We start from the raw sequence: 55660 nt of genomic DNA on the forward strand, positions 1-55660 counted from the left end.
GGCCTGCGCTTCGCCATCCGCGAAGGCGGCCGTACCGTCGGCGCCGGCGTCGTGTCGAAAATTCTGAAGTAATCAAACCTTCGGGTTCGAAGAGGAAAGGGCTGCCCTGTTGGGTGGCCCTTTTCGTTTGTGGCGGTGGTGGTGTGATCTGGTTGAGGCGCCTGATGGCGCCGCAGGTTCAGCGCTGACGCGCGGTTGGCGCCCGGCCGCGCGAGGGGCGGCGTATGCCGGAGCGGTTCAGGACGGCAGTGGGCGCGCGAGTGCTGTGGAATGGGTTGCCCGAGCGGCTCTGGGCGCGGGTCGAGGTTCTTCAGGCGGAGGTGAGCGCTTGGGCCCCGGTTGCAAGGTTTTATCAGAACTGTGAAGATCATGCTTGAATTCGCAAAAGGAGCGCCGTAAACAGCGCATCGGCCATAGGGGTATAGCTCAGTTGGTAGAGCGACGGTCTCCAAAACCGTAGGTCGAGGGTTCGAGCCCTTCTGCCCCTGCCATTTTCCACATTTCCGATAAGGATCGCCGTCCCGCAGGGCGGCCTTTGGTGTTGGTTGGTTTGTTGCACCGGACGCCTGACCAAATTGAGCTCGGCCTGAGCTTGCAGGTTTTTGCCCGGTCCGCCTTGGGGTGGCGGGCCGGACAGCTTGCTGGGGTGTGTTAGGCGCGCGGTGGGATGTTCTGACCGCGCTGCACCGCCGGACGGGCGAGGAAGCGGGCGAGATAGGCCACGGTATTGGGGAACGTGTCCCAGCCCAGCACCTCTTTGGCGCCATAGAATTCGAGCGCGTTCAGCCAGGGGGCGATGGCGATATCGGCGATGGAATAGTCGCCCGCGATCCAGTCCTGACCCTCTAGCTGCTTTTCAACCACGGCCAGCAGGCGCTTTGCTTCGTTGATATAACGCTCGCGCGGGCGGGGGTCTTCGATCGCGGCGCCTGCGAATTTATAGAAGAAGCCAAGCTGGCCCAGCATCGGGCCAAGCCCGCCCATCTGGAACATCACCCATTGGATGACCTTGTAGCGTTGCGCCGGATCGGTTGGCAGGAGCTTGCCGGTCTTTTCCGCCAGATAGATCAGGATCGCGCCGGACTCGAACAGGCCCAGCGGCGCGCCGCCGGGGCCGTTGGGATCGACAATGGCGGGGATCTTGTTGTTGGGATTCAGCGACAGGAATTCGGGGCTTTTGACGTCGGCATCGGCCAGCGTGACCAGATGCGCCTCGTAGGGGAGGCCGGTTTCTTCGAGCATGATGGAAATCTTCACGCCATTCGGCGTTGGAAAGGAATAAAGTTGCAGCACTGAAGGGTCGGCTGCGGGCCAGCGCCTGGCCACGGGGAAATCATCGGGAAAAGTCATTGCAGGCTCCTGTTCATCTACAGGGGGGAAAATAGGCTATTTTTCCCAATGAAACAGACATGGTTCTGTGGAAAAGAATGATACACTGTGTGCAAGGGCGCGCGAACGAACAAAAGCCCTTAATACTGCGTTATGGCCCGACATTGGACCAATGCGGGGCATCATGCAGAAAATACTAAATGGGAAGGGGCGGTTTCGTCTTTTGTCGGAAGAACAGCCGACGCGACCGTCACGATAGAAAGAAGAGGGACAAATGTTTCAGGAATTCAAGAACTTCATCGCCAAGGGCAATGTCATGGACATGGCTGTTGGTATCATTGTGGGCGCAGCCTTCACCGCGATCGTCAGCTCGATGGTGGCGGATCTGATCAACCCGTTGATCGGCTTGTTCACCGGTGGGATCGACTTCACCAACAACTATGCCGTGCTGAGCGGTGACGTGCCTGCGGGGGCCAGCCTTGCGGATGCCCGCGATGCCGGAGCGTCGATTTTCGCCTATGGTAGCTTCATCATGGCCGTTGTTAACTTCGTGATCATCGCGTTCGTGGTGTTCTTGCTGGTCAAGATGGTCAACCGCGTCAAGGATGCGGCCGCCAAGGAAGAAGAGGCAGCACCTGCGGCGCCTGCCGGTCCGAGCGAACTGGATGTTCTGCTGGAAATCCGCGACTCGTTGAAGAAGTAAGCATTCGTTTAGGGTGTTAACGGAACGGCCTGCCCCAAGGGGCAGGCCGATTTGCGTTGTAGGGGCGTGTAACACGGGTGCCGGGGGTGTCAGGCCACCAGCGATTGCGCCGAGACTGTCTCAAGCCCCAGGGCCGCGCCCACGGCGGCATAGGTCAGTTGCCCGGCGTGGACGTTCAGCCCCGCCAGCAGGTGGGGATCATCGGCGCAGGCCTGCTTCCAGCCCTTGTCGGCCAAGGCCAGCAGGAAGGGCATGGTGGCGTTGCCAAGCGCGATGGTCGAGGTGCGGGCAACGGCACCGGGCATGTTGGCGACGCAATAGTGCATGACGCCGTCGACATCATAGATCGGGTCCTGATGCGTGGTGGCGTGGCTGGTTTCAAAGCAGCCGCCCTGATCAATCGCCACGTCGACAATTGCAGCGCCGGGTTTCATGGTCGACAGCTGTGCGCGGCTGACCAGTTTGGGCGCGGCTGCGCCCGGGATCAACACCGCGCCAATGACCATATCGGCCTGTGCGATCAGTTCAGCCGTGTTGCCCGCACTGGCATAGCCGGTCTTGAAGGTGCCGCCGAACACATCGTCGAGATAGCGCATCCGGGGCAGCGAGCGGTCGAGCACGGTGACATCCGCGCCCATGCCTGCGGCCACACGCGCGGCGTGGGTGCCGACTACGCCGCCGCCGATCACAACCACACGGGCCGGGCCGACGCCGGGCACGCCGCCCAGCAGAACGCCGCGGCCGCCATTGGCCTTTTGCAGGGTCCAGGCACCGACTTGGGGCGCCAGTTTGCCGGCGACTTCGGACATCGGCGCCAGCAGGGGCAGCCCGCCCGAGCGGTCGGTGACGGTTTCATAGGCGATCGCGGTGCAACCCGAGGCCAGCAGGTCGCGGGTTTGATCGGGATCGGGGGCCAGATGCAGATAGGTGAACAGCAGCTGCCCTTCGCGCAGGCGTTTGCGCTCGACCGGCTGGGGCTCTTTGACCTTTACGATCATATCGGCGGTGGCAAACACCTCTTCTGCGGTGTCCAGAAGGGTGGCGCCAGCGGCCAGATACGAGGCATCGTCGAAGCCCGAGCCAAGACCCGCACCTTTTTCAACGACCACCTGATGGCCGTGGCTCACGGCCTCGGTCACGGCGTTCGGTGTCATGCCGACGCGAAATTCCTGGGGTTTGATTTCTTTGGGGCAGCCAATTTTCATGGGTCTTGTCCTGTGTTGGGGGTGGGACAGTAATGCGGACAGAATGTCGCATGTGGCGCGCAAAGCGATTGAAAAACAGGTCGCGTTCCCGGCTCTTTTGTGAATATTCTAGCGCCAAATGGGACTACCTTCGAAGGAATATGCACAAATGGCTTTGGATCAGACGGATCGGCGTATTCTGAAGGTGCTTCAGCGCAAGGGGCGGATTTCCAATGCGGACCTGTCCGAGGCGGTCAATCTGTCGCCGTCGGCCTGTCATCGCCGGGTTCAGCGACTGGAGGTGGATGGGTATATCCGCGACTATGTGGCGTTGCTGGATGCACGCAAGCTGGGGGTGCCGACGACGGTGTTTGTCGAAATCACCCTGTCGGGGCAGGCCGATGAGGTGCTGGATGCGTTCGAGCGCGCGGTGTCGCGAATCCCGGATGTGCTGGAGTGTCATCTGATGGCCGGCACAGCGGATTATCTGTTGAAGGTCGTGACCGAGAATACCGAAGATTTTGCCCGCATTCATCGTCAGCACTTGGCGCGGTTGCCCGGCGTGGCGCAGATGCAAAGCAGCTTTGCCCTGCGCACGGTGTTCAAGACAACCGCACTGCCAGTCTGAGCCATTGCCATCGCCGCCTCTATCGCCCATTTTGCCCCAAAACGGGAGGGGCATGTGATGCAGTGGGATTATATCGTGGTCGGGGCGGGCAGCGCAGGCTGCGTGTTGGCCAAGCGGCTGACGGATGCGGGCCACAAGGTGCTGCTGCTTGAGGCGGGCGGGCGCGATTCCTATCACTGGGTGCATATCCCGATGGGGTATCTGTATTGCATCGGCAACCCGCGCACCGACTGGATGTTCAAGACAGCCGAGGAGCCGGGGCTGAACGGGCGGTCGTTGATTTATCCGCGTGGCAAGGTTCTGGGTGGGTGCAGTTCGATCAACGGCATGCTGTATCTGCGCGGGCAGGCGGCGGATTATGATGGCTGGCGGCAGATGGGCAATACCGGCTGGGGCTGGGATGATGTTCTGCCGTATTTCATGAAATCCGAAGATTACGTCGATGGCGCCAGCGAGATGCACGGCGCGGGCGGCGAGTGGCGCGTCGAGAACCAGCGGCTGCACTGGGATGTGCTGGACGACTGGATGGCGGCGGCGGTGGCCGAGGGGCTGCCTGAGGTAACGGATTTCAACACCGGCAACAACGAAGGTGTCGGCTATTTCCGGGTGAACCAGCGAAGCGGCTGGCGGATGAACACGGCCAAGGCGTTTTTGCGCACGACCAAAGGCCAGGGCCTGCAGGTGGAAACCCACGCCCATACGCGGCGGGTGATCATCGAAGATGGTCGCTGTGTCGGGGTTGAATACGAACAGAAGGGGCAGATCAAGACCGCGCGCGCAGGCGGCGAGGTGATCTTGTCGGCGGGGGCGATCGGGTCGCCGCAGATTTTGCAACTGTCGGGGATCGGACCAGAGGCGGTGTTGCGCCGTAACGGAATCGAAGTGGTGCAGGACAACGCCGGGATCGGGGCGAACCTGCAAGATCACCTGCAACTGCGCTGTTCTTGGCGGCTGGAGGGGGCGAAGACCCTGAACACCATGGCCAACAGCCTGTTTGGCAAGGCCAAGATCGGACTGGAATATGTGCTCAAACGCTCGGGGCCGATGTCGATGGCGCCCAGCCAGTTGGGGGCATTTGCGAAATCGCGGCCTGATCTGGACACACCGGATCTGGAGTTCCATGTGCAGCCGCTGACGCTGGAGGCGTTCGGGCAGCCACTGCATGATTTCCCGGCGATGACGGCCAGCGTGTGCAACCTGCGCCCCGAAAGCCGGGGTGTGGTCGAGATCACCTCGGCCGATCCCAAAGCGGCACCGAAGATTGCGCCGAATTACCTGTCCACCGAGGGGGATCGGACGGTTGCGGTCAATTCGATCCGGTTGGCGCGGCGGATCATTGCGCAGGGGCCGATGGCGAAATATTCCCCGGTCGAGATGAAGCCGGGCATAACCGAGGCAAGCGACGCCGAGCTGGCACGCGCGGCGGGTGATGTTGGCACAACGATTTTCCACCCCACCGGCACGGTGCGGATGGGGGCGGATGCGGCGGCGCCGCTGGACCCAAGGTTGCGCCTGCGCGGCATTGCCGGGCTGCGGGTGGTGGATGCAAGCGTGATGCCGACGATTGTCAGCGGCAACACCAATTCCCCGACGATTATGATCGCGGAAAAAGCCTCTGATATGATCCTGTCCGATGCCCGGAGCTGAGCGCATGGTAAATGTGGCAATCGCCTATTTCTCGGGTCGTGGGCACACGTTGCGCCTGGCAGATTACATTGCCGGGGCGTTGGGCGATGAGAACTGCAACGCGCGCCTGATCGACGTGACGCAGGTGACCGAGATGGATTGGGCCGCGATGGAGGCCGCCGATGCGATCCTGTTCGGCGCGCCGACCTATATGGGCAGCGTCGCGGCCGAGTTCAAAATGTTCATGGACAGCACCAGTGGGATCTGGTCGGAGCAGCTTTGGGCCGACAAGCTGGCCGGTGGGTTCACGGTGGCGACCTTTCCGGGGGGCGATAAGCTGAGCAGTCTGATGCAGATGAACATCTTTGCCGCGCAGCACGGCATGGTCTGGGTCGGTCAGGATCAGATCGGCGCGCCGGTGGTGCCGGAAAACGATGGGATCAACGCGTCTGGGGTCTGGCTGGGACTGGGGGCCACAACCTCGCGCGATAAGACGTTGATGGTGCATCAGGGTGATCTTGAAACCGCGCGGCGGTTCGGCGTCAGGGTTGCACGGGCGGCGCGGCGCTGGTCGGTTTAAGGCAACTGACGGTTCGCTTGGCTGTCGTGCACAGGAATTTGGGGGGCGGTGAAATGCGCGCCCTATTTCTTTTTGCCACAAATGCGCAAAAACAGGGGGCTGGAAATGACAAACCCCCGGGCGGGTGCCTCGGGGGTCGTCGTGTTTTAAGCGTTCAGCTTTCGAGAGAGGTTGCTTAGAGCATACCTTCGCGCTGTGCTTTCTTACGTGCCAGTTTACGGGCACGACGGACTGCTTCAGCTTTCTCGCGCGCTTTTTTGACGGACGGTTTCTCGAAATGTTGCTTGAGCTTCATTTCGCGGAAGACGCCTTCACGCTGCAGCTTTTTCTTCAGGGCACGAAGCGCCTGATCGACATTGTTGTCGCGAACACTAACCTGCATGTGGTTTTCACCACCTTTCTAAGTTGAGTTGCAAGGATTTGCAGGAAGTGGCCATATAGCAAAGCCGATCCTATTTGTCTAGGGTGGGGCGAGTTGACAAGGAGGTCGCGGATGACTGTGCCTGATCTGAAGGAAACCCTGTTGCAGGCGGCGCTGCCGCATGTGGCATTCGATGGCTGGTCGGAGGCGACATTTCAGGCGGCTGTGGCGGATGCTGGCGTGACGATTGGCGCGGCGCGGGCGGTGTGTCCGCGCGGGGCGGTGGATCTGGCGCTGGCCTATCATGCGCAGGGCGATGCGGCGATGGTGGGGCGTTTGCAGGCCGAAGACCTGTCTGAGCTGCGGTTTCGCGACCGGATTGCGAGTGCGGTTCGGTTTCGGCTTGAAGCGGCAGAGGACAAGGAAGCGGTGCGCCGGGGGACGGTCTTGTTTGCGCTGCCGCAGTATGCGGTGGATGGCGCGCGGGCGATCTGGGGCACGGCTGATCTGATCTGGACGACATTGGGCGACAGTTCGGACGATGTGAACTGGTACACCAAGCGCGCGACGCTGAGTGCGGTTTATGGCGCAACGGTGCTGTTCTGGCTGGGCGATGATTCGCAAGGATCAGAGGCGACCTGGGCGTTTCTGGACCGCCGGATTGATGATGTGATGCAGTTTGAGAAGGCAAAGGCCGGGGTGCGGGACAACAAGGTGCTGAGCCGGTTGTTGTCTGGCCCGCTGGCGATGCTGGACAGGATCAAGCCCCCCGCCGCCGCGCGGGAGGATATGCCGGGCCGATGGTCCGGCCGCAGGTAAGGAGAACACGATGACCGAGACAATGCGCGCGATCGAGATTTCAGAGCCGGGCGGGCCGGAAGTGCTGCGCCTGTGCGAGCGCCCGATGCCCGTGGCGGGACCGGGGCAGGTGGTGATCAAGGTGGCCTATGCCGGGGTGAACCGGCCCGATGCATTGCAGCGGGCGGGGGCCTATGCGCCGCCACCGACGGCCAGCGATCTGCCAGGGCTGGAGGCCTCGGGCGAAATTTATGCGGTTGGCGAAGGGGTTAGCGATTGGTCGGTCGGTGATCAGGTCTGCGCGCTGCTGCCGGGTGGGGGGTATGCGGAATATGTGATGACGCCAGCGGCGCATTGTTTGCCGGTGCCCGAGGGCATGGGGCTGCGCGAGGCGGCGTGCCTGTGCGAGACATATTTCACCGTCTGGTCGAACGTATTTCAGCGCGGTGGCCTGAAGGCCGGAGAGCGGTTTTTGATCCACGGCGGGTCGTCGGGGATCGGCACGACGGCGATCCAGCTGGCGCGGGAATTTGGCGCGCGGGTGTTTGTCACGGTCGGCAGTCAGGACAAGGCGGCCGCCTGTGCGGCGCTGGGAGCGGAACGCACGATCATCTATAACGACGAGGATTTCGTCGAGGTGCTGCGCGGCGAAGGCGGGGCTGACCTGATCCTGGATATGGTGGGGGGCTTGTATATTCCACGCAATATCAGAGCCTTGGCCGATGATGGCCGGTTGGTGCAGATCGCGTTCCTGCAAGGGCCGAAGGTTGAGGTCAACTTTGCGCAGGTGATGACGCGGCGGCTGACGATCACCGGCAGCACGTTGCGGCCACAAAGTGACCTGGCCAAGGCGCGGATCGCCGAGGCGCTGCGCGCGCAGGTGTGGCCGTTGCTGGATGCAGGCAAGATTGCGCCGGTGATGGACAGCGAGTTTGCGCTGAAAGATGCCGCCGACGCCCATGCCCGGATCGAGGCCAGCGGCCACATTGGCAAGATCGTTCTGCAGGTCGCCTGAGGCGCGGACCCGGCAAAAGCCGGGCTGCACCACAGGGCTGCACGGGGCATGCACATAACATGCACATCCGATGCATATGCGGATGTGCGGCGGGCGGTCTTGACCCGAGCCGCGCCAGAGGCATTTTATCGGGTTCAAAATAAGTCAGACGAAATGACGGGGAGGAATAACATGGCGCGCACGGTAATCATCGAAGAGGTCGGCGGACCCGAAAAGCTGAAACTGGCGGATCTGCCGGTGGGCGAGCCCGGTCCGGGGCAGGTTCGGATCCGGCACAAGGCCTGCGGGCTGAATTTCATCGACTGCTATCAGCGCAGTGGGCTGTATCCGATGCAGCTGCCGCATGCGCTGGGCATGGAGGCCTCGGGGGTGATCGAGGCGGTGGGCGAGGGCGTGACCCATCTGAAGGTGGGCGACCGGGCGGCCTATGCCGCGAACCCGCCGGGATCATATTGCGAGGCGCGGGTGATGCCCGCAGCGCAGGTGTGCCCGCTGCCCGATGGCATTTCGTTTGAAGAGGGCGCGGCGATGATGCTGAAGGGCATGACCGCGCAATATCTGTTCCACCGCACGACGCCGCTTAGGCGTGGCGACACGGTTCTGTTTCACGCAGCTGCCGGGGGCGTGGGCCTGATCGCGTGCCAATGGGCGCGGTCCGAGGGGATCACGCTGATCGGGACGGCGGGCACGGATGAGAAATGCGCGCTGGGGCTGGCACATGGCGCGAGCCATTGCATCAACTACCGGACCGAGGATTGGGCCGCTCAAGTGCGCGACCTGACCGGCGGCAAGGGCGTGGATGTGGTGATGGACGCTGTGGGGGCGGACACGTTCGAGGGATCGTTGGACAGCCTGAAGCCGCTGGGGATGATGATTTCCTTCGGCAATGCCTCGGGGCCGGTGCCGCCGTTCAATCTTGGAGTGCTGGGGCCAAAGGGATCGCTGAAAATCACGCGCCCGACGCTGTTTACCCATATTGCCGATCACGACGCCTGTCAGGAAATGGCGCAGCATTTGTTTTCGAAGGTGTTGGCCGGGGATGTGGTGATCCGGATTGATCAGCGGTTCCCGTTGGAGCAGGTCGCCGAGGCGCATCGTGCGTTGGAAGCACGCAAGACGACGGGGTGCACGATCTTAGAAGTGTGAGAAGGACTCGCCTTCTGGTGGTCTTTCAATTAGCGTCACTCGCGTTGCGAGAGATTGGGGCGGAATGTCGCAGAAACGCGCGTGTTTCGCTGTGGCGGGCATTGTAGTGCCTTGTTTTTACTTGCATGAGTGAATGGGGATGACAGGGAACAGGAGATTTGGCTTTGTCAGATACAACAAACGAGTCAGGTGCGGATCTTTCCGAGATGACGCTGGCCGAGTTGAAAGCGCTTGAGAAGAAGGTCGTCAAGGCGATCGCAAGCTATGAGGCGCGGCAGAAGAAGAAGGCACGGGATGTGCTGGAAGCCAAAGCCAAAGAGATGGGCTTTAGTCTGGCCGAGCTGGCCGGGGACGATGCACCCAAGGCCAAGCGCAAGGTGCGCGGTGTAGGTGTTGCGAAATACCGCAACCCGGACGACGACAGTCAGACCTGGACCGGGATGGGGCGTCGGCCAGGTTGGGTCATCGACGCGCTTGATGCCGGCGGTTCGCTGGACGATCTGGCGATCTGATCTTCGGGTCAGTCGATCGGGTCAAGTAGCGCGTTTTTCATCCGGCAGTCCTGCACCATGTCGCGGGCGCAGGGGACGGGGTCGAGGGTTTTCGACAGGCACAGGCGCGCCTCTTGGATACGGCTGTCTTTGCAGGTGATGGTCAGCATGTCCGGCGTCCATGTCGGGTTGGCTTGCAGGAAGGCTTGCTCGACCACCGAGGCGGGCAGTTTCACGGCGCGGTCGAGTTTGCGAAACACGGCCGGGCGGTTGACCTGTTCATAGGCGCTGCGGGCCAGTGCGTAGTAGTCGGGGGCTGACAGGCCCGTGCAGCGGCCGTGCTTTTTCCACTGATACCAGGCAAGACCGGGGGTGCCCATGATGTCGGCCATGGCTTGGCTCATGGCGCGGGTCGGGTGCGGTTCGGTGGTGCGGCAATAGGCGGGCCAGCCTTGTTCGTATTGCGGCCAGAGCCCGTGCAACACCCAGCCGAAATCGGCATCTTCATCACATTGTGGCGAGCGCCGCGCGGCGCCTTCGGTGGCGCACCAGTTGGGCGACCAGCTGAGCGAGAGCACGTAGTAGTCGAATTCACCGGCTTTTTCGCCATCGGCGTGGGTGGCGGGTGCTGTGGCGCAGAAGATCAGCGCGCATAGCAGTGCGGCAAAGGCAGATCGCATTCACTCTTTCCTTATCGGTTTGGGCGCATTATATACGCCAGCAGTTCCCCCACAACGGAAACCGGCCCAAAGGGTCCGCCTGTTTTCAGGCAGCGGGGAAGATTTGGGTCAAGGAGAAACGTTATGGCCAAACCGATCATGGCGAAGGCAACCGCCGTCTGGCTGGTGGACAATACGACGATCAGCTTCAAACAGATTGCCGATTTCGTTGGCATGCACGAGCTGGAGATCCAGGGGATCGCCGATGGTGATGTGGCCGCGGGCGTCAAGGGATTTGACCCGGTTGCGAACAATCAGCTGACCCAGGAAGAGATTGATGCGGCCGAGGCAGATACGATGCACCGGCTGAAGCTGAAGTTCAACGCCGCCGCCGTGGGCGAGGAAAAGCGCCGTGGCCCGCGCTATACTCCGCTGTCGAAGCGGCAGGATCGCCCGGCCTCGATCTATTGGCTGGTGAAGTTCCACCCGGAGCTGACCGATGGTCAGATCAGCAAGCTGGTGGGCACCACAAAGCCGACGATTCAGGCGATTCGCGAGCGGACCCATTGGAACATTGGCAACATTCAGCCGGTCGATCCGGTGGCGTTGGGATTGTGCAAGCAGTCCGAGCTGGATGCCGCCGTGCAAAAGGCCGTGGCCAAGAAGGCTGCCGAGGGTGGCGTGATGAGCGATGACGAGCGCCGCAAGCTGGTGAGCACCGAGCAGTCGCTGGGCATGGAAGAAGCGCCGCGCATTCCGACCGCGATCGAGGGGCTGGAAACCTTCAGCCTGCGTGAGGACGATGAGGACGAAGAAGACGAGATCATCGACGCCGAGAGCTTTTTCAACCTGCCGGGCAGTGCGGACGAAGACGAGCAGCCGTAAGGCGACGCGATTTCAGTATTTTGGCGAAGGCCCGGGCGGTTGTCCGGGCCTTTGGCGTTTTGGCGGTGGGCAACGGTGTGCAGTGAGTATTTTGATCAGAAAGAAGCGAAGTGGGTGCTTTGCTTCGTGATCGGGGTCGGGCGATTGCGGGCGCGGCTGAAGATTGCCGGTGGTTGGGCACGGATATGGCGCTGATCCGGGGCTGCGGGGCGGGTGTGTGTGGTCAGATTTAACGGGGCCGCCGCGGGGGTGTTTTGATCAAATTATGAAAAATGGCGCCCATAGAAGAATTATTTTGTCTGAGGGCAAAAAAATGATTGAATGAGGCTGCAAGTGGTTCTACATGCGGTTTCAAGACGCCAACGCACGCGCCTCTGGCCGGGTCGGACATCCAACCCCGTGTTTACGTAGCGACGGTAACGTCTCCCTTGGAAGTGAGCGGTCATAGATGGCCGGGTCTATTGGAGATGACCATGAACGCATACGTAAACCCCTTTGCGGGCGGCGAAGCCGTACGCTCGTCTGACCGTATCGAAGCTTTTATCCGTTCGGCGCAGTTTGATCGCCCGACGCTTGTACTGGACCGTGAGGCCGTGGCCCGCCAGTTCCGTGCGCTGAAATCCGGCCTGGGCCGCGCGCACATCCATTATGCTGTCAAAGCCAACCCGGCGCGTGAAGTGCTGGAGGTTCTGGTCAACGAGGGTTCGCATTTCGATGCGGCATCGCGCGGCGAAGTTGAGCTGTGCCTGAGCCTGGGTGCGCATCCCGAGGATATTTCGTTCGGCAACACGGTGAAGCGCGCCAGCGACATTGCGTTTGCGTTCCACGCCGGGGTGCGGCTGTTCGCGGCCGATGCCGAAGAAGAGCTGGAAAAGCTGGCCGAGCATGCGCCGGGTGCGGAAGTTTACATTCGTCTGCTGGTGGGGGCCACCGGTGCCGATTGGCCGCTGAGCCGCAAGTTTGGCTGTTCGCCCGAGATGGCAGAGCCGCTGATGGCGCGTGCGATTGAGTTGGGCCTGAAGCCGGTTGGGCTGTCGTTCCATGTTGGGTCGCAGACTCGTCAGGCCGAGATGTGGCGCGAGACGCTGGATCAGGTTGCAGCGGTGTGGGCTTCGGCGCGCGCCAATGGCTTTGCCCTGAACATGATCAACATCGGTGGCGGGTTTCCGGCGTTTTACGGCGAAGCGATTGAGCCCGCGTCGGTTTACGCGGCGCATGTGATGCAGATGGTCGAGGCGCGGTTCGAGGGCGCTGAGCGGATCATGGCGGAGCCGGGTCGTGGCATGGTGGCCGAGGCGGGCATGATTGCCGCCGAGGTGCTGCTGGTGTCGAAGAAATCGGCGGATGATCTGTGCCGCTGGGTGTATCTGGATATCGGCAAATTCTCGGGGTTGGCTGAGACAATGGATGAGGCGATCCGGTATCAGTTTGTCACCGACCGCCCGCACGAAGAGACCGGACCCTGCATTCTGGCTGGTCCGAGCTGTGACAGCGCCGATGTGCTGTACGAAAAACGCCCCGTTCAATTGCCCGTGGGTTTGCGGGCAGGTGATCGGATCATTATCCGCAACTGCGGCGCCTACACGTCAAGCTACTCCTCGGTTTGCTTTAACGGGTTTCCGCCGCTGGATGTTGTTGTGATCTGACACGCTGCTTGCGATGCACGGACGAGAGGAAGGGCCCGCCAGGAAACTGGCGGGTCTTTTCGTTTAGGCGGGGCGGTCATGGGCTTTACGGGAGCAGGATGGCTTTTGCGGCGTTGAGCGTTGTTTCTGGCACGCCATCTGCGGGTATCCGGTGCCAGTCGAGTGTTCCGAGCTGTGCGGTGCTTTGTTGTTGAACCACGGTTGCGTCGGCATCCGAGGCGTCACCGATCCGCGCGTCGACGCGTGAGATCAGGATGTTAAGCGGCGCTTCGAGCCAGAGGCCATGGAAGGGCAGCTCCAGGTCGGTGGCCAGTCTGGCGGCGGCCTGCCGGGTATCGGGGTCGAGGAAGGTCGCATCGAGAAGCACGGAGTGCCCGGCGCTCAGCAAGGTTTCGGCCCGTCGGAGCATGTGCTGATAGACCTGATGGCGGGCGGACTTTTTATAGTGGATTGCCGAGAGGTGGGTTTGTGTCGTCACGCCTTGCAGGGCTTTGCGCTCCAGATCGCTGCGCAGGTGGACCGCGCCGGGGGCGGCGCCGACGAGGGGGGCGAGTTCGCGCGCCAGCACGGTCTTGCCCGTCCCGGACAGGCCGCCGACGCAGATCAGCATTGGTTCGGCGGGGGACAGGGCGACCAAGGCGGCGTTGAGGTATTGCCGGGCTTTGTGGTCAGAGTGGCCCGGGATGCCGCGCGCCTGATCGGTTTGCACGGTCACCATGGCCAGGATCGCCGCGCGGACGGCAAGGAACAGCGGCATCACCGACAGGCCGCTGTCTTGTGCGCCGCCTGCGGCCAGAAGATAGGCGTTGAGCACGATATTGGCGGCGCGTGGCAGGTCGCGTTGGCGCAGGTCCATGATCAGGAAGGCGAGGTCATAGAGCACATCGCATGTGCCCAGCGTTTCGTCGAATTCGAGCGCGTCGAAGGGGACGGGTTTGCCGTCGATCAGGACCAGATTGCGCAGGTGCAGGTCGCCGTGGCAGCGCCGGACCTGCCCTTTGGTGCTTCGCTGGGTCAGAAGAGGGGCGGCGGCGCATAGCGCGGTCAGTGCCATTGCGTTGAAGTCCGCCACGCGGGTGGCACCGAGGGCGGCGTGCATGTCGGCAAAGACGCGGTCAAGTTCTGACAGGATGTCGTCGATCAGGCGGGTGCCGTCTGCGGGGCGTTTGGGCGCTGCGTTGTGGTACGCAAAGACGCTTTGGCCCAGGTCCTCGGCCAAGGTGTCGGTGAACCTGCCGGTGTCGGCGACGACGGCAAGTTCAGCCTCAGCCGGGAAGCGCCACATGCGCAGCACCCATTCGACGGGAGGCCCGTGCCCGTCGAGCGCCAGTGTGCCGTCGGCTTCGCGGGTGACGGCGATCACATCGCGGTAGATGGTGGGGGCGGCGGGTTTGTTCAACGCGAGTTCGCGGCGCACCATTGTTTCGCGCAGGGCGAGCGTGGACAGGTCCATGTAGTCATACTTCACGGCGCGTTTGATTTTCAGTGCGACGTCGCCCGCCAGAAAGATCAGCGCGCCGTGGGTTTCCACCACGCTGACCGGGCCGTTGCCGGGGTGCCCTGCCGGAGAGCTGAGATAGGCGATGACATTTGTCTGATCGTCTTGCATTGGGCGCTCCGGATTGCGAGTTCAGGATGCGGCGGGCTTCCGATAGGCATCATAGTACGGCCTTGATCCCCGCCGCATTGACCGAGATCATGCGGCAGGGGCGGCTTTCCCGGACCGTGCGCGGCTGGCAAGGATCGCCTTGATCAGTTCGGGCACGATAATCAGCGGCAAGGTGAACAGCCCGACAAGCTGCCAGTGTTCCCAGCCGATGGGCTGGGTGCGCAACAACAATTGCAGCGGGGGCCAGTAGATCGCGGCAAGTTGGGTGCCAAGCCCCAGAAGCACGGCAAGGAACAAGTAGCGGTTCGACAGCCAGCCGAGCGAGGTGCACGGCACCCGAAACGACCGGAAGGCAAACACCGCCGCCAGTTCGAAGATCACCAGCGCGGTAAAGGTCGTGGTGCGCGCGATGATTTCGCCCTCGGCGAGCAGGCTTTGGAAGATCCATATGCTGGCACCGCCGGTATAGGCCCCGAGCAGCAGGATCATCCACAGCCCCGTCCGGCCCAGAATGGTGGCATTGCGCCCGCGCGGCGGGTCCTGCATCTGTCCGGGTTCGGCCTTTTCCAACCCCAGTGCCACGGCGGAAATGCCGTCGGTGACAAGGTTGATCCACAGGATTTGAGAGGGCAGGAAAATCAGCGGAAGCCCCATCAGGATCGCGCCAAACAGCGCCACGGCCTCGCCCGCGTTCGAGGACAGCAGATAGCGTGCGAACTTGCTGATGTTTTCAAATTGGCGACGGCCCTGGGCGATGGCACCCACGATCGTGGCGAAGTTGTCGTCGAGCAAAACGAGGTCCGAGGAATCGCGGGCAACATCGGTGCCGCGCTGCCCCATGGCGATGCCGATATCGGCCCGTTTCAAGGCGGGGGCGTCGTTGACGCCGTCCCCGGTCATCGCCACGGTTTCGCCGCGGGCCTGAAGCGCCGTGACAATGCGCAGCTTGTGCGCGGGGGTGGTGCGGGCGAAGAGGACGTCGCGGCCCAGGACCTCGGTCAGGTCAGCATCGGTCATATCCTCAAGCTCGGCCCCGGTCAGGGCAATGCGTGCGGGCAGGCCAAGTTGCTGGGCAATGGCGCGTGCGGTTGTCGGGCCATCGCCGGTGATCATGATCACCTGAATGCCAGCGGCGCGGCAGGCCTGAATGGCGGCGCCGACTTCGGGGCGGGGCGGGTCGATCAGGCCGACGAGCCCCTGAAAGATCATGTCGCGTTCTTCGGTGTCGCCGTCCTGTGCCGCGCGCGCGGCCAGCCCGATCACCCGCAGGCCGTTTTCGGCCATCTGGTGATAGGACGCCATGATTTTGGACCGCAGTTCATCATCCAGCGGATATGTCTTTTGATCGATAACGGCGGAGTTGCAAACGCTGAGGATGTGTTCCGGGGCGCCCTTGGCGTGCAATGCAAAGCTGTCGTCGGTGCGGACAAGCATGCTCATTCTTTTGCGTTCGCTGGAAAACGGGTTTTCGGCGACCAGACGTTCGGGGGTGGGCAGCGTGGCCCAGCCTTTGTAGGCGAGCGTGACAAGCGCCCCTTCGGTGGGAGAGCCGAACATGGCCCAGGTGTTTTGCGCCTGTTCCAGTCGCGCATTGTTGCACAAAAGCGCGGTTTCCAGAAGGTTCGCCAGTTCGGGATCATCCGCCGCGCGGCATTTGCGGCCGTTCCGGGTGATATGCCCGGCCGGATCGCTGCCGGTGCCGGTGACCTGATACTCGGCGCCCAAGGTCCAGATGCGGACGGCCGTCATCCGGTTTTCGGTCAGCGTGCCGGTTTTATCGGTGCAGATGACGGTGGCGGCCCCGAGGGTTTCAACCGCCTGAAGCTGACGCACCAAGGCTTTTTGGCGGGCCATCGCGGTGGCGCCCAGTGTCAGCGAGATTGTCAGGACCACCGGCAGGCCTTCGGGCACCAGCGAGACCGCCAGCGACAGCCCGGTCATCACCATGACAAACAGATCGCGCCCGGTGAAATAGCCGATGGCCACGGTCGCCCCGGCAATCACGACGGCCAGGATTGCGATCTGCATGGCAAGCCGCGCCATCTGTATCTGCAAAACGGTGGGCCGTTCGCTGATGGTGCTGGTCAGCCCGGCGATCTGGCCGAATTTGGTCAGTGCGCCGATGGCGGTCACGATGGCCTTGCCGCGCCCGGTGGTGACTGTTGTGCCCATGAACAGGTTTGGCTCACCCAGCCCGGCAGTTTTGTCGACGTGGTCGGATTCGCCGCTGAGCGCGCTTTCGTCGACCTGAAGCCCGGCGTGTTCGATAAGCGTCATATCGGCCGGAATCCGGCTTCCCTGCTCGATAAGGACCAGATCGCCGGGCACCAGTTCGGTCGCGGGGATGGATTTTTCCTGCCCGCCGCGAATGACGTGTGCGGTTGGGGACAGCATCCGCCGCAAAGATTTGATGGCATTGTCGGTGCGCCATTCCTGCGCAAAGCCAAGCAGGGCATTCATCACAACCACGATGCCGATCGCGGCGGCATCGACAATTTCGCCCATGGCGAAGGCCGCCGCCATTGCGACAATCAGAACCACCACCAGAACGCTGGTAAATTGCCGCACAAGGATGCGCAGGCCGCGAAAGCGCGTGTCGTGAACAATCTCGTTGCGGCCATAGCGGGCCTGCAACGGAGCAATCTCTGAGTCTGTCAGCCCTTGGGTCGGCGCGGGCGCCTTTGCATCGGACATGAATTCCCCTTCCAGAGTTTCCTATGCCCGAGTTTCTGCGTGGGTGCGGAAGGCATTGACATGACACGGATCAAGTTAAGGCGAATATACTGCGGCTTTGCCACAGATTTGTGCAGCTTCTATCGGCATCGGCGTCAGGGTTGTGCACGCCAGAAAGCAATTGCGCGTGGTGGGGGCAGGGCATACGTTTTGCCTGAAAACAGAAGATAATTTTGCGATGCGGCACGGGCGGTGTCTGATGCCGATTGAATTTTTGAGGGGAAGTAAGTGATTATGCGTGATGTCGTTATCTGTGAGCCGGTCAGGACGCCGGTGGGGCGCTATGGCGGTCAGTTCAAATCTCTGTCCGCGCACGAATTGGGGGCGGCGATCCTGCGGGGGCTGGTGGAGCGGTCCGGTCTTGACCCGGCCAGCGTGGATGATGTGATTTTCGCGCAGTGTTACCCGTCGATGGATGCGCCGGCGCTGGGGCGTGTGGCGGCGCTGGACGCTGGGTTTCCGGTCGAGGTGGGTGGTTTGCAGCTGGATCGGCGCTGCGGGTCGGGATTGCAGGCGATCATCAACGCGACGATGCAGGTTGCCACCGGGGCTTCGGACGTCGTGATCGCGGGCGGCGCGGAATCCATGAGCAACGCGCCGTTTTACTCGACCGCCGCGCGCTGGGGTGTGACCGGGGCCGGGCTGATGCTGAATGATTCATTGGCGCGGGGCAGGGTGACGGCGGGGGGCACGAATTTCCCGGTGCCGGGGGGGATGCTGGAAACGGCGGAAAACCTGCGGCGCGATTATGCGATCCCCCGCGAGGAACAGGACGCCTTTGCCGCCACATCGCAGGCGCGGGCCGTGGCCGCGCAGGAGGCGGGGCGGTTTGACGACGAGATCGTTCCGGTGACCATCACGAGCCGCAAAGAGGGCACGAAGGTTATTGATCGCGACGAGCATCCGCGGGCGGGCACGACGGCGGAAAGTCTGGGTAAGCTGCGGCCAATTCTGTCGGGGTCTGACAGTGAGGCGACGGTGACGGCGGGCAATGCCAGTGGTCAGAACGACGGGGCCTCGGCCTGCATTGTGACCACCAGCGCGCTGGCCGCGCAGAACGGGTTGCGCCCCTTTGGGCGGCTGGTGTCCTGGGCTGTTGCCGGGGTGCCGCCAAAGCTGATGGGCATCGGTCCGGTCCCGGCGACGGCCAAGGCGCTGGCCCGCGCCGATATGCGCCTGAGCCAGATTGACCTGATCGAGCTGAACGAGGCGTTTGCAGCGCAGGTTCTGGCCTGCACCCGTGATTGGAACTTCGCCAAGTCGGATTTCGAGCGGATGAACGTGAACGGATCGGGGATTTCGCTGGGGCACCCGGTTGGGGCGACGGGGGGGCGTATTCTGGCAACGCTTCTGCACGAGATGGCCCGCCGGGACGCACGATACGGGATTGAGACGATGTGCATCGGCGGCGGTCAGGGGCTGTCGGCGGTGTTTGAACGGGTCGCGGCCTGAGCAGCCCATGCGCCAAAATCAAGAGTGTCAGGGGCGGGGATCTGATCCGCCCCTGACACACCGTTCAGCGTGCCGAAAGTCCGACCATCGTGGGCCAGGCTGCGGCGCCACCGCGTGCGATGACTTCGCGGCCCAGACGTTCGGCCCAGACGTGTTCGCTTCCGGCTTCTTCGCGCCACTGCCACAGGCGGCGCGTGAAATAGTGCAGGATATGCTCTTCGGTCACGCCGATGGCGCCGTGCACCTCGTGGGCGATCGCGGCGGATTTTGCCACAGCTGCCGAGGCGCGCTGTTTGGCGATCGCGATTTGCATGCCCGCGTTGCCAGAGCCCATGGCGGTCATCCCAAGCTGCGTCCCTGCTTTGGCGGCGGCCGCTTCGGAGGCGAGTTGTGCGACCATCTGCTGAACGGCCTGAAACTTGCCGATGGTGCGCCCGAACTGGGTCCGGGTGTTGCAATAGTCCAGCGTCAACTCCAGCGCCCGCGACAAGGCACCGGCGATATAGGCCGCGCGCAGCAGTGCGCTGACATCGCCCAAGCCAATCGCGCCAAGCGGGCCGCTGGCCTGAACAGCCGCGCCGTTCAGTTTAAGGCGGCGGGTCGGGATGCGCCCGACGGTGGAGACGGGCACAGAGGCGGCCATGGCGGCGGCATCAAGCAGGCACAGCACGCGCATGTCGTCTTGCATGGCTTCGACCAGAACGCAGCGGTCGGCGCTGCCCCATGGGATGGTGACCGTGCCAGAGAGCCCCCCGTCAGCCGAGAGCTTTGCCAGCCCAAGGGCGACAGCCGGGGCGGGGTCACTGGCGGGCAGGCCCGCCTGCGCCAGCGCCCATTGCGCGATGATCTGTTCGCCCAGATCGACCGGCGCGGCGTAGTATCCCAGCACCTCGAACAGGGGGGCGGCATCGGACCAGTCAAGCCCGGCGCCGTCCTTGTCTTCGGGGACAAGCGCCATATCCAGCCCAAGTTCCGCGACCGCGTCGTTCAGGGCCGAACCGGCGGTGCCTTTTTCGATCTTGGCAAGCAAGGGCGCATCTACGCTGGCTTCGAGCAGGCGAGAAAGCTGATCGGTCAGCATGCGGGAAATGTTTGTGTCGTCGTTCATAGGCCCAACCCCTTTGACATGATGCCGCGAATGATTTCGCGGGTGCCGCCCCTGAGTGAAAATGTCGGCGCGAGTTGCAGGATGGCGGATTGGATTTCGGCCAGATCGCCTTCGGTGTCCTGACCGAAGTCACCGCCGATGATGGCGCGGGCGACTTCGGGCATGTTCTGTTCGTGGGTCACGCCAAGGTCTTTGACCACGGCGGCCTCTTGGTTGGGCAGGATGCCATCCTGCAGCATTGTCGCGATTGACACGGACATTTGCCGCAGCACGGCGATTTCGGCGAAAAGCGCGCCTATCTTGCGTTCGGACAGGCGGTCGTCTTGCAAGGATTGGCTGTAATCAACCAGCATTTCAAACAGGGGATAGGCGCTCATGTAGCGATCCGGGCCGCTGCGTTCGAACGCAAGTTCGGCGGTCGCCTGCGCCCAGCCGGCCCCTTCTTCGCCGATCAGCGCGTCGGCGCCGACGAGGACGTTGTCGAAGGTGATTTCGTTGAAATGCGCCTCGCCGGTCAGGTCCTGAATGCGGCGGATGTTCAGCCCTGGCGCATCCATCGGCACGATCACCTGCGACAGGCCCTTGTGGCGATCCTTTGCCGTGCCTTCGGTGCGCACCAGCGCGATCATATAGTCGGAAAGGTGGCCATTGGTGGTCCAGATCTTGCGCCCGTTGATGCGATATCCGTCGGCGGTTTTTTCGGCCTTGGTGCGGACCGAGGCCAGATCAGAGCCTGAATCAGGTTCGCTGAGGCCGATGCAGAAGGAGGCATCGCCGGTTGTGATCAGGGGCAGGTATTTCTGGCGCTGGGTATCGGTGCCCGATTTCAGGATCAGCGGGCCGCTTTGGCGATCTGCGATCCAATGCGCGCCAACGGGGGCGCCTGCCGCAAGCATTTCCTCGATCACGACATAGCGTTCCATCATTGAGAAGCCGCCGCCGCCGTATTCTGCGGGCCAGGTCATGCCGATCCAGCCTTTTGCCCCGACGGCGCGGGAAAATTCACGGTCGAACCCGTTCCACGAGTGCCCCTTTTCCCACGGGGTCCATTTGTCTTTCCAATCGGCGAGAAACGCCCGCACCTCGGCCCGCAAGGCGGCTTCGGTGGGGGGCATTTCGATTTCTGAAAATCTGTATGGTTGAAACATCTCTATATCCTTCAGACAATCTGTTTGGCGCGAAGAGCGGTCAGCTCTGCGGGGGTGAGGCCCAGAAGACGGTGCAGAACCTCATCAGTATTTTCGCCCACCAGCGGCGGGGCGGTGCGATAGGTCGGGGGTGTTTTGGTCATCCGAAACGCCGAGGCGGGGGCGCGGATTTTGCCCAGCACCGGGTGCTCCATTTCCACGATCATGTCGCGGTCGATGACGTGGGGATCGGTTTCGAGATCCGGCATGGCGTTGATCGGGCCGCACGATACGGTGGCCTTGTTCAGGTGATCGACCCATTCGGCGCGGGTTTTTCCCTTGAGGGCGTCGGTGACGCACTGCTTCAGCGCGGCGCGGTTTGCCACCCGCGCGCCGTTGCTGGAAAACCTGTCGTCGGTGGACCATTCCGCGTGGCCCAGGGCCGCAGCGAGGCGGACAAATTCACGGTCGTTGAACGTGGCGATCAGGATGTGGCCGTCATCGACCGGATAGACGCCATAGGGGGCCGCGCTGGGGTGGTCGTTGCCGGTGCGGGGCAGCTCTTGCCCGGCATTCAGCCAGCAGGCGGCCGGGTTCAGCATCGTGGCGAATTGGGCGTCAAACAACGACACGTCGATGGCCTGCCCTTCGCCGGTGGCTGTGCGGTGGTGCAGGGCGGCCAGAACCGCGACGGTGGCCTGCATGCCCGCGAAAATATCCGCCATCGGGATGCCCACGCGCAGCGGGCCGCCGCCGGGTTCCCCATCGGGCAGGCCGGTGACGGTCATGGCGCCGGCCATCGCTTGCGCCAGATAGTCATAGCCCGAGCGCGACGCATATGGCCCGGTCTGACCGAAGCCGCTGACCGAGCAATAGATCAGCCGCGGGTTCAGTTGTTTCAGGTCGTCATACCCCAGCCCGTATTTGGCCAGCGTGCCGGGGCGGAAGTTTTCGACCAGAATGTCGGCGTCCTTGATCAGTTGCCGCAGCAGATCGGCGCCTTCGGGCTGTGCGAAATCAAGTGCTACCGATTGTTTGTTGCGGTTCACGGCCATGAAATAGGTTGAAAGGTTACCTTCGCGGCCTTCGATCCAGGGGGGGCCGACACGGCGCACGTCGTCGCCTTCGCCGGGGCGTTCGATCTTGATCACCTCGGCGCCGAGATCGCCAAAGGTCTGGGTCGCGTAGGGGCCGGCAATGACCCGCGTCATGTCAATCACGCGCAGGCCCTGAAGGGCTGCGGCAGTGGGGGCTTGTGTCATTTTGTGCTCAATTCCATTTCCTCGTATCACGCGTCCTGCATCATGTGGCGCGGGGGAGGGGCGAACGGAATTTCGCCGACCCGCGCAGGGGGCACATGGGGATCGCCCGCGGGGCGATAGGGGCCGCAGTGGAACGCGCCCCATGACCGCGCTGGGTCATCTTACTTTCGGGTGAACACCGGTTTGCGCTTTTCCAGAAAGCTGGTGACGGCCTCGCGGTGGTCATCGGTTTCGTGCATCAGCGACTGGAAGGCAGCAGACAGTTGAAGCACCTGCGACAGGTTCATGTTTTCACCTTCGCGCAGCAGCCGCTTGGACAGGCGCAGCGCGTGTACCGGGTTGGCGGCGATCTTTTCGGCCAAGGCGCGGGCGGCGGACATCAGGTCGTCGTGCGGCACAACGCGGGACACCAGCCCGATGCGCTCGGCCTCGGCGGCGTCGATCATTTCGCCGGTGAAGCACAGCTCGGCCGCTTTGGATGCCCCCACCGCGCGCGGCAGCAACCAGGCCCCGCCGTCGCCGGGAATGATCCCTACCTTGACGAAGCTTTCGGCGAAAATCGCCTTGTCCGACGCGATGCGGATGTCGCACATCGTGGCAAGGTCCAGACCGGCGCCGATGGCGGGGCCGTTGACGGCGGCGATGGTTGGCACCTCGAGATCATAGAGCGCCAGCGTGATCCGCTGGATGCTTTCGATGTAGCTGTAGCGGGTTTCGATTGGCGTTTCCTTCGGGGCGAAGCCGCTGCGGTCGAGCATCTTCTTGAGGTTGCCGCCGGAGCTGAAGGATGTCCCTTCGCCTGTCAGGATGACCACCGAAATATCGCGATTGCGGGCCACGTCGGCGCAGACCTCGACCACCTGATTGCAGGCGTCCACGTCAGAGATCGCGTTCCGCTCCTCTGGGCGCATCATGGTGAGGGTCAGGATTGCGCCGTCTTGTTGAACGTCGAGGAACGGTTTCATGCGGAATATCTCCAGTATGCAATTCGTTTGGTCGAAAACACGGGCCGACTGTCGCGTCCGGTCGCCGCTATGTGAATCATCTATAGCAATTATGCGGGCGCGCGTTCAATAGGGGCAAATCAACGGTCGTTGTGAAATGCCGCATCAATGAATTTAGGGGCGCGACAGGCGCGCCTGATGGCGGTTGTGCGTTGGCCTGGCTTTACTCGGGTGGTCTGCCGCCAAGGGTTGCGGTCAGTTCCGCCGCGAGCCGCATGACGATGGTGCCGGTTTCGGCGACCTTTTCCGGGGTCATGCGTGCGGCAAGGCCGGAGACTGAGATTGCACAGGCTGCTTCGGCCTGCGGGCTCCAGACGACGGCGGCGACGCAGCGCAGGCCGAGCACGAATTCTTCGTCATCCAGCGCATAGCCGCGTGCGCGCACGAGGCCGATTTCCTTGTGCACGGCGGCGCGGTCGGTCAGGCTGCGGGGGGTCATCGCGCGCAGGCCGTGCCGGTCGATGAGGCGGTCAATCGCGGCGTCTTCCCACGTCGCCAGAATGGCCTTGCCCATGCCAGAGCACAGCACCGGGACGCGCCCGCCGGGGGGCGAGATCGCCCGCATGATTTCACGGCTTTCGACCTGAGATAGGGTCACAACCTCGCCATTCTCAATGACGCCGAGGTTGGCGGTTTCACGGGTCATGTCGCGCAGGCGGCGCAGGAACGGCAGGGCGGGGACGACAAAGTTGCGTTGCCGGGTATAGGCCGAGCCGACGGCGAAGCTGCGTTGTCCGATGTGCCACCGGCCAGAGGCGGCATCTGATTGGGCAAAGCCGCGTTGTTCGAGCGTGGTCAGCAAGCGGTGCGCGGTGGAGGCCGCCAGCCCGGCGCTGCGGGCCAGATCGGACAGGCGCGCGCCGTCTTCGGTTGCGGCCATCAGTTCGAGCAGGGTCAGGGCGCGTTCCACGGACTGCACGCCGCCAGTGGGTTTTTCTGTCATCTCAGGCTCCTTCTGCGGGTACGGTGGGACAGCGGGGCGTTCCGTTCAAGGGAAATCGATTTCCGTATCGTGGAAAACTTTGACGCATTTACAGACGGTATGCGGCGGTATTCTTATGGTGGCCCTCAATCAAAGAGGAGATTCGCCATGACAGAATATGTGACGCGTGCCGGGTTGGACGTTGCCGCACCGCTGGCAGAGTTGATGGAAACCCAGGTTTTGCCCGGTCTGGGTCTGACGCCCGAGGGTGTCTGGGCGGGCTATGCCGCGCTGCTGGCGGATCTTGCGCCGGAAAACCGCCGTCTTCTGGCGGTTCGCGACGAGATGCAGGAACAGATTGATGACTGGTTGAGCGCACGCAAAGGTCAGCCTTGGGACATGGCCGCCTATCAGGCCTTCCTGCACGACATCGGGTATCTTGTGGCCGAGGGGCCAGCGTTTGAGATTTCGACGCAAAATGTGGACCCCGAGATTGCCACGCTTGCCGGGCCGCAGTTGGTGGTGCCGGTCACGAACGCGCGCTTTGCGTTGAACGCGGCCAACGCGCGCTGGGGATCGCTTTATGATGCGCTTTACGGCACCGACGCCTTGCCGGGTTCTGCCCAAGGCCCCGGATATGACCCTGCGCGCGGGGCGCAGGCCGTCGCTTGGGCCGCCGATTTTCTGGACAAGGCAGCACCGCTGAACGGGGCAAGCCATGCGGATGTGCAGGCGTACAAGCGTCAGGATGGCGCGTTGCTGGCGACAATTGACGGTGCCGATGTGGCCTTCGCTGATCCATCCGCGTTTGTGGGCTATGCTGAGGAGGGCGATACGGCGTCTTACATGCTGCGCCATAACGGGCTGCATATTGAGCTGCTGATTGATCCGTCGCATCCGGTTGGGGCGACCAGCGCGTCGGGGCTGCGGGATGTGGTGCTGGAAAGTGCGCTGACCGCGATTCAGGATTGCGAAGACAGCGTCGCTGCGGTGGATGCCGAAGACAAGGTTGTGGTCTATGGCAACTGGCTGGGCCTGATGAAGGGGGATCTGTCCGAAACCTTCAGCAAGGGCGGTCAGGAGATGACCCGCCGTCTGAACGACGACAAAGTGCTGACCGCGCCGGACGGATCGCAGTTGGTGTTGCCGGGGCGGGCTTTGCTGCTGGTGCGCAACGTTGGCCATCTGATGACGACGGACGCGGTAATGCTTAACGGGCAGGAAACGCCCGAGGGCATGCTGGATGCCTTTGTCACCGCAGCCTGCGCCATGCACGATTTGCGCAAGACAGACGGGCCGCGCAATTCGCGCGCCGGGTCGGTTTATGTGGTGAAGCCGAAAATGCACGGGCCGGAAGAGGTGGCATTTGCCGACAAGATCTATGGCCGGGTCGAAGAGATTCTGGGCCTGCCGCGTAATACGGTCAAGCTGGGCGTGATGGACGAGGAGCGCCGCACGTCGGCCAATCTGCGCGAATGTATCCGCGCAGTGCGCGAGCGGTTGGTGTTCATCAACACCGGGTTTCTGGACCGGACCGGCGACGAGATCCACACCTCGATGCAGGCGGGTGCGTTTGTGCCCAAGGGCGAGATGAAGGATGCGGCGTGGCTTGCGGCCTATGAGAATGGCAATGTCGATGCCGGGCTGGCCACGGGGATGCAGGGCAAGGGGCAGATCGGCAAAGGCATGTGGGCCAAACCCGATGCCATGGCCGAGATGCTGGAGGCCAAGGTCGGTCATCCGCTGTCGGGCGCGAATACCGCCTGGGTGCCATCGCCAACGGCGGCCACGTTGCACGCGACGCATTATCATCTGGTGGATGTGTTTGGGCGGCAGGATCAGCTGAAGGATCGCGAGGCGGCCAGTCTGACTGCGCTTTTGACGCCGCCCCTGCTGTCAGGTCGCAATCTGACCGGCGAAGAGGTTCAGCGTGATGTCGACAACAACTGTCAGGGCATTCTGGGCTATGTGGTGCGCTGGATTGATCAGGGGGTTGGGTGCTCGAAGGTGCCGGACATCAATGATGTGGGGCTGATGGAGGACCGGGCGACGTTGCGGATTTCCTCGCAGTATCTGGCAAACTGGTTGCTGCACGGGTTGGTGACGAAGGATCAGGTGATGGAAAGCCTGAAGCGGATGGCGCTGGAGGTGGACCGGCAGAACGCAGGTGATCCGGCCTATGCCCCGATCGCACCGGGATATGACGGCGTGGCCTTTGCTGCCGCTTGTGATCTGATCTTCAAGGGGGTCGAGCAACCCTCGGGGTATACCGAGCCGGTGCTGCATGCGCGTCGCCGCGAAGCCAAAGCTAAACAGGGAGTTTGAAAGATGATTACCGTAACCCGACTGGATTGCATGGATGCGCGGGCGCTGATCGCCGGTGCGCGCGCCAAGGCCGATGAGATTGGCGTGCCGATGTGCATCGCCATTACCGATGAAAGCGGCAACCTGATCGCATTCGAGCGGATGGATGGGGGCAAGGTCACGTCCAGCACCATCGCCATCGACAAAAGCTTTACGGCGTCTGCGGCGAAAAAGGCCACGCATGAATATGGCGCGGCCAGCCAGCCCGGCGCACCGGCGTATGGCATTGCCTCGGCGATCCATGGTCGGTTGATGGTGGTGGGCGGTGGCCTGCCGGTGATCGTGGGCGGCGAAGTTGTCGGCGGGATCGGGGTCAGCTCGGGCACGCCCGCGCAGGACACCGAAGTGGCACAGGCCGGAATTGACGGATTTCTGGCGAATATGTGAGCCTAACATTGGCTTTTGAAGCACAGACCATAAAAGCTCGCGGCGATGTCGCGGGCTTTTGCGTGTAATGGATCGCGTCGCCGCCAAAGTGCTGTGACTGGCGGCGTTGGCGGGCGCGTCAGGGCAGTTCGGCCGACGGGATGATGGGGAAAAACACACCGCCGGACCACAGGCCAAACCAGCTTGTGCCGTCGTGGTCATGGTGGCTGCCGATCTCGACCAGGCGGTAAAAGCTTTTGCGGTCGATCAGTGCCTCGAGGTTGGTGCGGACCAGCACATAGGGCGAGGGTTCGCCGGTTTCGGCGTCGCGGACCACGCGAATGGGCGCATCCTGCCCGGCGGTGACAGTATCGCCCACGTTGGTGGTGAAGGTCAGGGTTTGGTCCGGGCCGGTGCCTGACGTTTCGAAATCCACGGCGACAAAGGGGGCGTCATCGACGGTGATGCCGACCTTTTCAACCGGAGTGACCAAAAAGTAATCATCCCCGTCGCGGCGCAGGATTGTGGAAAACAGCCGGACAAGCTCGGGGCGGCCAATTGGGGTGCCGAGGTAGAACCAGGTGCCATCGCGGGCGATCCGCATGTCCAGATCACCGCAGAACGGCGGGTTCCACAGATGTACCGGGGGCAGGCCCTTGCCTTTGGTGGCGGCGCGGGCCGCCGTGGTCAGGCTTTCTGCCGAAGGTTTCACGATCATTTGTCCGCTCATTGCTTTTGCCATTTCCGTGTAGCGCGATACACTCATACTGATGATATAGTCGTTAGAGGAGTTTTGCCATGTCCGATCCGACCGATCTGGTGGCCGAGATTGAAGCGCTGGAAGAAAAGCTGGCCGAAGCCAAGGCCTCGATCACGCGGCGATTCATCGGTCAGGAGAGGGTGGTGGACCTGACGCTGTCGGCGCTTTTATGCGGCGGGCACGGGTTGCTGATCGGCCTGCCGGGCTTGGGCAAAACCCGGCTGGTGGAGACCCTGAGCACGGTGATGGGGCTGGACGGCAACCGCATTCAGTTCACGCCCGACCTGATGCCCGCCGATATTCTGGGCTCCGAGGTGCTGGAGACCGCAAGCGATGGCAAACGGGCGTTTCGCTTTGTGCCGGGGCCGATTTTCTGCCAGCTTTTGATGGCGGATGAGATCAACCGCGCCAGCCCGCGCACCCAGTCTGCCTTGTTGCAGGCGATGCAGGAGCGCCGGGTGACAGTGGCGGGCGAGGATCGGCCGCTGGGCACGCCGTTCCATGTGTTGGCGACGCAGAACCCGATCGAGCAGGAGGGCACATATCCGTTGCCCGAGGCACAGCTGGACCGGTTTTTGGTGCAGATTGATGTGAGCTATCCTGACCGCGCGACAGAGCGGGGTATTCTGCTGGCGACGACGGGCGTGGCCGAAGAAGAGGCGCATGCGGTATTCAGCGCGGGCGACCTGCTGAAGGCGCAGACTTTGCTGCGGCGGATGCCGGTGGGCGACAGTGTGGTCGAGGCGATTCTGGATCTGGTGCGCGCCTTCCGGCCCGAAGATGCGAGCGCGGACGAACGGGTGCGGCAGACGGTGTCGTGGGGGCCGGGGCCGCGCGCGGCGCAGGCTTTGATGCTGACCGCGCGGGCGCGGGCGATGTTGCAGGGGCGGCTGGCGCCCTCGGTCGAGGATGTGGTGGCGATGGCGCGCCCGGTGCTGAGCCACCGGATGGCGCTGAATTTTGCGGCGCGGGCGCGGGGCGACAGCCTGCATGATCTGATCGACACCACGGCGGCCCGGATCACCCGGATCGAGGCCGCAGCTTGATCACGCCCCAAACCCTGCGGGCGCGTGCCGAAGATCAGGCCGCGCGGTTGCCGCCGCTTCTGGCGCGGGCCGAGCATTTGGCGGGCACGGTTTTGCTGGGCGAGCATGGTCGGCGGCGTGCGGGGCTGGGCGATGATTTCTGGCAATACCGTCCGGTGCAGGCGGGCGATTCGATGCGGATGATCGACTGGCGCCGCTCGGGGCGGGGGGATGCGCAATATGTGCGCGAACGCGAATGGCAGATCGCGCAAAGCGTTATGCTGTGGGTGGATCAGGCGGCCTCGATGCGGTTTTCCAGCACGGCCGACCTGCCGGAAAAGGCCGACCGCGCGCGGGTCTTGGCGCTGGCGGTGGCGATATTGCTGGTGCGTGGCGGCGAGCGGGTTGGGCTGACGGGATCGTCGTTGCCACCGCGGCGGGGCAACAACCAGATTGTGCGGCTGGCAGAGTTTTTCGCGATCGACAGCGACGAGGATTTTGGGGTGCCCGAGGCGCGCGGGATGATCCCGCATGCGCGCGCGGTGTTCGTGTCGGATTTCATGGGCGATGTGGAACCGGTAAAGGCGGCACTGATCAAGGCGGCGGATCGCGGGGTGCGTGGGGTGCTGCTTCAGGTGCTGGACCCGATCGAAGAGGCATTTCCGTTTCAGGGCCGCACCGTGTTTGAAAGCGTCGGCGGCACAGTTTCGCATGAGACGCTGAAGGCGGGCGATTTGCGCGCGCGGTATTTGCGGCGGCTGGCGGGGCGCAAGGCTGAACTGGCCGATTTGTGCCACGTCACCGGCTGGCAGTTTCACACGCATCACACCAGCGACAGCGCGCAATCCGCGCTGCTGTGGCTGTGGCAGGCGATTGGTCATGGGGCTGTCGGAGGGGCAGGGCGATGACGCTGGGCGCGCTGGGATTTGCCACGCCGTGGCTGTTGTGGGCGCTGGTGGCGCTGCCGGTGCTGTGGCTGTTGCTGCGCGCGGTGCCGCCTGCGCCGATCCGGCGGCGGTTTCCCGGTGTGGCGCTGCTGCTGGGGCTAAAGGACGACGACACGGTGACCGACAAAACGCCGTGGTGGTTGTTGCTGCTGCGGATGCTGGCGGCGGCGGCGGTGATCGTCGGGCTGTCTGGCCCGGTGCTGAACCCGGAACCGGCGCGGGGCGATGGCACGGGGCCGGTGCTGATCGTGTTCGACGGCGGTTGGACCGGGGCGCAGGATTGGGCAGCGCGCGCGGCGATGGCAGACCGGTTGTTGGCCGAGGCCGGCCGCGCGGGGCGCGTGGCGGGATTGTTGCGGCTGACCACGCCCGAGCCGGTGGTATTTCAGCCAGCAGAGGCGTCGCGCGGGCGGTTGGCGGGGCTGGACCCACAGCCTTGGGAGCCTTCGGCGGCGCTGATCGAGGCCGCTGCTGCGGCGCTGGGCGAGCAGGATTTCGAGAGCTGGTGGATGTCGGACAGCGTTGAGTACGATGGGCGCGGCGCAATGTTGGCGGCGCTTGAGGCGCATGGCCCAGTCAGGGTGTTTGACAGTGGGCGCGGGGCGCTGGCGTTGCTGCCTGCGCGGTACGAAGACGGGGCGGTGGCCTTGATCGCGCGGCGCAGGGATGCGGCGGGGATGCAAGAGATCACGGTATTGGCGCAGGGGCGCGACCCGGCGGGAAACGAAGCGATTCTGGCACGGCTGCCGCTGCGGTTCGAGACGGGCGCGGTTGAGGCGCAGGGCGCGCTGGCGCTGCCTTCGGAGATGCGGGCGCGGGTGACCCGGTTCGAGATTGAGGGCCAGCGCAGCGCGGGCGCCGTGGCGCTGAGCGATGATAGCCTGCGCCGTCGCGAGGTGGCGCTGATTGCCGGGCGCGATGACCGTGAGGGCTTGGAGTTGCTGTCGCCGCTGCATTACCTGCATCAGGCGCTGGCGCCATCGGCGGATCTGCTGGAGGGGGCGTTGCTGGATGTTCTGCCCGCGAACCCGGATGTGATCATTCTGGCCGATGTTGCCTCGATGACCGAGCCCGAGCAGGCGGCGCTGCTGGAGTGGACGGATAAGGGCGGGCTGTTGCTGAGGTTTGCCGGGCCGCGGCTGGCAGCGAGCGAGTTGAGCCGCAGCGAAGAGGATGCGCTGATGCCGGTGCGGTTACGCTCGGGCGGGCGCACGGTCGGTGGCGCGATGAGCTGGGGCGCGCCCAAGACGCTGGCGCCTTTCAGCGAGGACAGCCCGTTTCATGGGCTTGCGGTGCCGCCTGATGTCAGCGTTTCGGCGCAGGTAATGGCGCAGCCGGACCCGGTTCTGGCCGACCGGGTGATTGCGCAGCTGAGCGATGGCACACCTTTGGTGACACGCAAGCGGGTCGGGCAGGGGCAGGTGGTGCTGTTCCACGTCGCGGCCAATGCGGAGTGGTCGAGCCTGCCGCTGTCGGGGTTGTTTGTGCAGATGCTGGACCGGATGGCAATTTCGTCATTGGTAGAGCGCCCGGAGGCAGAGGATCTGGCCGGATCGGTCTGGGCGCCGGTGCAGGTGCTGGACGGGTTTGGCCGCGCCCGCGATGCGGGCACCCTGCCGGGGGTGGCGGGTGAGGATCTGGTGCAGGCACCGCTTGGGCCGGACTTGCGCCCCGGTGTTTACGAGGGCGCAACCCGGCGTCTGGCGCGCAATGCGATGACGCCTGAGCGGCTGCTGATCCGGGCGGAGTGGCCTGCGCGCATCCCGGTTGAGGGGTTGGCGCGCGCGCCTGAAACGCCGTTGGCGGGCTATCTTCTGGCGGCGGCTTTGGTGGCTTTGCTGCTGGACGTGCTGGCGGCGTTGGCGCTGTCGGGGCGGCTGATGGCCGGGCGTGTGGCGGTGGTTGTGCTGGCGGCGCTGACGGTGCCGCAGAATGCGCGCGCCGACGATACTTTTGCGGTCATGGCAACGTCCGAGGTGGTTCTGGCCTATGTGGTGACCGGCAATGCGCAGATTGACGATACCTCGCGCGCGGGGCTGCTTGGCCTGTCGGATACGCTGTTCTTCCGCACCTCGGTCGAGCCTGCGCCGCCAATGGGGGTCGATCTGGAGCGTGACGAGCTGTCGTTCTTTCCGCTGATCTATTGGCCGGTGACGCCGGATCAGCCGCAGCCGACGACCGAGGCCTATGTGCGGCTGAACCGGTATCTGCGCTCGGGGGGGATGATCGTGTTTGATACGCGCGACGCGGATATTGCCGGGTTCGGCGCGGGCAGCCCGAATGGCCGCAAGCTGCGCGAATTGGCGGACCCGCTGGATATTCCGCCGCTGGAGGCAATTCCGGGTGACCACGTGCTGACGCGTGCGTTCTACCTGCTACAGGATTTTCCCGGTCGCCATATGGGCCGCGATGTATGGGTCGAGGCGGCCCCGCTTGATGCCGAAAAGGTCGAGGGCATGCCGTTTCGCAACCTGAACGACGGGGTCACACCGGTGGTGATTGGCGGCAACGACTGGGCTGCGGCTTGGGCCACTGACGTGCGTGGCAATGCGCTGTTTCCGGTCGGGCGGGGTTATGCCGGGGAACGGCAACGCGAGCTGGCCTATCGGTTTGGTGTCAATCTGGTGATGCATGTGCTGACCGGGAATTACAAATCGGATCAGGTGCATGTGCCTGCGTTGCTGGACAGGTTGGGCCAATGAACGGCGAGATCATTTTCGACCCCCTGCTGCCGTGGGCGGCGCTGGCGGTGCTGGCCGGAGTGGTGGCGGTGGCCACGGGGCTGGCGCTGTGGCGCGGGCTGACGGGGTGGGCGCTGCGGCTGCTGGCGGGGCTGGTGTTGCTGGGCGCGCTGAGTGGCCCGGCCTATCGGCAGGAAGATCGCGCGGCGCTGTCGGATATTGTGGTGATGCTGGTCGACGGGTCGGCCAGTCAGGCGCTGAGCGATCGCGCGGTGCAGACCGCGCGCGCCGCCGAGGCGCTGGAGGCGCGGATCAGTGCCCGCCCGAATACCGAAGTGCGCCGGGTCGACGTGGGCGATGGCGCGGACAATGCGGGCACATTGCTGATGGGCGCGCTGAGCAAGGTACTGACCGAAGAGCCGCGCGCGCGGATTGCAGGTATCATCGCGCTGAGCGACGGGCGGCTGCATGATCTGGAGCGCGCGCCCGATCTGCCTGCGCCGTTGCATCTGCTGTTGTCGGGTCAGCCACAGGATTGGGACCGGCGCCTGATCGTGGAAAATGCCCCGGCCTTTGCCATTTTGGGCGAACCGGTGACGCTGTCGTTGCGGATCGAGGATATGGGGGCAGCGCCTGCCGGGGCGGCCAATGTGCCGCTGGATCTCTCGGTGGATGGAGCGCCGCCGGTGCGGATCAATGTGCCGGTCGGGCGCGGGTTCACCCTGCCGGTGACCCTGCCGCATGGCGGACGCAACGTGATCCAGTTCACCGCCCCCGCCGCCGAGGGCGAGCTGACGGATCGCAACAACACGGCCTTGGTGCAGATCAACGGCGTGCGTGACCGGCTGAGGGTGCTGCTGGTCAGTGGCGAGCCGCATCCGGGCGGGCGGACGTGGCGCAATCTGCTGAAATCCGACAGCTCGGTCGATCTGGTGCATTTCACCATTCTGCGACCGCCGGAAAAGCAGGATGGCGTGCCGGTGGCGGAATTGTCGCTGATCGCCTTTCCAACGCGCGAGCTGTTTTTGGAAAAGATCGACGATTTCGATCTGATCATCTTTGATCGCTACAAACGCCGGGGGATATTACCCTCGATCTATCTTGAGAATGTGCGGGACTATGTCTTCAAGGGCGGGGCGGTTCTGATTGCGGCGGGGCCGGATTTTGCCAGCGCGGATTCGATTTTCCGCTCGCCCCTGTCCACGATCATTCCGGCGCGGCCGACGGCGCGGGTGATCGAGCAGGGGTACTTGCCGAAAGTGACCGATCTGGGTCAGCGCCATCCGGTGACGGCGGGGCTGAAGCCCGAGGGAGCGGGCGACTGGGGCCGCTGGATGCGCCAGATCGAGGTCGAGCCGCGCACCGGGTCGGTGGTGATGTCGGGGATCGAGGATAAGCCGCTGCTGGTGCTGGACCGGGTCGGCGCGGGTCGGATTGCGTTGCTGGCGTCGGATCAGGCGTGGCTGTGGGATCGCGGGTTCGAGGGCGGCGGGCCGCAGATGGAGCTGCTGCGACGGCTGGCGCATTGGATGATGAAGGAACCCGAGCTGGAGGAAGAGGCGCTGAGCGCGCAGGCGGTGGGGCAGCAGATGCGTATCCTGCGCCGCACCCTGTCCGAACAGGCGGGATCAGTGACGGTGGTGACGCCTTCGGGCGACAGCACCGAGCTGCCGCTGCGCGAAGTTGCGCCGGGGCAATTCGAGGCCGAGTATACCGGGCCGGAAATCGGCCTGTATCGGCTGAGCGAGGGCGGTGTGGAGGCGGTAATCGGGCTGGGCCCGTCAGCGCCACGCGAGTTCGAGGAAACCATCGCCAGCGGCGACGCGTTGGCGCCGGTGATCGCGCCGACGCGCGGCGGCGTGATGGCGCTGTCGGGCGGCGGCGTGATGGCGCTGTCGGGCGGCTTGCCGGTATTGCGCGACGTGCGTGCGGGGCGGCCTGCGGCGGGGCGGGGATGGATCGGGCTGACCCCGCGCGAGGCGTATGAAACGCGGTCGGTCACGCGGATTCCGCTGTTGCCGGCGTGGCTGGTGTTGCTGCTTGGTCTGGGTCTGATTGTCGGGGCGTGGCTGCGCGAGGGGCGGCGCTAGCGGGTCAGGGGCGCAGGTGCACGGTCACAGTGTCGGATGCCCATCCGGCCTGTGAACAGCGCGCCCGAACAAAGACCTCGCGCATGCCATCGGGGACCATCACATTGACCAGCGAGCGGGTGAATGGCTGTTCCTTGACGTGCGGGTGCATCAGCGCGCGCTGGCCAAGCACTTTGCCGTTGGCGGCGATCACCTCCCACCCATCGGCGTAGTGATCCCAGCCGCTGTCGGGGTGGCTGAGGGTCACATCGAACCGCCAGCCCATCCCGGCCTTTTCAGCCGTCACACGGATGATTCGAGGGCTGTCCGCCAAGGCGGCAGGGGCACCCAGGGCGATCACAAACAGAAGGGAAAGCGCAGTTTTCATGCGTTGAACCTAGCACTGGTCATGGTCACCTGCCCGTCACGTCTGTGTGTGTCCCATGCCATCGGACAAGCCACACAATACGGCGCGAGATTTCGAGGCAAATTCACGCCGCCAGAGGATCCAGAAGGTGACCAATGTGGCCGCCATCAGCGGCAGCGCCCCGATCAGCCAGGCCGCGGTGCCAAGCGCGAAATACACCGAGCGCAGCCCCTGATTATAGCTTCGTGCGGCGGTGATATTGATCTCGGCCGCCTTGGCGGCGCGGGGCAGGGCGGTGGGGTTGTCGGGTTCATTCGGCACGGCCCCCATCAGCACGGCGCAATAGCCGAACAGCCGATGCGACCAGACGAACTTTAGAAAAGCATTGGTCAGAAAAAGCATAATGACCAACAGCTTGACCTCCCATACGAACTTGGGTTCGTTGCTGAGTGACAGGTCCTGAGCGACGTCGACCAGACGCTCGGAGTTGCCAATTGCTGCCAGGCCGCCGCCAATCGCGATCATCGCGGCAGAGGCGAAGAACGAGGTGCCCTGCCGCAGGGTGGCAAGGGTTTGCGAGTCAAAGATCCGGGGTTGTCGCGTGACCATCTGGCGCATCCATTCGCGCCGGTATTCCGCCATCAGCACCGACACCGAAGGGCGCTTGCGACCGGGGTGTTCGATCAGCCAGCCAATGCCGACCCACGCCACAAAAAGCAGCGCCAGCGCCGCGATATCCAGGGGCCCGAAAAGCCCGATCCGATCCGTCCAATTCATGGGCTCACGATAGCGTGGGAATTGATGGCTTGCCAGTCGCGAAAAATTGGTTATTTTTTCTTACCAATCCATTCAAAAAAGGATGACGCCATGGAAATGCCTCTGCCTGATCCGGCCGTACTGGCCCAGAAGCCCCGTCTTGTTGAGCGGCTGTTGCAGGTTCTGCCCCCCGAGGCGGTGATCCATGACGAAATGGAAACGCGCGCCTATGAATGCGATGCGTTGACGGCCTATCGCTGTCCGCCGCTGGTGGCGGTGCTGCCGTCCTCGACCGCCGAGGTGGCGGCGGTGCTGAAGATTTGTCACGACATGGGGGTGCCGGTGGTGCCGCGCGGATCGGGCACGTCGCTGGCGGGCGGGGCCTTGCCGACGGCCGACAGCGTGATTCTGGGCGTGGCACGGATGAACGATGTGCTGGAGACCGATTACGAAAACCGGGTGATCCGCGTGCAGACCGGGCGCACCAACCTGAGCGTGACCGGCGCGGTGGAGGAGGAGGACTTCTTTTACGCGCCGGACCCGTCCAGTCAGCTGGCCTGCGCCATTGCGGGCAATATCGGAATGAACAGCGGCGGGGCGCATTGCCTGAAGTATGGCGTGACGACCAACAACCTGATGGGGGTCACGATGGTGTTGATGGATGGCACCGTGGTCGAGCTCGGCGGCGCGCATCTGGATCCCGGCGGGCTGGACCTGCTGGGGGTGATTTGCGGCTCTGAAGGGCAGTTGGGCGTGGTGACCGAGGCAACCCTGCGGATCCTGCACAAGCCCGAGGGCGCGCGGCCAGTGCTGATGGGGTTCGACAGCAACGAGGTCGCCGGGGAATGCGTCAGCGACATTATCAGGGCCGGGGTTCTGCCGGTGGCGATCGAGTTCATGGATCGGCCCGTGATCCGGGCAACGGAGGCGTTCGCCGGGGCGGGATACCCCGATTGCGAAGCATTGTTGATCGTCGAGGTGGAGGGCAGCGAAGCGGAGATTGCCGAGCAACTGGGGCTGATCCTGGAGATCGCGCGGCGGCATAATCCGGTCGAGTTGCGCGAGAGTACCTCTGCGGAGGAGAGCGCGCGGATCTGGTTGGGCCGGAAGTCGGCCTTCGGTGCGATGGGCCAGATCAACGATTACATGTGTCTGGATGGCACGATTCCGGTTAGCCAGCTGCCGTACGTGCTGCGCCGGATCGGTGAGATGAGTCAGCAATACGGGCTGGGCGTTGGCAACGTGTTCCATGCGGGGGATGGCAATATGCACCCTCTGATCCTGTTCGACGCCAACAAGCCCGGGGATCTGGAGCTGTGCGAGGCCTTTGGCGCGGATGTGCTGAAGCTGTGCGTCGAGGTGGGCGGGTGCCTGACCGGCGAGCATGGGGTGGGGATCGAGAAGCGCGATCTGATGGTGGATCAATTCGCGCCGGACGATCTGGATATTCAGATGGCGGTGAAGGATGTGTTCGATCCGCAATGGTTGTTGAACCCGGCGAAGGTGTTCCCGTTGGCGGCGTCTTTGGGCAGGCGCGCTGGTTGAGAGTCCCGGGGGCGCTGCCCCCGGACCCCCGGAGTATTTGGATCAGAAAGAAGCATGATGAGACCTGAGAGTGAGGCCGAACTGGCCGAGATCGTGGCCGGGGCCAAGGGGCCTTTGGTGGTGCGGGGCGGCGGGACGCGGGCGTTTGGCGCGCCGGTTATGGGCGAGGTTGTGGAAACCGCCGCGTTGAGTGGTGTGGTGCTGCACGAGCCGGGGGCGTTGACGCTGGTGGTGAAGGCGGGCACGCCGGTCGCCGAGGTTGAGGCGGTTCTGGCGGCTGAGGGGCAGCGGTTGCCGTTTGAGCCGATGGATCATCGGGCATTGCTGGGCACGCGGGGCGCGCCGACCATGGGTGGCATGGTGGCGGCGAATGTGTCGGGGCCGCGGCGGGTGCAGGTTGGGGCTTGCCGGGATTTCCTGCTTGGGGTGCGGTTCGTTGATGGCGCTGGGCGCGTGCTGAAGAATGGCGGGCGGGTGATGAAGAACGTCACAGGGTATGATCTGGTGAAGCTGATGGCGGGCAGTCATGGCACGCTGGGGGTGCTGACGGAGTTGTCGTTCAAGGTGCTGGCGGTGCCGCAGGCCGAGGTGACGCTGGTCGGGCGCGGGCAGGATGCGGCGACGGGCGTGCGGGTATTGAGCGCGGCGCTGGGTTCGCCCTATGACGTGTCGGGCGCCGCGCATCTGGAGGCGGGTGTGGCGGAGGATGCTTCGCAGACCCGGGTGCGGCTTGAGGGGCTGGCGGGATCGGTGGCGTATCGTCGCGATGCATTGCTGAAGGGGGCCTGTGCCGGGTTCGAGGTGGTGGAAGGCATGGAAAGTGCCGCTTTGTGGCGCGAGGTGCGGGACGTGACGCCCTTTGCCGCGCGCGAAGGGGCGGTGTGGCGGCTTTCGGTCAAGCCATCGGATGCGCCGGGTCTGACGGCGGCGGTGCGGGCGCAGGGGATTGCCGCGCAGGCGATCTATGACTGGGGTGGCGGGCTGATCTGGTTGCTGGTGGATGAGGTGGGCGACGCGGGTGCCACGATCCTGCGTCAGCAGGTGGCGGTGCTGGGCGGTCATGCCACGTTGGTGCGCGGCAGCGAAGCGCTGCGCCGGGTCGTGCCGGTGTTTCAGCCGGAACCGGCGCCGGTGGCGGCGCTGACACGGGCGCTGCGCGGCAAGTTCGACCCGCGCGGCATTCTGAACCCCGGATTGATGGGATAGGCATATGCAAACGACATTCACCCCCGAGCAGTTAACCGATCCTGCGATTCAGCGGTCGAACGATATTTTACGGTCCTGCGTGCATTGCGGTTTCTGCACGGCGACCTGCCCCACCTATCAGGTGTTGGGTGACGAGCTGGACAGCCCGCGCGGGCGGATTTACCTGATCAAGGATATGCTGGAAAACGAGCGGGTGCCGGATGCCAGAACGGTCAAGCATATCGACCGCTGCCTGAGCTGTCTGGCCTGCATGACCACCTGCCCCAGCGGTGTGCACTACATGCATCTGGTGGATCACGCGCGCGAATATATTGAGCAGAAGTACAAACGGCCGTTTGGCGATCGGGCGTTGCGTTGGGTGCTGGCGCGTATCTTGCCCTATCCGACGCGGTTCCGGCTGGCGTTGTTGGGAGCCAAGATCGGGCGACCGTTTGCGCGGCTGATGCCGGATGCGCGGCTGCGGGCGATGCTGGAAATGGCGCCGAAACATATCCCGCCGGTCAGCCGCAATGATGATCCGCAGACCTTTGTGGCCGAGGCCCCGCGCAAAATGCGGGTGGCGCTGATGACCGGTTGCGCGCAGCGGGCGCTGAACACCGATATCAACGATGCCACTATTCGCCTGCTCAAGCGGATGGGCTGTGACGTGGTGATTGCCGAAGGGCAGGGCTGTTGTGGCGCGCTGACGCACCACATGGGCAAGAGCGACGAAAGCCACCGTGCGGCTGCGCGCAATATCCGCGCCTGGACGGGGGAAATGGATGGTCAGGGGCTGGATGCGATTGTGATCAACACCAGCGGCTGTGGCACGACGGTGAAGGATTACGGCCATATGTTCCGCAACGACCCGCTGGCGGGCGATGCCGCGCGGGTGGCGGCGATTGCGATGGATGTCTCGGAAGTACTGACGAAGCTGGACCTGCCCGAAGGGGCCGACAAGGGCCTGACCGTGGCCTATCACGCGGCCTGTTCGTTGCAGCATGGGCAGAAGATCAAGACTTTTCCCAAGGATCTGCTGAAACGGGCCGGGTTCAGGGTGGTGGAACCGGCGGATAGCCATCTGTGCTGCGGCTCGGCTGGCACTTATAACCTGATGCAGCCCGAGATTTCGGGACAGCTGAAGGCGCGCAAGGTAAAAACGCTGGAGGCGAAAAACCCGGACATCATCGCGGCGGGGAATATCGGTTGCATGATGCAGATCGGTGGCGCCACCGACGTGCCGATTGTGCACACGGTTGAGTTGCTGGACTGGGCAACAGGTGGGCCGAAACCGCCCGCGCTGAGTGCACCCGGAAAGCGCGCGCCTGAAATCCCGATTCTGCGCTGAAGCCGCCGTAATTTTGCCTAACCTCGCGGGTATGACTGCGGCAGGACGATGGACCGGAGGCCCTATGCTGCACCGCGTATTTTTGCTGATCTTTTCCCTTCTGCTTGCAGGCGGGACCGCCGATGCGCAGGACAGTGCTCTGCGGCGGATGAATACTGGCGACGACAGCCGCGGCTGGGAGGCCGTGGGGCGGTTGGATTTGGGCGGGCGCGGGTTTTGCACCGGGGCGATGATCACGCCCGATCTGGTGCTGACGGCGGCGCATTGCCTGTTTGACAAAACCACGGGCCAGCGGATCGACCACAGCAAGGTTGAATTTCTGGCCGGTTGGCGCAATGGCCGCGCCGAGGCCTATCGCATGGTGCGCCGGGCGGTGGTTCATCCGTCCTATCAATATGATGGCGCAGTAACGACAGAGCGGGTGCGCAATGACATTGCCCTGCTGGAGTTGCAGCGGCCAATCCGAAACACATCGGTGCATCCGTTTGCCACGGCGCGGAACGTGCGCGCGGGAGACAGCGTCGGGGTGGTGTCATATGCGCGTGGCCGGGCAGATGCACCCTCGATGCAGGAAATGTGCGGGGTGATCGGGCGGCAGAAGGGCGTGTTGGTCATGTCCTGTGACGTTGATTTCGGATCGTCTGGCGCGCCGGTCTTCAGCTTTGATAGTGGCGAAGTGCGGATCGTTTCGGTGGTGTCCGCCAAGGCCGAGGCCAAGGGGCGCCAAGTGGCGTTGGGGTCTCAGTTGGATGGGTCGGTCGCATTGTTGCGCAGTCAGCTGGATGCGGGGGTCGGCGTGTTTCAGGCCCCGCCCCCCGGTGTGAACCGGATCGGCGTGGCTGGTGCGCGGCGCAACACAGGTGCCAAATTCATTCGCCCCGGCGGGGGTTGAAACCGTGCGATACTCTTCCCAGATTCTGACGTATCGGGGTGCCGGTGTCCGGGCCCCGAAAACTTGCCTGTCCCATGAAGGGAAGGCGTTTTCAGGTATCGCTCAGATGGAGGATAACCCATGCGAAGCTTTGATCTTGCACCACTTTACCGTGCCACTGTTGGCTTTGACCAGATTGCTGACTTGATGGACCGCGCGTTCACCAATGATGTCACGCAAAACAGCTACCCCCCGTATAACATCGAGAAAACCGACGAGAACGCATATCGTATCTCGATCGCTGTTGCCGGGTTCTCGGATGCTGATCTGTCGGTCGAAATGAAGGACAACGCCCTGATCGTGTCGGCCCGCAAGGCCGAAGATGATGGCGAGCGGACATATCTGCATCGCGGCATTGCCACCCGCGCGTTCGAGCGGCGGTTTACGCTGGCCGATCATGTGCGTGTGACCGGGGCGACCCATGCCAACGGGATGCTGAATATCGACCTGATCCGCGAGATGCCCGAGGCGCTGAAGCCTCGCCGGATCGAGATTGCCAGCGGCCAGCCGGTTGAACAAACCATGGTCGAGACGAAAACTGTCAACTGATCCCAAGGTACGGTTTTTCAATCCGTCCCGCACCCGTCTGGCCATATGGTCGGGCGGGTGTTTTCATTTGGGCTGGTCTGCGCGGGCTGGTCTGCGGTGGCGGCAATGATTGAACGCGTCGGGCCGGGCTGTTACCTCTGTCAGAGGATTTGGCCGGAGGCAGGATGCAGGACAGAAATTTTCTGACAGAGTTATTTGATGCGGCGATCCATGCCGCGGAGCCAAAGGCCGCTTTGGCCGCGCATCTGCCCGCCCGGCCCAAAGGCCGCGTGATCGTGGTGGGGGCCGGCAAGGGCGCGGCGCAGCTGGCGGCGGCGTTCGAGGATCTTTGGGATGGCCCGCTCGAAGGCGTGGTCGTGACCCGCTATGGCTATGGCGCTGACTGTCAGCATCTGACCGTGCTGGAGGCTGCGCACCCGGTGCCCGATGCGGCGGGGCTTGCGGCGTCGGAGGCGTTGTTCGCTGCCGTGGACGGGCTTACCGCCGATGATCTGGTGGTGGCGCTGATCTGCGGCGGGGGCTCGGCCCTGCTGGCTGCACCTGCCGAGGGGTTGGAGCTGGAGGATGAAGTGGCGCTGAACCAAGCGCTTCTGGCCAGCGGCGCGCCGATCGGGGCGATGAATGCGCTGCGCAAACAGGTCAGCCGGATCAAGGGCGGGCGGTTGGCCGCGGCGGCCTTTCCGGCGCGGGTGGTCAGCTTGATCGTGTCAGACGTGCCCGGCGATGACCCGGCGCAGGTGGCCAGTGGCCCGACGGTGCCCGATGCTATGGGCCGGACCGAAGCGCTGGCGGCGGTGCGCGACTATGGCATTGCCCTGCCCGACAAGATCGCAGCGTTTTTGCGCGACGCGCCCGATGACGCCCCGAACCCCGCCGATCCGCGTTTTGCCGACAACGAGGTGCATGTGATCGCTTCGGCCGCGCGCTCGCTCGAGGCGGCGGCAGAGGCCGCGCAGCGGCGCGGGATTCCGGCGGTGATCCTGTCCGACGCGATCGAGGGCGAGGCGCGCGAGGTGGCCAAGGTTCACGCCGCAATCGCGCGCGAAGTGGCCACCAAAGCGCGGCCTTTCGCGCCGCCGGTGGTGATCCTATCGGGCGGTGAAACCACGGTTACATTGCGCGGCAAGGGGCGCGGCGGGCGCAACAGCGAGTTCCTGTTGTCACTGGCGCAGGAAATCGATGGCACTGTCGGGATCACGGCGCTGGCGGCGGATACCGACGGGATTGATGGGTCGGAAGACAACGCCGGGGCCTTTGCCGATGGTGGCACGGCGGCGGCGATGCGGCGTGCGGGCGTGGACCCGGCGCAGGCTTTGGCGGACAACGATGCCTTCAGCGCGTTCGAGGCGGTGAACGGGCTGTTCACACCGGGCCCGACGGGCACCAACGTGAATGACTTCCGCGCCATACTGGTCCGCCTGGACTAGGCTGCGAAAAGGTCGGTATTGACCGTGGATGGCTCAGATACCGCGCAATGGCTGGCATGACGATATGTCCTCAGTCGGTGTTGAGCAAAACAGCCTCCACCCGGCGGTTGGCCTCGCGGCCTATGTCGGTCTGGTTGGGGGCGATGGGCGAGAGATACCCCATGCCCTCGGCCTCGAGCTGCGCACGCGGTACGCCGTAGGCTGAGACCAGACGTTCCAGCACTGATGCCGCGCGGCGTTTGGAAAGGCTGATATTGGCGTCCAGCCCGCCCACCGCATCGGTATGCCCCACCAGCGCGACACGGCGGTCAGGTTGCGCCAGCAAAAACTGCGCCAGCGCCGCGAGGGTGGCAAACTGTCCTGCGCCCAACGACGACGAACCGCTGTCGAACGTCAGGTCGTCCAGCACGACATGCCCTTGTTGCACCATCCGCTGCTCCAACGACTCCGGGTCAGATGGCGCGTTGGGTGCGCCGCCGGGGCTTGCGGAAAAGCCGACATGAACCTCGGGCGCATCCGCCGTGCCATCGGTGACATGGATCAGCTGCACATACCCCACATTGGCGGCGCTACTGACCAGCAGCGTCAGGTGATCGCCTTCGCCCCGTCCAACGGCCAGAAACCGGTAATCCGTCAGATCAACATACATGTCCGGCGCTGGCAGAACCTCGGTCCCGAAGCGGAAGTCAAAGCCACCGCAGGCCGCCGCCTCGCACTCAAACAGCGTGACATAGCCCGCATCGGCCAGTTGCCGCCGCAATGGATCAAGGATCTGCAACGAGGTCAGTCCCTGCGCGCTTATTCGCCAGGCCTGCCGGGTAATCCGCCCCTCAAGATTTTGAACTGGCAGCGCCCCATTGGCAAACGCACCGATCGGCATGGCATAGCTGTCCAGCACAAGCGACTGTTCCGCCGACAGGCTGGCATTGCCCGGCAATCGCAGATCAAGCGCGCTTGCTTGCCCCGGCAGCGGCAAAAGCAGGCCACAAAGGGCGAGGAGCGGTCGCAAGAGCATCAGCGGAACTGCGCGTGATACTCGTCATTCGGGCGCATATCGGTGGCCGAAGCAACGCGGTTGGTCATGTTGTAAAACGCTGTGACATTGGCGATGTCCCAGATATCACGATCGGTAAATCCGACGTCGCGCAGGGCCTGACGATCCGCCTCTTGCACGGTGGCGCTGGCGGTGGTCACCAGAACGGCAAAGTCCAGCATCGCACGCTGGCGCGGGCTTAGCGGGGCCACGCGGTAATTCATCACCAGCGCCTCGCCCAGCTTGGGATCGCCCGACAGTTGCCGCACAGCCGCGCCGTGGGCCGTAAGGCAGTAAAAGCACTTGTTGACCGACGACACCGCGACCGCGATCATCTCGCGCTCAAGCTTCGACAGCCCACTGTCGCCCAGCATCAAATCGTTATAAAGCGCCGAAAACGTGTTCAATTTGTTGATGTCAAAGGCATGAGCCTTGAGCACATTCGGCACCAGGCCGAGTTTGTCCTGACAGATATCAAAGTATTTCTGCGTGGCCTCGGGCAGCGGATCGACGGCAGGCAGGTTCAGGGCGGTCGGCAGGTCTTGTTTGCTCATTTCAAATCATCTTTGTGTTTGCGATAATGATATTGTCCCACAAGTGTCATGCCGAGGGAAGAATAGAGAGCATTCGCCGCAGTGTTGGCCTGTGTGCAGACGACGGACAGATACTCGGCCCCGTTTTCCTGTGCCCACGAAGCGGCCAGGCGCATGAACTTGCGCGCCATGCCCTGCTTGCGCTGATGCGGCAAAATTTCAAGCGCGTGCAGCATGGCGATACCGTCGTGGACCCCTACAAAAGCGGTGCCCGCCGGGGTGTCGTTCTGCCGTCCCAGCAGCGAGGTTTTCGGCTGTGGTGCGCGCTCCATGACTGCGATGCGGCCCGGCCCGATGTCGCCCTTGGCCCAGATGTCGATCTGGATCGCCAGCGGCTCCCACAGGGCGAAGGCCGTGAGGGGAAACGGCACCTCGTTGATGATGTCAGCGACCGGCGCCACCCACAAGTTGACCGGATCGACCACCTCGTATCCGCGGGCTGCCAGCAGCGCATCCAGCGCGTCATCGCCAGCGCGGATCTGGAACAGGCGGGGCTGATGCAGGGCCAGCATCGCGGCCTCTGCCGCGGGCAGATCCTCTGCGCTGACGGGTTGCCGTGCGGTGGCGGCAGACACACGTTGCCCGCCTCCGCCGCCTTCGCGGATCAGCCACGGACCATGAGTTTGCGTGCTGGCCGCAGGCCAGGTTCCGTCGATGACTTCATACAGTTGCTCGGCACTGGGCATCATTCGGCAACCCCTTCGGCGAGGCGGGTCATGGCGGCATCAACGCGGGCACCGTCCTGCCCGCGGATCACGATGTTGGTGCCAAATACCCCGTTGATCTGAAACGGATATGACCCGATGGAAAGATCTGGGAAGTCATCGGCCAGCACCCCCAGAGGCCCGGCAATATCGCCTTCGCCACGGTTCACCCGCAAGGTTTGCGACAGCACGGGTTGCCCGCCGGTCAGCGTCGGTAGAACACTGGCGACCATCGCCTCGAACACTGCGGGCACACCGGCCATGACATGCACATTGCGCAGGCTGAACCCCGGCGCGATGGAAACCGGATTGTCGATCAGCGCCGCGCCGTCGGGGATGCGCGCCATGCGCAACCGCGCCTCGTTCAAGGTGCCGCCGGTGCGTTTGTAATGCGCTTCCAGCAGGGCGCGGGCGTCGTCGCGCACGGTGATCGGGGTATCAAAGGCGCGGGCTATCGCCTCGGCCGTGATGTCATCATGGGTGGGGCCGATCCCGCCCGAGGTAAACACATGCGTGAACCCGGCGGCCAGCGCCTGAACCGCAGCAACAATGGCCGGGGCATCATCCGAGACCACACGCACTTCACGCAGATCAATGCCGTGTTTGGTCAGTTCCTGCGCCAGATGGTGCATGTTGCTGTCGCGGGTGCGGCCCGACAGAATCTCGTCTCCGATGACAAGCATGGCGGCTGTTGGGTTGGTCATGGCCCCTCTCCTTGCGAAATCTCCCCGTCCGGTATAGGCGCGGGACATGCGCTTTCAAACCCCTCTTGTGCCTGCCCGGCTGATCCGTCGCTACAAGCGGTTTCTGGCCGATGCCCGGCTTGAGGATGGCCGCGAGGTGGTGGCGCATTGCGCGAATCCCGGCTCGATGCTGGGGCTGGCCGAACCGGGCATGCGGATCTGGCTGGAGCCGAACGATGATCCCAACAAGAAGCTGAACTTCGGCTGGCGGCTTGTGGATCACGAGAACGGACACTTCACCGGGGTCGATACGTCGGTGCCCAACCGTGCGCTGCGCACAGCGCTGATGGCGGGCGCGGTGCCGGGGTTGCAAGGCTATGACACGGTGCGGCCCGAGGTGAAATACGGCACCAACAGCCGGATCGATTTCCTGCTGGAAAGCGCCACACGACCCGCCGCCTATGTCGAGGTGAAAAGTGTCACCCTCAGCCGTCAGCCCGGTCTGGCCGAATTCCCCGACAGTGTGACCGCGCGCGGCGCAAAGCACCTGACCGAACTGGCCGCGATGGCCGAGGCAGGGCACCGCGCGGTGATGCTTTATCTGGTGCAGCGCACCGATTGTGCCCGCGTGACGCTGGCGGGCGATATCGACCCGACCTATGCTGCCGGGTTTCAGATCGCACGCGCGGCGGGGGTCGAGGTCCTGTGTTTCGACACTCTAATTAGCCCCGAAAGCATAAATCTGGGCCGCGCCTTGCCATTTGAGACATAGGCGGCTCTGGTCCTTTTGGGTAAAGCAGCCTAAATATTAAGAAACATCAGTTGCGACGGAGCAGACCAGTGAACGATGAGTACCAGGGGCGCCTGACGCGCGAAGGCATCCGTATCCATCAAGACGCCGATTTCGCCGGAATGCGCAAAGCGGGCCATCTGGCGGCGCAGATCCTTGACGAAATCGCCCAGCATGTCGTTCCGGGCCAGACCACCGGCGAACTTGACCGGCTGATCGAAGAGATGGTCAACGCGGCGGACGCAAAATCGGCGACGATCGGGTACAAGGGCTATCGCCATGCCAGCTGTATCAGCCTGAACCATGTGGTCTGCCACGGCATTCCCGGCGACAAGAAGCTCAAGGATGGCGACATTCTGAACATCGACGTGACGGTGATCGTTGATGGCTGGTTCGGCGATACCAGCCGGATGTATGTGGCCGGAACGCTCAGCCGCAAGGCCGAGCGCCTGATACAGGTGACACACGATTCGCTGCTCAAAGGCATCGAAATGGTCAAGCCGGGCAATACCTTCGGCGATATCGGTCATGCGATTCAGGCCTATGTCGAAGGTCATCGGATGAGCGTGGTCCGCGATTTCTGTGGTCACGGGCTGGGCCGGGTGTTCCACGCGCCGCCCAACGTGCTGCACTATGGCCGCCCCGGCACCGGCCCGGTGTTGGAGGAAGGGATGTTCTTTACCATCGAACCGATGGTGAACCTGGGTCGCCCGGAAACCAAGGTGCTGGCCGATGACTGGACCGCCGTCACGCGCGACAAATCGCTCTCGGCGCAGTTTGAACATTCGGTTGGGGTCACGGCGGACGGGTGCGAGATTTTCACGCTGTCGCCCGCCGGGCGGTTTCACCCGACTTACGGCTAAGGCTGCGGCCTCGCGTAAGCGGGGCCTGTGACTGCTTAAAAGTCACGGCCTATTTCAATTATGCATTCACGGGATATGTTTGCCTTGGGGTAAGTGCCCTGCAAGTAGCTTCGCTTGCAGAAAAACAGGACAACCAGACAAGAATGCGATCATATCCGATACCCTTCAATGACGCGGCCCGCTTGGAAGCGCTCCGTAGTTTGCCCGGCTTGAACGACATCGCCGAACCGGTGTTCGACCTGCTGACCGACGCCGTGCGACAGCTGTTTGACTGTCCGATCGCACATATCAGTCTGGTCGAGGAGAAGCACCAATGGTTCAAATCCGTTGTGGGGATCGAGCTTCCGGAAATTCCTCGGGATCAATCGTTTTGTACGCATGCGATCATGTCCGACGATCTGATGGTGATACCGGACTTCACCAAGGACCCGCGGTTTGTTGACCATCCGTTGGTCGCCAATGAACCGAATGTGCGCTTCTACGCAGGCGCGCCGATCATATTGTCCTCGGGTTTTCGCGTCGGCAGCTTGTGCGCGCTGGATCTGGTGCCGCACGCCGCCCCAAGCGAGGCCAGCCTGAACATCCTGCGGACACTGGCCAATGCGGTGGCCGCAGCGCTTGAACGCGAATTGCCGGATGCAGCCAGGCAGGCCGATGAAATCAGCGGCGGGCGGAAAGAATTTCTGGCCCTGATCCGCCACGAGCTGCTTACGCCTCTGACCGTGATCTTCGGCTATACCGGGTTGCTTGAGGCGCGTCTTGTCGATGCCCCCGAAGGGGTGATGGCGCGCGCCGCACGCCGCTCCTGTCAACATCTGCGCGAGCTGATCGAAACCGTAATTGCGTTCAGCGATGTTTCCACGGGTGATCTGGCCCTGAACCAAAGCCACGAGGACCTGCGCCAAGTTCTGGACGAGGCGCTTGAAATTCTCGGGCCGGGGTTGGATGGCAAAGCCAAAACCGTGCGGATCACGCAGTTTTCCGTGCCTGACCCGGTGTATATAGACCGCAGTCAAATCAAACTGGCCCTGACCGCGCTGATCGAGAATGCCGCCCTGCATGGTGGCGATCATCTGGACCTCAGCGCGCAGATTTCGCCAGAGGGGCATATCGAGATCTCAATCACGGATGACGGTCAACTGGGCGCCGAAGTGGATCTTGATGCGCTGTACAGGCCGTTCGTCGTGGGCGGCTCGCTGAATACGCGCAAGGTCGGCGGTCTGGGTCTGGGCCTGCCGTTGACCCGCAAAATTGTTGAACTGCATGGTGGCGAACTTGATGTGATCGCGGAAGACGCCAGCACCCTTGCGCTGATACGGCTTCCGGCGTGGCGGGCAAACTTCACGCCGGACTAACGCCGCAATCGGTGATATGCCGAAATCCAAGGCACGTTGGTGTGGCGCAGGTGGCTGCGTGGTCCTGTGGTGGTGGGCTTTGGCTTGCGGTGCGGGGTCAGGGCCTTATAAGCGCAGGGAAACGTGCGGACCGGGGAAACGTGACCGGGGCGCAATGCTGACTGTTTGAACCGATCACCCCGTGCCGAACAGGCACTGGCGATGGAGGCCCGATTTCCGATGATTTCCCTCAATTCCTATGCTCGTGAGTGGACCGGCAATATCCGCGGCGATCTGCTGTCCGGGCTTGTTGTGGCGCTGGCGCTGATCCCCGAGGCGATTGCCTTTTCCATCATCGCTGGGGTCGATCCCAAGGTGGGGCTCTATGCCTCGTTCTCGATTGCGGTGATCACCGCAATCGTGGGCGGGCGGCCCGGCATGATCTCGGCGGCGACGGCGGCAACGGCGGTGCTGATGGTAACGCTGGTCAAGGATCACGGGCTGCAATACCTGCTGGCCGCGACGGTGCTGGCGGGCGTGTTGCAGGTCGGCGCGGGGTTGCTGCGGCTGGGGTATGTGATGCGGTTTGTGTCGCGTTCGGTGATGACGGGGTTCGTGAATGCGCTGGCGATCCTGATCTTCATGGCGCAGCTGCCCGAACTGATCGGGGTGCCGCCGCTGACCTATGTGATGGTCGCCGCTGGGCTTGGTATCATCTATTTGTTCCCGCTGCTGACCAAGGCCGTGCCTTCGCCGTTGGTTTGTATCCTGATCCTGACGACGATTTCGCTGACGATGGGGCTGGATCTGCGCACCGTGGGCGATATGGGCGATCTGCCGGATACGTTACCGATTTTCCTGTTGCCCGACATTCCGCTGACGCTGGAAACGTTGATGATCATCCTGCCCTATTCGGCCGCAGTGGCCGCCGTTGGCCTGCTCGAAAGCCTGATGACCCAGAACCTGGTGGATGAGCTGACCGACACCACCAGCAGCCGCAATCAGGAATGTATCGGCCAGGGCGTGGCCAACTTCTTTACCGGCTTTATTGGTGGCATGGCGGGCTGTGCGATGATCGGCCAGTCGATGATCAACGTGAAATCCGGCGGGCGCGGGCGGCTGTCCACCTTTGTCGCCGGGGTGGTTTTGCTGATCCTGATCGTGTTCCTTGGCGATCTGGTGGCGCGGATCCCGATGGCGGCACTTGTGGCGATCATGATCATGGTGTCGATCGGCACCTTCAGCTGGTCCTCGATCGGTAACCTGCGCGATCACCCGGTGTCGTCCAGCGTCGTGATGCTGGCCACCGTGGTCTTTGTGGTCTTCACTCATAACCTGGCGATTGGCGTGCTTGTGGGCGTGCTGCTGTCGGGCATCTTCTTTGCCTGGAAAATTGCGCAGCTGTTCGGCGTGCGGTCCGAGCTGAGCGCGGACGGACGCCAGCGGACATACATCGTCGAGGGGCAGCTGTTCTTTGCCTCATCCGAGGATTTCATGAAATCCTTTGATTTCCGCGAGGCGCTGGAGAAAGTCGTGATCGACGTGTCGCGCGCTCATATCTGGGATATTTCTTCTGTTGCGGCGCTGGACATGGCTGTGCTCAAGTTCCGCAGGGACGGGGCCGAGGTCGAAATCATCGGTATGAACACGGCATCTGAAACCATCGTCGACCGGCTGGCAGAGCATGACAAGCCCGGCGCGATGGACAAGCTGATGGCGCATTGAGGAGGGCACAGACATGACCGGAAAAATCATCGCATTGGTGGATGGCTCGGCCTATTCCGAAAGCGTGTGTCAGTATGCCGGCTGGATCGCCGGGCGGATGGAAGCCTCGGTTGCGCTTTATCACGTGCTGGGGCGACGCGAGGGGGCCAAGGGCGACCTGAGCGGACAGATCAAGCTGGGCGCGCGCAGTGCGCTGCTGGCCGAACTGGCCGAACTTGACGCGCAGCGCGCCAAACTGGCGCAGGCGCAGGGTCGGGCCATTCTGGACGACGCACGCGCGCTGATCGAGGCGCAGGGCGTGACTGACATCGTGCCGCATCTGCGCATCGGCGATATGGTCGAAACCGTCAGCACGCAAGAAGCCGACAGCCAGTTGATCGTGATCGGCAAGCGCGGCGAGGCGGCAGATTTCGCCAAGCTGCACCTTGGATCAAATCTGGAGCGGATCGTGCGCGCCGCCAAAACGCCAGTGTTCGTGGCGAACCGGGCGTTCAAGCCGGTCGAACGGGTGCTGGTCGCCTATGACGGTGGCGTGTCGGCGATGAAGGCAGTGGACTATGTCGCACGCAACCCGTTGTTTGCCGGGCTGGCTTGCACCGTGGTGACCGTGGGGACACCAAACACCACCGTGCAACAGGGGTTGGAAGACGCCCGCGCCACATTGGCCGCAGGCGGCCACAGCGCCGAGGTCAAGATCGTTGAGGGGCAACCCGACACCGCATTGGGAGAGCTGATCGAGGCCGAAGGGTTTGATCTGTTGGTGATGGGCGCCTATGGCCACAGCCGGATCCGCAGCATGATCATTGGATCGACCACGACCGAAATGATCCGCACCTGCAAAGTGCCCGTGGTATTGATGAAATAAATTACCTCGGGCGGCCCGCAGTTTCATTCGGGCCGGACAGCGCGCGACAATGGATGGCCCCCGGGTGCGGCGCGGTTGGCGCAGTGAGTATTTGCATCAGAAAGAAGCTGGGATCAGGCCCGGAAAAGGGTGATGGTCGTGTCGCCGTATTGCCGCGCGTCAAGCTGGGTCAGCGGCGCGGGCGGGGTGAGAGGGCTGTTTTCTTCCCACACGATCAGCGCATCGGGGGCGATCCAATTGCCGGTCAGGGCGGCGGCGAGTGCGAGTTCGCCCAGACCCTTGCCATAGGGCGGGTCGAGGAAAACAAGGCTGTAGGGCGCATCGGGGTTTTCGGGCAGGCGGCGCGCGTCGCGGCGGACCAGCTTTGTCAGGGCGCGCGCGTCGCACAGGTCGATATTCTGCCGGATCAGGTTTTGCGCTTTGGCCCCGTCATCGACGAAGGTCACATGCGTCGCGCCGCGCGACAGCGCTTCGAGCCCCAAAGCGCCGGTGCCGGCAAACAGGTCAAGCACGCGCGCGTCGCTGATCGGATCACCGAACCGACCGCCCGACAGCATGTTGAACAGGCTTTCACGGGTGCGGTCGGTGGTCGGGCGCAGATGCGCGCCCGCATCGCCTTTGCCGACGGAGGCAAGGGCGCGCCCACGGAATGCCCCCGCTATGATCCTCACTTCAGCAACGCTTTGAGGTCGGTGGCGGGGTCTGCAATCTGTTCGGGCGCGGGGGATTTTCCAGCCTCAATCAGGCGCTTGCCAATCATATAGGCGCGCGGATCATTGGCGGCATCCACCGCCAGCAGCTGCTTACCCTTGTAGTACCAGAAAGAGGTGGCACCGGGCTTGTCACCGGGCCGTGTGATCACGCGGTCATAGCCGGTGTTCAGCCCCGCAATCTGAAGCTTCACATCATACTGATCCGACCAGAACCACGGCTGCGGCACATAGGTCTTGCCCGCGCCCATGATGTTTTCGGCTATGCATTCGGCCTGATCAATCGCGTTCGGCACCGATTCCAGCCGAATCCGCGCGCCTTGATAGGGGAACGAGGCGCAATCGCCCGCAGCCCAGATATGCGGATCTGAGGTCTGCCCCAGCGCGTTGGTCTTGATGCCGTTTTCCACTTCAAGACCGGCCATTTCGGCCAGTTGCGTGGCGGGGGTGATCCCGACGCCGACAATAACAAAATCCACCGGAAGCTCGCTGCCATCACTCAACCGCGCACCGGTGACATGCGCGTCGCCCAGCAGGCGCTCAAGCCCCACGCCTTCGCGGATGGTCACGCCGTGCGAGGTGTGCAGCGCGCGGAAGTAGTCCGAGGTTTCAGGCGCCGCGACCCGTTGCAGAATCCGGTCTGCCATCTCCACCAATGTCACATCAAGCCCCTTGGAGGCCGCAACCGCCGCCGCCTCTAGCCCGATATATCCGCCGCCAACAATCAACACGCGCGCGCCCGCGACAAAGGCGGGTGCCATGCTGTCCACATCCTTGAGGTCGCGCACGGTGAACACCCCCGGCAGCTCGCCCCCGATCGCCCCCGGCAGGCGGCGCGGCACCGATCCGGTGGCCAGCACCAGATCGTCATAGGGCAACGCCTCGCCCGCGGTGATCACCTGCTTGTTGGCACGGTCAATCGCCACGACGGTTTCGTTCAGGCGCAGGGCGATGTCATGCTCGCCATAAAAGCTTTCGGGGCGCAGAAAAAGCCGCTCAAGCTCCATATCGCCCAGCAGGTATTTCTTGGACAGGGGCGGGCGCTGGTAGGGTGGCACCGGCTCTTCGCCGATCAGGGTCACGCTGCCGTCAAACCCGGAATTGCGCAGCTTGGCCACGAGTGACGATCCTGCCTGTCCCGCCCCGATCACAACTATCTTTTTCATCTCATGGTCCCCGCAGGCCTGATTTTTCTGGTTTCCGGTTGGTCAGAACCTATATGCAGCGCCAAGGGAAGCGCAATCAAGGACGGAGATCGACAATGACCATTTCTTTAGGAGACCGCCTGCCAGAGGCGACGCTGGTGGCGATTGGCGAAAATGGCCCGGCACCGGTGGCCCTGGCTGACCGCCTGAAGGGCCGCAAAGTGGCAGTTTTCGCCGTGCCGGGGGCGTTTACGCCGACCTGCCATTCGGCCCATGTGCCCAGCTTTGTCCGCACCAAGGATCAGTTCGCGGCCAAGGGCGTGGATGAGATCATCTGCATCAGCGTCAACGATCCCTTCGTGATGCAGGCCTGGGGCGAGGCCACCGGCGCGACCGCAGCCGGGATCACCATGTTGTCGGACGCCGACGGCAGCTTCAGCAAGGCCATCGGGATGAGCTTTGATGTGGCTGCGATCGGTCTGATCGGCCGCTCGAAACGCTATGCAATGATGGTCGAGGACGGTGTTGTGACGGTGTTCCATCCCGAAACCGGCAAGGGCACCTGCGAGGTTTCCGGCGGCGAGGCGCTGGTCGCAGCGATCTGACCAGACATCAGACCGAAGGCAAAGGGCCGCCCCACCGGGTGGCCCTTTTTCGTGGCTCAGGCGGTTTGCACGACCGTATGGGTGGGGAAGGGTATCTCCACCCCGGCGGCATCAAACGCTTCTTTCACGGCGCGTTTCATATCGGCCTGAAACACAAAGAAATCCGACGATTTGCACCAGACCCGCACCAGAAAGTCGACCGAGTAGTCGCCCAGATTGTTCACCTGCACAAACGGCGCCGGATCGGCCAGCGCGCGTGGGTCCGACAGCACCGTATCGCGGATGATCTGCTCGGCCAGCTTCAGATCACTGCCATAAGATACCCCAAACAGCCATTCCGCGCGGCGGGTGTCATAGACCGAATAATTGGTGATCACATTGCCCCAGACCTGTGCGTTGGGAATGATGATCTGGGTGTTCGACAGGCTTGCCAGCTCGGTATAGTTTAGCGAAATATCGCGGACCGTGCCGGATTGGCCTGCAATCTCGACAAAATCGCCGTTCTTGATTGGCCGGAACAGGATGATCATCACCCCGGCGGCCACGTTCGACAGCGTGCCCTGCAAGGCCAGACCAATCGCCAGACCCGCCGCACCGATCAAAGCCACAATCGAAGTGGTCTGAATACCGAATGTGTTCAGCACGAACAGAATGGCAAAGGCCAGAATGGCATAGCGCGTGATATTGCCAAGGAAGGCAAACAGCGTATCGTCCAGCCGGGCGTGTTTCTTGCCCAGCCGGGTGATGCGCCGCCGCGCCCAGCCCGACAGCATGATTCCCAGCAACAAGATCGCCACCGCGCCCAGAACCGACCCGGCCACCGAGGCCAGAAATTCAAGCGTCAGCAGATCGCCAAGGGTTTTTCCATTCCAGATTTCGGTGGTCATAAGGTCTTGAAGCGTCATGTGGTCAATTGGTCCATTTTTCTGGCAAGTTTTGCATCCTGCGCGCTCAGCCCGTCCACATCATGAGTGGTCAGGATCACATGCACGGTTTTGTAAACGTTGCTCCATTCCGGGTGGTGGTCCCATTTTTCGGCCCACAGCGCGGCCCGCGTCATGAAGGCAAACGCCTCGGTAAAGTCGGTGAAGTCATAGGTCTTGGCGATGGCATCCCGCCCCTCGACCATGGCCCAGCCCGCTGCGAACAGCGGCTCTAACATGGCTTTGCGCCCGGTGTCACTCAGCAATTCGTTCATTGGTGGTCCTCCCCTTCGGTCTTTCTGAACGGTCCATAGGATGTCAGAATTTCAATATCTTCCGCCACGGCTGCGCGCTCCCCCTCCAGATAGGTCGCAACCGCATCGGCAAACCCCGGATCGGCGATCCAGTGCAGCGAATGCGTGGTCACCGGCAAATACCCGCGCGCCAGCTTGTGTTCGCCCTGCGCCCCCGCCTCGATCCGGTCAAGCCGCTGTGCGATGGCAAAGTCGATGGCGCGATAATAACACGCTTCAAAATGCAGGCAGGGGTGATCTTCGGTGCAGCCCCAATAGCGGCCGTAAAGTGCCTGCGCCCCGATAAAGTTCAGCGCCCCCGCGACCGGCTGCCCGTCCCGCTCTGCCATGATCAGCAGTATATCATCGCGCATCGTATCGTGCATCCGGTCAAAAAATGCCCGCGTCAGGTAAGGCGTGCCCCATTTGCGCGCGCCGGTATCCTGATAGAATTGCCAGAACGCCTCCCAGTGCTGTGGCTCAATGTCCTCGCCGGTCAGCAAGCGGATCGTACCGCCGAAATCATTGGCCCGCGCGCGTTCCTTGCGGATCGCCTTGCGCTTGCGCGACGAGAGCGAGGCGAGGAAATCGTCAAACGTGTCATAATCGTCGTTGAGCCAGTGAAACTGCTGACTACTGCGCGGCATCAGGCCCATCTGCGCCCCCGCCTGTGCCTCGGTTTCGGTGCAGAAGGTGATATGCAGCGATGACAGCTGGTTATCCGCCGCCAACTGTACCGCGCCCTGCACCAGCGCCGATTGCCCGGCCGCCTCGAACCCCGGACGGGTCAGAAACCGCCGCCCGGT

Annotated in this window: 53 protein-coding genes and 1 tRNA gene (1 of these 54 cut by a window edge); 31 read left to right on the plus strand and 23 right to left on the minus strand. The window is 63.3% G+C overall.

Going from position 1 to position 55660, the window contains the following annotated elements:
* On the plus strand, positions 1 to 72 hold a 72-nt coding region (locus tag BSF79_RS14505), incomplete at its 5' end, for an EF-Tu C-terminal domain-related protein (RefSeq protein WP_217650079.1).
* A 343-nt stretch (positions 73 to 415) separates the two neighbouring features.
* Positions 416 to 491 (plus strand) — tRNA-Trp (locus tag BSF79_RS14510).
* 160 nt (positions 492 to 651) lie between these two features.
* Here the strand turns inward: BSF79_RS14510 and BSF79_RS14515 are convergent.
* Positions 652 to 1350 carry a glutathione S-transferase family protein gene (locus BSF79_RS14515; RefSeq protein ID WP_090270554.1) on the minus strand — a complete coding sequence of 233 codons (699 nt, stop codon included), beginning with the start codon at positions 1348 to 1350 and terminating at the stop codon, positions 652 to 654.
* A 253-nt stretch (positions 1351 to 1603) separates the two neighbouring features.
* Between BSF79_RS14515 and mscL the strand changes: the two genes are divergently transcribed.
* On the plus strand, positions 1604 to 2032 hold the full coding sequence (gene mscL, locus BSF79_RS14520) for a large conductance mechanosensitive channel protein MscL (RefSeq protein WP_090270555.1): 429 nt from the start codon (positions 1604 to 1606) through the stop codon (positions 2030 to 2032).
* A gap of 89 nt (positions 2033 to 2121) precedes the next feature.
* On the opposite strand, the gene ald is transcribed toward mscL, so the two are convergent.
* A complete protein-coding gene (ald, locus tag BSF79_RS14525) occupies positions 2122 to 3237 on the minus strand; it encodes an alanine dehydrogenase (RefSeq protein WP_090270556.1) in 1116 nt (371 codons plus the stop codon).
* A gap of 148 nt (positions 3238 to 3385) precedes the next feature.
* Here ald and BSF79_RS14530 point away from each other — a divergent pair, with 148 nt between their 5' ends.
* The 3 genes from BSF79_RS14530 to BSF79_RS14540 are packed head-to-tail and all read left to right on the plus strand — an operon-like array spanning position 3386 to position 6050.
* On the plus strand, positions 3386 to 3844 hold the full coding sequence (locus tag BSF79_RS14530) for an Lrp/AsnC family transcriptional regulator (protein ID WP_090270557.1): 459 nt from the start codon (positions 3386 to 3388) through the stop codon (positions 3842 to 3844).
* 57 nt (positions 3845 to 3901) lie between these two features.
* Positions 3902 to 5491 (plus strand): GMC family oxidoreductase, encoded by a 1590-nt coding sequence (locus tag BSF79_RS14535; RefSeq protein WP_090270558.1) that lies wholly within the window; start codon positions 3902 to 3904, stop codon positions 5489 to 5491.
* 4 nt (positions 5492 to 5495) lie between these two features.
* A complete protein-coding gene (locus tag BSF79_RS14540; protein WP_090270652.1) occupies positions 5496 to 6050 on the plus strand; it encodes a flavodoxin family protein in 555 nt (184 codons plus the stop codon).
* A 175-nt stretch (positions 6051 to 6225) separates the two neighbouring features.
* Here the strand turns inward: BSF79_RS14540 and rpsU are convergent, their stop codons facing one another.
* The gene (gene rpsU, locus BSF79_RS14545) at positions 6226 to 6432 is read right to left on the minus strand and encodes a 30S ribosomal protein S21 (RefSeq protein ID WP_058263026.1); all 207 of its coding nucleotides are present in this window, start codon (positions 6430 to 6432) and stop codon (positions 6226 to 6228) included.
* Between the two features lie 111 nt (positions 6433 to 6543).
* Here rpsU and BSF79_RS14550 point away from each other — a divergent pair, with 111 nt between their 5' ends.
* The 4 genes from BSF79_RS14550 (at position 6544) to BSF79_RS14565 (ending at position 9882) form a co-directional block, all read left to right on the plus strand.
* Positions 6544 to 7230 (plus strand): COQ9 family protein, encoded by a 687-nt coding sequence (locus BSF79_RS14550; RefSeq protein ID WP_090270559.1) that lies wholly within the window; start codon positions 6544 to 6546, stop codon positions 7228 to 7230.
* 10 nt (positions 7231 to 7240) lie between these two features.
* Entirely contained in the window at positions 7241 to 8224 is a 984-nt protein-coding gene (locus BSF79_RS14555; protein ID WP_090270560.1) for an NAD(P)H-quinone oxidoreductase, read from the plus strand.
* Between the two features lie 171 nt (positions 8225 to 8395).
* Positions 8396 to 9370, plus strand: a complete 975-nt coding sequence (locus BSF79_RS14560; RefSeq protein ID WP_090270561.1) for a quinone oxidoreductase family protein — start codon at positions 8396 to 8398, stop codon at positions 9368 to 9370.
* A 164-nt stretch (positions 9371 to 9534) separates the two neighbouring features.
* Positions 9535 to 9882, plus strand: coding sequence for an H-NS histone family protein (locus tag BSF79_RS14565; protein ID WP_342741881.1), 348 nt, complete (start codon positions 9535 to 9537; stop codon positions 9880 to 9882).
* An 8-nt stretch (positions 9883 to 9890) separates the two neighbouring features.
* Here BSF79_RS14565 and BSF79_RS14570 read toward each other — a convergent pair whose 3' ends face one another.
* Positions 9891 to 10541 carry a ribonuclease T2 family protein gene (locus BSF79_RS14570; protein ID WP_090270563.1) on the minus strand — a complete coding sequence of 217 codons (651 nt, stop codon included), beginning with the start codon at positions 10539 to 10541 and terminating at the stop codon, positions 9891 to 9893.
* A gap of 123 nt (positions 10542 to 10664) precedes the next feature.
* On the opposite strand from BSF79_RS14570, the gene BSF79_RS14575 reads away from it, so the two are divergent.
* The gene (locus BSF79_RS14575) at positions 10665 to 11405 is read left to right on the plus strand and encodes a DUF1013 domain-containing protein (RefSeq protein WP_090270564.1); all 741 of its coding nucleotides are present in this window, start codon (positions 10665 to 10667) and stop codon (positions 11403 to 11405) included.
* A 473-nt stretch (positions 11406 to 11878) separates the two neighbouring features.
* The gene (locus BSF79_RS14580) at positions 11879 to 13051 is read left to right on the plus strand and encodes a type III PLP-dependent enzyme (RefSeq protein WP_175545339.1); all 1173 of its coding nucleotides are present in this window, start codon (positions 11879 to 11881) and stop codon (positions 13049 to 13051) included.
* An 85-nt stretch (positions 13052 to 13136) separates the two neighbouring features.
* On the opposite strand, the gene BSF79_RS14585 is transcribed toward BSF79_RS14580, so the two are convergent.
* Positions 13137 to 14660, minus strand: a complete 1524-nt coding sequence (locus BSF79_RS14585) for a bifunctional aminoglycoside phosphotransferase/ATP-binding protein (protein ID WP_090270566.1) — start codon at positions 14658 to 14660, stop codon at positions 13137 to 13139.
* Between the two features lie 87 nt (positions 14661 to 14747).
* A complete protein-coding gene (locus tag BSF79_RS14590) occupies positions 14748 to 17354 on the minus strand; it encodes a cation-translocating P-type ATPase (protein ID WP_090270567.1) in 2607 nt (868 codons plus the stop codon).
* Positions 17355 to 17627: 273 nt separating this feature from the next.
* On the opposite strand from BSF79_RS14590, the gene BSF79_RS14595 reads away from it, so the two are divergent.
* Positions 17628 to 18845: an acetyl-CoA C-acetyltransferase gene (locus BSF79_RS14595; protein WP_090270568.1), complete on the plus strand. Its 1218-nt coding sequence runs from the start codon at positions 17628 to 17630 to the stop codon at positions 18843 to 18845.
* Positions 18846 to 18909: 64 nt separating this feature from the next.
* Here the strand turns inward: BSF79_RS14595 and BSF79_RS14600 are convergent, their stop codons facing one another.
* The 5 genes from BSF79_RS14600 to BSF79_RS14620 all read right to left on the minus strand — a co-directional run bounded on the left by BSF79_RS14600 (position 18910) and on the right by BSF79_RS14620 (position 24289).
* Positions 18910 to 19953: an acyl-CoA dehydrogenase family protein gene (locus BSF79_RS14600; RefSeq protein WP_090270569.1), complete on the minus strand. Its 1044-nt coding sequence runs from the start codon at positions 19951 to 19953 to the stop codon at positions 18910 to 18912.
* Positions 19950 to 21101: an acyl-CoA dehydrogenase family protein gene (locus BSF79_RS14605; protein WP_090270570.1), complete on the minus strand. Its 1152-nt coding sequence runs from the start codon at positions 21099 to 21101 to the stop codon at positions 19950 to 19952. Before BSF79_RS14605 ends, BSF79_RS14600 begins: the two co-directional genes overlap by 4 nt.
* Before the next feature lie 11 nt (positions 21102 to 21112).
* Positions 21113 to 22342, minus strand: coding sequence for a CaiB/BaiF CoA transferase family protein (locus BSF79_RS14610; protein ID WP_090270571.1), 1230 nt, complete (start codon positions 22340 to 22342; stop codon positions 21113 to 21115).
* Positions 22343 to 22503: 161 nt separating this feature from the next.
* The gene (locus BSF79_RS14615) at positions 22504 to 23307 is read right to left on the minus strand and encodes a crotonase/enoyl-CoA hydratase family protein (RefSeq protein ID WP_090270572.1); all 804 of its coding nucleotides are present in this window, start codon (positions 23305 to 23307) and stop codon (positions 22504 to 22506) included.
* Between the two features lie 202 nt (positions 23308 to 23509).
* Complete coding sequence (locus tag BSF79_RS14620) at positions 23510 to 24289, minus strand: IclR family transcriptional regulator (protein WP_090270573.1); 780 nt, start codon at positions 24287 to 24289, stop codon at positions 23510 to 23512.
* 147 nt (positions 24290 to 24436) lie between these two features.
* Between BSF79_RS14620 and BSF79_RS14625 the strand changes: the two genes are divergently transcribed.
* Positions 24437 to 26593 carry a malate synthase G gene (locus tag BSF79_RS14625; protein WP_090270574.1) on the plus strand — a complete coding sequence of 719 codons (2157 nt, stop codon included), beginning with the start codon at positions 24437 to 24439 and terminating at the stop codon, positions 26591 to 26593.
* Between the two features lie 3 nt (positions 26594 to 26596).
* The gene (locus tag BSF79_RS14630; RefSeq protein ID WP_090270575.1) at positions 26597 to 27019 is read left to right on the plus strand and encodes a GlcG/HbpS family heme-binding protein; all 423 of its coding nucleotides are present in this window, start codon (positions 26597 to 26599) and stop codon (positions 27017 to 27019) included.
* 118 nt (positions 27020 to 27137) lie between these two features.
* Here the strand turns inward: BSF79_RS14630 and BSF79_RS14635 are convergent, their stop codons facing one another.
* Complete coding sequence (locus tag BSF79_RS14635; protein WP_090270576.1) at positions 27138 to 27728, minus strand: DUF1285 domain-containing protein; 591 nt, start codon at positions 27726 to 27728, stop codon at positions 27138 to 27140.
* A gap of 68 nt (positions 27729 to 27796) precedes the next feature.
* Between BSF79_RS14635 and BSF79_RS14640 the strand changes: the two genes are divergently transcribed.
* Genes BSF79_RS14640 through BSF79_RS14655 form a run of 4 tightly spaced genes read left to right on the plus strand, consistent with a single transcriptional unit; the run spans position 27797 to position 34501 of the window.
* A complete protein-coding gene (locus BSF79_RS14640) occupies positions 27797 to 28804 on the plus strand; it encodes an AAA family ATPase (RefSeq protein ID WP_090270577.1) in 1008 nt (335 codons plus the stop codon).
* Complete coding sequence (locus BSF79_RS14645; protein WP_090270578.1) at positions 28801 to 29691, plus strand: DUF58 domain-containing protein; 891 nt, start codon at positions 28801 to 28803, stop codon at positions 29689 to 29691. Before BSF79_RS14640 ends, BSF79_RS14645 begins: the two co-directional genes overlap by 4 nt.
* Complete coding sequence (locus tag BSF79_RS14650; protein ID WP_090270579.1) at positions 29688 to 32432, plus strand: DUF4159 domain-containing protein; 2745 nt, start codon at positions 29688 to 29690, stop codon at positions 32430 to 32432. Before BSF79_RS14645 ends, BSF79_RS14650 begins: the two co-directional genes overlap by 4 nt.
* Positions 32429 to 34501: a hypothetical protein gene (locus BSF79_RS14655; protein ID WP_090270580.1), complete on the plus strand. Its 2073-nt coding sequence runs from the start codon at positions 32429 to 32431 to the stop codon at positions 34499 to 34501. The genes BSF79_RS14650 and BSF79_RS14655 overlap by 4 nt, the downstream gene beginning before the upstream one ends.
* Positions 34502 to 34505: 4 nt before the next feature.
* Here the strand turns inward: BSF79_RS14655 and BSF79_RS14660 are convergent, their stop codons facing one another.
* Both BSF79_RS14660 and BSF79_RS14665 read right to left on the minus strand, forming a co-directional pair.
* A complete protein-coding gene (locus BSF79_RS14660) occupies positions 34506 to 34868 on the minus strand; it encodes a hypothetical protein (RefSeq protein ID WP_090270581.1) in 363 nt (120 codons plus the stop codon).
* Between the two features lie 36 nt (positions 34869 to 34904).
* Complete coding sequence (locus BSF79_RS14665; protein WP_090270582.1) at positions 34905 to 35624, minus strand: DUF599 domain-containing protein; 720 nt, start codon at positions 35622 to 35624, stop codon at positions 34905 to 34907.
* Between the two features lie 90 nt (positions 35625 to 35714).
* Here BSF79_RS14665 and BSF79_RS14670 point away from each other — a divergent pair, with 90 nt between their 5' ends.
* The 6 genes from BSF79_RS14670 to BSF79_RS14695 all read left to right on the plus strand — a co-directional run bounded on the left by BSF79_RS14670 (position 35715) and on the right by BSF79_RS14695 (position 42588).
* The gene (locus tag BSF79_RS14670; protein ID WP_090270583.1) at positions 35715 to 37148 is read left to right on the plus strand and encodes an FAD-linked oxidase C-terminal domain-containing protein; all 1434 of its coding nucleotides are present in this window, start codon (positions 35715 to 35717) and stop codon (positions 37146 to 37148) included.
* 57 nt (positions 37149 to 37205) lie between these two features.
* On the plus strand, positions 37206 to 38354 hold the full coding sequence (gene glcE / locus BSF79_RS14675; RefSeq protein WP_090270653.1) for a glycolate oxidase subunit GlcE: 1149 nt from the start codon (positions 37206 to 37208) through the stop codon (positions 38352 to 38354).
* A gap of 4 nt (positions 38355 to 38358) precedes the next feature.
* On the plus strand, positions 38359 to 39681 hold the full coding sequence (glcF, locus tag BSF79_RS14680) for a glycolate oxidase subunit GlcF (protein ID WP_090270584.1): 1323 nt from the start codon (positions 38359 to 38361) through the stop codon (positions 39679 to 39681).
* 64 nt (positions 39682 to 39745) lie between these two features.
* Positions 39746 to 40573, plus strand: a complete 828-nt coding sequence (locus tag BSF79_RS14685; RefSeq protein WP_090270585.1) for a trypsin-like serine peptidase — start codon at positions 39746 to 39748, stop codon at positions 40571 to 40573.
* 120 nt (positions 40574 to 40693) lie between these two features.
* Positions 40694 to 41161 (plus strand): Hsp20 family protein, encoded by a 468-nt coding sequence (locus BSF79_RS14690; protein WP_090270586.1) that lies wholly within the window; start codon positions 40694 to 40696, stop codon positions 41159 to 41161.
* 164 nt (positions 41162 to 41325) lie between these two features.
* Positions 41326 to 42588 (plus strand): glycerate kinase type-2 family protein, encoded by a 1263-nt coding sequence (locus BSF79_RS14695; protein ID WP_090270587.1) that lies wholly within the window; start codon positions 41326 to 41328, stop codon positions 42586 to 42588.
* 70 nt (positions 42589 to 42658) lie between these two features.
* On the opposite strand, the gene BSF79_RS14700 is transcribed toward BSF79_RS14695, so the two are convergent.
* The 4 genes from BSF79_RS14700 to BSF79_RS14715 are packed head-to-tail and all read right to left on the minus strand — an operon-like array spanning position 42659 to position 45622.
* Entirely contained in the window at positions 42659 to 43603 is a 945-nt protein-coding gene (locus BSF79_RS14700; RefSeq protein WP_090270588.1) for an OmpA family protein, read from the minus strand.
* Positions 43603 to 44175: a peroxidase-related enzyme gene (locus BSF79_RS14705; protein WP_090270589.1), complete on the minus strand. Its 573-nt coding sequence runs from the start codon at positions 44173 to 44175 to the stop codon at positions 43603 to 43605. The genes BSF79_RS14700 and BSF79_RS14705 overlap by 1 nt, the downstream gene beginning before the upstream one ends.
* Entirely contained in the window at positions 44172 to 44903 is a 732-nt protein-coding gene (locus BSF79_RS14710; RefSeq protein ID WP_090270590.1) for a GNAT family N-acetyltransferase, read from the minus strand. The genes BSF79_RS14705 and BSF79_RS14710 overlap by 4 nt, the downstream gene beginning before the upstream one ends.
* Positions 44900 to 45622, minus strand: a complete 723-nt coding sequence (locus BSF79_RS14715) for a competence/damage-inducible protein A (protein ID WP_090270591.1) — start codon at positions 45620 to 45622, stop codon at positions 44900 to 44902. Before BSF79_RS14715 ends, BSF79_RS14710 begins: the two co-directional genes overlap by 4 nt.
* Positions 45623 to 45668: 46 nt before the next feature.
* Between BSF79_RS14715 and sfsA the strand changes: the two genes are divergently transcribed.
* The 5 genes from sfsA (at position 45669) to BSF79_RS14740 (ending at position 51178) form a co-directional block, all read left to right on the plus strand.
* Positions 45669 to 46373 carry a DNA/RNA nuclease SfsA gene (sfsA, locus tag BSF79_RS14720; RefSeq protein ID WP_090270592.1) on the plus strand — a complete coding sequence of 235 codons (705 nt, stop codon included), beginning with the start codon at positions 45669 to 45671 and terminating at the stop codon, positions 46371 to 46373.
* 68 nt (positions 46374 to 46441) lie between these two features.
* Positions 46442 to 47254 (plus strand): type I methionyl aminopeptidase, encoded by an 813-nt coding sequence (map, locus tag BSF79_RS14725; protein WP_090270593.1) that lies wholly within the window; start codon positions 46442 to 46444, stop codon positions 47252 to 47254.
* Between the two features lie 209 nt (positions 47255 to 47463).
* Positions 47464 to 48609 carry a GAF domain-containing sensor histidine kinase gene (locus BSF79_RS14730; RefSeq protein ID WP_217650078.1) on the plus strand — a complete coding sequence of 382 codons (1146 nt, stop codon included), beginning with the start codon at positions 47464 to 47466 and terminating at the stop codon, positions 48607 to 48609.
* Between the two features lie 219 nt (positions 48610 to 48828).
* The gene (locus BSF79_RS14735) at positions 48829 to 50313 is read left to right on the plus strand and encodes a SulP family inorganic anion transporter (protein ID WP_090270654.1); all 1485 of its coding nucleotides are present in this window, start codon (positions 48829 to 48831) and stop codon (positions 50311 to 50313) included.
* Positions 50314 to 50326: 13 nt separating this feature from the next.
* Positions 50327 to 51178, plus strand: coding sequence for a universal stress protein (locus BSF79_RS14740; RefSeq protein ID WP_090270595.1), 852 nt, complete (start codon positions 50327 to 50329; stop codon positions 51176 to 51178).
* 113 nt (positions 51179 to 51291) lie between these two features.
* Here BSF79_RS14740 and rsmD read toward each other — a convergent pair whose 3' ends face one another.
* Together rsmD and BSF79_RS14750 are read right to left on the minus strand one after the other, a co-directional pair.
* Positions 51292 to 51849, minus strand: a complete 558-nt coding sequence (gene rsmD / locus BSF79_RS14745; RefSeq protein WP_090270596.1) for a 16S rRNA (guanine(966)-N(2))-methyltransferase RsmD — start codon at positions 51847 to 51849, stop codon at positions 51292 to 51294.
* On the minus strand, positions 51846 to 53054 hold the full coding sequence (locus tag BSF79_RS14750; RefSeq protein WP_090270597.1) for an NAD(P)/FAD-dependent oxidoreductase: 1209 nt from the start codon (positions 53052 to 53054) through the stop codon (positions 51846 to 51848). Before BSF79_RS14750 ends, rsmD begins: the two co-directional genes overlap by 4 nt.
* A 95-nt stretch (positions 53055 to 53149) precedes the next feature.
* Here BSF79_RS14750 and BSF79_RS14755 point away from each other — a divergent pair, with 95 nt between their 5' ends.
* Positions 53150 to 53638 (plus strand): peroxiredoxin, encoded by a 489-nt coding sequence (locus BSF79_RS14755; protein ID WP_090270598.1) that lies wholly within the window; start codon positions 53150 to 53152, stop codon positions 53636 to 53638.
* Positions 53639 to 53694: 56 nt separating this feature from the next.
* Here the strand turns inward: BSF79_RS14755 and BSF79_RS14760 are convergent, their stop codons facing one another.
* The 3 genes in view from BSF79_RS14760 to BSF79_RS14770 are tightly spaced (each overlapping or abutting the next) and all read right to left on the minus strand, a layout consistent with a single transcriptional unit that may run on beyond the window.
* On the minus strand, positions 53695 to 54543 hold the full coding sequence (locus BSF79_RS14760) for a mechanosensitive ion channel family protein (RefSeq protein WP_090270599.1): 849 nt from the start codon (positions 54541 to 54543) through the stop codon (positions 53695 to 53697).
* Positions 54540 to 54836 carry a 4a-hydroxytetrahydrobiopterin dehydratase gene (locus BSF79_RS14765; RefSeq protein WP_090270600.1) on the minus strand — a complete coding sequence of 99 codons (297 nt, stop codon included), beginning with the start codon at positions 54834 to 54836 and terminating at the stop codon, positions 54540 to 54542. The genes BSF79_RS14760 and BSF79_RS14765 overlap by 4 nt, the downstream gene beginning before the upstream one ends.
* A protein-coding gene (locus BSF79_RS14770) for a GNAT family N-acetyltransferase (protein ID WP_090270601.1) crosses the window boundary here: on the minus strand, positions 54833 to 55660 show its 3' portion. The gene runs 360 nt beyond the window's last position; only the last 828 of its 1188 coding nucleotides appear in the window; its start codon lies off the right edge, out of view; the stop codon is at positions 54833 to 54835. The genes BSF79_RS14765 and BSF79_RS14770 overlap by 4 nt, the downstream gene beginning before the upstream one ends.

The sequence above is a fragment of the Thalassovita taeanensis genome (genome assembly GCF_900110775.1).
Lineage (GTDB): Bacteria > Pseudomonadota > Alphaproteobacteria > Rhodobacterales > Rhodobacteraceae > Litorimicrobium > Litorimicrobium taeanense.

What these genes read in the sequence shown, in the direction of transcription:
- glcF (WP_090270584.1), top strand. Translation starts at nt 38,359, where the DNA reads ATGCAAACGACATTCACCCCCGAGCAGTTAACCGATCCTGCGATTCAG.
- BSF79_RS14655 (WP_090270580.1), top strand. Translation starts at nt 32,429, where the DNA reads ATGAACGGCGAGATCATTTTCGACCCCCTGCTGCCGTGGGCGGCGCTG.
- BSF79_RS14600 (WP_090270569.1), bottom strand. Translation starts at nt 19,953, where the DNA reads ATGAACGACGACACAAACATTTCCCGCATGCTGACCGATCAGCTTTCT.
- BSF79_RS14715 (WP_090270591.1), bottom strand. Translation starts at nt 45,622, where the DNA reads ATGACCAACCCAACAGCCGCCATGCTTGTCATCGGAGACGAGATTCTG.
- BSF79_RS14650 (WP_090270579.1), top strand. Translation starts at nt 29,688, where the DNA reads ATGACGCTGGGCGCGCTGGGATTTGCCACGCCGTGGCTGTTGTGGGCG.
- BSF79_RS14635 (WP_090270576.1), bottom strand. Translation starts at nt 27,728, where the DNA reads ATGAGCGGACAAATGATCGTGAAACCTTCGGCAGAAAGCCTGACCACG.
- rpsU (WP_058263026.1), bottom strand. Translation starts at nt 6,432, where the DNA reads ATGCAGGTTAGTGTTCGCGACAACAATGTCGATCAGGCGCTTCGTGCC.
- BSF79_RS14660 (WP_090270581.1), bottom strand. Translation starts at nt 34,868, where the DNA reads ATGAAAACTGCGCTTTCCCTTCTGTTTGTGATCGCCCTGGGTGCCCCT.
- BSF79_RS14665 (WP_090270582.1), bottom strand. Translation starts at nt 35,624, where the DNA reads ATGAATTGGACGGATCGGATCGGGCTTTTCGGGCCCCTGGATATCGCG.
- BSF79_RS14530 (WP_090270557.1), top strand. Translation starts at nt 3,386, where the DNA reads ATGGCTTTGGATCAGACGGATCGGCGTATTCTGAAGGTGCTTCAGCGC.
- BSF79_RS14550 (WP_090270559.1), top strand. Translation starts at nt 6,544, where the DNA reads ATGACTGTGCCTGATCTGAAGGAAACCCTGTTGCAGGCGGCGCTGCCG.
- BSF79_RS14755 (WP_090270598.1), top strand. Translation starts at nt 53,150, where the DNA reads ATGACCATTTCTTTAGGAGACCGCCTGCCAGAGGCGACGCTGGTGGCG.
- BSF79_RS14585 (WP_090270566.1), bottom strand. Translation starts at nt 14,660, where the DNA reads ATGCAAGACGATCAGACAAATGTCATCGCCTATCTCAGCTCTCCGGCA.
- sfsA (WP_090270592.1), top strand. Translation starts at nt 45,669, where the DNA reads ATGCGCTTTCAAACCCCTCTTGTGCCTGCCCGGCTGATCCGTCGCTAC.
- BSF79_RS14705 (WP_090270589.1), bottom strand. Translation starts at nt 44,175, where the DNA reads ATGAGCAAACAAGACCTGCCGACCGCCCTGAACCTGCCTGCCGTCGAT.
- BSF79_RS14640 (WP_090270577.1), top strand. Translation starts at nt 27,797, where the DNA reads ATGTCCGATCCGACCGATCTGGTGGCCGAGATTGAAGCGCTGGAAGAA.
- BSF79_RS14760 (WP_090270599.1), bottom strand. Translation starts at nt 54,543, where the DNA reads ATGACGCTTCAAGACCTTATGACCACCGAAATCTGGAATGGAAAAACC.
- BSF79_RS14695 (WP_090270587.1), top strand. Translation starts at nt 41,326, where the DNA reads ATGCAGGACAGAAATTTTCTGACAGAGTTATTTGATGCGGCGATCCAT.
- BSF79_RS14615 (WP_090270572.1), bottom strand. Translation starts at nt 23,307, where the DNA reads ATGAAACCGTTCCTCGACGTTCAACAAGACGGCGCAATCCTGACCCTC.
- BSF79_RS14630 (WP_090270575.1), top strand. Translation starts at nt 26,597, where the DNA reads ATGATTACCGTAACCCGACTGGATTGCATGGATGCGCGGGCGCTGATC.
- BSF79_RS14620 (WP_090270573.1), bottom strand. Translation starts at nt 24,289, where the DNA reads ATGACAGAAAAACCCACTGGCGGCGTGCAGTCCGTGGAACGCGCCCTG.
- BSF79_RS14740 (WP_090270595.1), top strand. Translation starts at nt 50,327, where the DNA reads ATGACCGGAAAAATCATCGCATTGGTGGATGGCTCGGCCTATTCCGAA.
- BSF79_RS14625 (WP_090270574.1), top strand. Translation starts at nt 24,437, where the DNA reads ATGACAGAATATGTGACGCGTGCCGGGTTGGACGTTGCCGCACCGCTG.
- BSF79_RS14735 (WP_090270654.1), top strand. Translation starts at nt 48,829, where the DNA reads ATGATTTCCCTCAATTCCTATGCTCGTGAGTGGACCGGCAATATCCGC.
- BSF79_RS14595 (WP_090270568.1), top strand. Translation starts at nt 17,628, where the DNA reads ATGCGTGATGTCGTTATCTGTGAGCCGGTCAGGACGCCGGTGGGGCGC.
- mscL (WP_090270555.1), top strand. Translation starts at nt 1,604, where the DNA reads ATGTTTCAGGAATTCAAGAACTTCATCGCCAAGGGCAATGTCATGGAC.
- ald (WP_090270556.1), bottom strand. Translation starts at nt 3,237, where the DNA reads ATGAAAATTGGCTGCCCCAAAGAAATCAAACCCCAGGAATTTCGCGTC.
- BSF79_RS14535 (WP_090270558.1), top strand. Translation starts at nt 3,902, where the DNA reads ATGCAGTGGGATTATATCGTGGTCGGGGCGGGCAGCGCAGGCTGCGTG.
- BSF79_RS14575 (WP_090270564.1), top strand. Translation starts at nt 10,665, where the DNA reads ATGGCCAAACCGATCATGGCGAAGGCAACCGCCGTCTGGCTGGTGGAC.
- BSF79_RS14560 (WP_090270561.1), top strand. Translation starts at nt 8,396, where the DNA reads ATGGCGCGCACGGTAATCATCGAAGAGGTCGGCGGACCCGAAAAGCTG.
- BSF79_RS14540 (WP_090270652.1), top strand. Translation starts at nt 5,496, where the DNA reads ATGGTAAATGTGGCAATCGCCTATTTCTCGGGTCGTGGGCACACGTTG.
- BSF79_RS14570 (WP_090270563.1), bottom strand. Translation starts at nt 10,541, where the DNA reads ATGCGATCTGCCTTTGCCGCACTGCTATGCGCGCTGATCTTCTGCGCC.
- BSF79_RS14580 (WP_175545339.1), top strand. Translation starts at nt 11,879, where the DNA reads ATGAACGCATACGTAAACCCCTTTGCGGGCGGCGAAGCCGTACGCTCG.
- BSF79_RS14555 (WP_090270560.1), top strand. Translation starts at nt 7,241, where the DNA reads ATGACCGAGACAATGCGCGCGATCGAGATTTCAGAGCCGGGCGGGCCG.
- BSF79_RS14700 (WP_090270588.1), bottom strand. Translation starts at nt 43,603, where the DNA reads ATGCTCTTGCGACCGCTCCTCGCCCTTTGTGGCCTGCTTTTGCCGCTG.
- BSF79_RS14690 (WP_090270586.1), top strand. Translation starts at nt 40,694, where the DNA reads ATGCGAAGCTTTGATCTTGCACCACTTTACCGTGCCACTGTTGGCTTT.
- BSF79_RS14670 (WP_090270583.1), top strand. Translation starts at nt 35,715, where the DNA reads ATGGAAATGCCTCTGCCTGATCCGGCCGTACTGGCCCAGAAGCCCCGT.
- BSF79_RS14685 (WP_090270585.1), top strand. Translation starts at nt 39,746, where the DNA reads ATGCTGCACCGCGTATTTTTGCTGATCTTTTCCCTTCTGCTTGCAGGC.
- BSF79_RS14765 (WP_090270600.1), bottom strand. Translation starts at nt 54,836, where the DNA reads ATGAACGAATTGCTGAGTGACACCGGGCGCAAAGCCATGTTAGAGCCG.
- glcE (WP_090270653.1), top strand. Translation starts at nt 37,206, where the DNA reads ATGAGACCTGAGAGTGAGGCCGAACTGGCCGAGATCGTGGCCGGGGCC.
- BSF79_RS14710 (WP_090270590.1), bottom strand. Translation starts at nt 44,903, where the DNA reads ATGATGCCCAGTGCCGAGCAACTGTATGAAGTCATCGACGGAACCTGG.
- BSF79_RS14590 (WP_090270567.1), bottom strand. Translation starts at nt 17,354, where the DNA reads ATGTCCGATGCAAAGGCGCCCGCGCCGACCCAAGGGCTGACAGACTCA.
- BSF79_RS14610 (WP_090270571.1), bottom strand. Translation starts at nt 22,342, where the DNA reads ATGACACAAGCCCCCACTGCCGCAGCCCTTCAGGGCCTGCGCGTGATT.
- BSF79_RS14750 (WP_090270597.1), bottom strand. Translation starts at nt 53,054, where the DNA reads ATGAAAAAGATAGTTGTGATCGGGGCGGGACAGGCAGGATCGTCACTC.
- BSF79_RS14515 (WP_090270554.1), bottom strand. Translation starts at nt 1,350, where the DNA reads ATGACTTTTCCCGATGATTTCCCCGTGGCCAGGCGCTGGCCCGCAGCC.
- BSF79_RS14605 (WP_090270570.1), bottom strand. Translation starts at nt 21,101, where the DNA reads ATGTTTCAACCATACAGATTTTCAGAAATCGAAATGCCCCCCACCGAA.